Annotated in this window: 45 protein-coding genes, 1 tRNA gene and 2 pseudogenes (2 of these 48 only partly in view); 24 read left to right on the forward strand and 24 right to left on the reverse strand. The window is 56.7% G+C overall.

The annotated features are described in order from the left end of the window. From KUIN1_RS00575 to KUIN1_RS00585, 3 genes are all read left to right on the forward strand, one after another. Positions 1 to 40 (forward strand) — tRNA-Arg (locus KUIN1_RS00575); it begins 37 nt to the left of the window's first position. A gap of 547 nt (positions 41 to 587) precedes the next feature. Beyond that, positions 588 to 2,657, forward strand: coding sequence for an ATP-binding protein (locus KUIN1_RS00580; RefSeq protein WP_152091769.1), 2,070 nt, complete (start codon positions 588 to 590; stop codon positions 2,655 to 2,657). After that, positions 2,654 to 4,084, forward strand: coding sequence for a DNA cytosine methyltransferase (locus KUIN1_RS00585; protein WP_116800557.1), 1,431 nt, complete (start codon positions 2,654 to 2,656; stop codon positions 4,082 to 4,084). Before KUIN1_RS00580 ends, KUIN1_RS00585 begins: the two co-directional genes overlap by 4 nt. 58 nt (positions 4,085 to 4,142) lie before the next feature. On the opposite strand, the gene KUIN1_RS00590 is transcribed toward KUIN1_RS00585, so the two are convergent. The 5 genes and pseudogenes from KUIN1_RS00590 to KUIN1_RS00610 form a co-directional block, all read right to left on the reverse strand. After that, positions 4,143 to 6,239, reverse strand: coding sequence for an ATP-binding protein (locus KUIN1_RS00590; protein WP_116800556.1), 2,097 nt, complete (start codon positions 6,237 to 6,239; stop codon positions 4,143 to 4,145). A 363-nt stretch (positions 6,240 to 6,602) separates the two neighbouring features. Next, positions 6,603 to 7,764, reverse strand: a pseudogene (locus KUIN1_RS00595) (IS3 family transposase). Between the two features lie 413 nt (positions 7,765 to 8,177). Then, the gene (locus KUIN1_RS00600; RefSeq protein WP_232060008.1) at positions 8,178 to 10,751 is read right to left on the reverse strand and encodes an adenosine deaminase; all 2,574 of its coding nucleotides are present in this window, start codon (positions 10,749 to 10,751) and stop codon (positions 8,178 to 8,180) included. Positions 10,752 to 10,800: 49 nt separating this feature from the next. Next, positions 10,801 to 13,434: a hypothetical protein gene (locus KUIN1_RS00605; protein ID WP_152091770.1), complete on the reverse strand. Its 2,634-nt coding sequence runs from the start codon at positions 13,432 to 13,434 to the stop codon at positions 10,801 to 10,803. A gap of 235 nt (positions 13,435 to 13,669) precedes the next feature. Further along, complete coding sequence (locus KUIN1_RS00610; RefSeq protein WP_116800296.1) at positions 13,670 to 13,945, reverse strand: hypothetical protein; 276 nt, start codon at positions 13,943 to 13,945, stop codon at positions 13,670 to 13,672. A gap of 31 nt (positions 13,946 to 13,976) precedes the next feature. Between KUIN1_RS00610 and KUIN1_RS00615 the strand changes: the two genes are divergently transcribed. After that, positions 13,977 to 14,741 (forward strand): hypothetical protein, encoded by a 765-nt coding sequence (locus KUIN1_RS00615; protein WP_152091771.1) that lies wholly within the window; start codon positions 13,977 to 13,979, stop codon positions 14,739 to 14,741. 214 nt (positions 14,742 to 14,955) lie between these two features. Here KUIN1_RS00615 and KUIN1_RS00620 read toward each other — a convergent pair whose 3' ends face one another. From KUIN1_RS00620 to KUIN1_RS27855, 4 genes and pseudogenes are all read right to left on the reverse strand, one after another. Continuing rightward, positions 14,956 to 15,588 carry a LysE family translocator gene (locus KUIN1_RS00620; RefSeq protein ID WP_003401644.1) on the reverse strand — a complete coding sequence of 211 codons (633 nt, stop codon included), beginning with the start codon at positions 15,586 to 15,588 and terminating at the stop codon, positions 14,956 to 14,958. 64 nt (positions 15,589 to 15,652) lie between these two features. Continuing rightward, entirely contained in the window at positions 15,653 to 16,816 is a 1,164-nt protein-coding gene (locus KUIN1_RS00625; protein ID WP_060406310.1) for a beta-methylarginine biosynthesis bifunctional aminotransferase, read from the reverse strand. After that, entirely contained in the window at positions 16,813 to 17,865 is a 1,053-nt protein-coding gene (locus KUIN1_RS00630; RefSeq protein ID WP_152091772.1) for a 2-ketoarginine methyltransferase, read from the reverse strand. The genes KUIN1_RS00625 and KUIN1_RS00630 overlap by 4 nt, the downstream gene beginning before the upstream one ends. An 84-nt stretch (positions 17,866 to 17,949) precedes the next feature. Beyond that, a pseudogene (locus tag KUIN1_RS27855) lies at positions 17,950 to 18,300 on the reverse strand (IS5/IS1182 family transposase); the annotation flags it as partial. Positions 18,301 to 18,544: 244 nt separating this feature from the next. On the opposite strand from KUIN1_RS27855, the gene KUIN1_RS00635 reads away from it, so the two are divergent. After that, on the forward strand, positions 18,545 to 19,315 hold the full coding sequence (locus KUIN1_RS00635) for an SDR family NAD(P)-dependent oxidoreductase (protein WP_152091773.1): 771 nt from the start codon (positions 18,545 to 18,547) through the stop codon (positions 19,313 to 19,315). Positions 19,316 to 19,395: 80 nt separating this feature from the next. On the opposite strand, the gene KUIN1_RS00640 is transcribed toward KUIN1_RS00635, so the two are convergent. Further along, the gene (locus tag KUIN1_RS00640) at positions 19,396 to 19,977 is read right to left on the reverse strand and encodes a TetR/AcrR family transcriptional regulator (RefSeq protein WP_232060009.1); all 582 of its coding nucleotides are present in this window, start codon (positions 19,975 to 19,977) and stop codon (positions 19,396 to 19,398) included. A 137-nt stretch (positions 19,978 to 20,114) separates the two neighbouring features. Between KUIN1_RS00640 and KUIN1_RS00645 the strand changes: the two genes are divergently transcribed. The 9 genes from KUIN1_RS00645 (at position 20,115) to KUIN1_RS00685 (ending at position 27,383) form a co-directional block, all read left to right on the forward strand. Beyond that, positions 20,115 to 20,738 carry an NAD(P)H-dependent oxidoreductase gene (locus KUIN1_RS00645; protein WP_152091774.1) on the forward strand — a complete coding sequence of 208 codons (624 nt, stop codon included), beginning with the start codon at positions 20,115 to 20,117 and terminating at the stop codon, positions 20,736 to 20,738. A gap of 357 nt (positions 20,739 to 21,095) precedes the next feature. Next, positions 21,096 to 21,917, forward strand: coding sequence for an SDR family oxidoreductase (locus tag KUIN1_RS00650; RefSeq protein ID WP_011266208.1), 822 nt, complete (start codon positions 21,096 to 21,098; stop codon positions 21,915 to 21,917). A 239-nt stretch (positions 21,918 to 22,156) separates the two neighbouring features. Next, positions 22,157 to 23,707, forward strand: coding sequence for a M10 family metallopeptidase C-terminal domain-containing protein (locus tag KUIN1_RS00655; RefSeq protein ID WP_152091775.1), 1,551 nt, complete (start codon positions 22,157 to 22,159; stop codon positions 23,705 to 23,707). A gap of 270 nt (positions 23,708 to 23,977) precedes the next feature. Continuing rightward, complete coding sequence (locus tag KUIN1_RS00660) at positions 23,978 to 24,334, forward strand: DUF4190 domain-containing protein (RefSeq protein WP_003318145.1); 357 nt, start codon at positions 23,978 to 23,980, stop codon at positions 24,332 to 24,334. Between the two features lie 16 nt (positions 24,335 to 24,350). After that, complete coding sequence (locus tag KUIN1_RS00665) at positions 24,351 to 24,791, forward strand: DUF805 domain-containing protein (protein ID WP_152091776.1); 441 nt, start codon at positions 24,351 to 24,353, stop codon at positions 24,789 to 24,791. A gap of 83 nt (positions 24,792 to 24,874) precedes the next feature. Further along, a complete protein-coding gene (locus tag KUIN1_RS00670) occupies positions 24,875 to 25,312 on the forward strand; it encodes a GFA family protein (protein WP_104722992.1) in 438 nt (145 codons plus the stop codon). A 229-nt stretch (positions 25,313 to 25,541) separates the two neighbouring features. Further along, positions 25,542 to 25,907 (forward strand): histone-like nucleoid-structuring protein, MvaT/MvaU family, encoded by a 366-nt coding sequence (locus KUIN1_RS00675; protein WP_003401678.1) that lies wholly within the window; start codon positions 25,542 to 25,544, stop codon positions 25,905 to 25,907. Positions 25,908 to 26,036: 129 nt separating this feature from the next. After that, entirely contained in the window at positions 26,037 to 26,336 is a 300-nt protein-coding gene (locus KUIN1_RS00680; protein WP_003401679.1) for a hypothetical protein, read from the forward strand. A 372-nt stretch (positions 26,337 to 26,708) separates the two neighbouring features. Continuing rightward, positions 26,709 to 27,383 (forward strand): HAD family hydrolase, encoded by a 675-nt coding sequence (locus KUIN1_RS00685; protein WP_058398379.1) that lies wholly within the window; start codon positions 26,709 to 26,711, stop codon positions 27,381 to 27,383. A 100-nt stretch (positions 27,384 to 27,483) separates the two neighbouring features. Here the strand turns inward: KUIN1_RS00685 and KUIN1_RS00690 are convergent, their stop codons facing one another. Both KUIN1_RS00690 and KUIN1_RS00695 read right to left on the reverse strand, forming a co-directional pair. Further along, positions 27,484 to 27,732, reverse strand: coding sequence for a hypothetical protein (locus KUIN1_RS00690; protein WP_024640064.1), 249 nt, complete (start codon positions 27,730 to 27,732; stop codon positions 27,484 to 27,486). A gap of 83 nt (positions 27,733 to 27,815) precedes the next feature. After that, the gene (locus tag KUIN1_RS00695; protein ID WP_002555835.1) at positions 27,816 to 28,286 is read right to left on the reverse strand and encodes an Lrp/AsnC family transcriptional regulator; all 471 of its coding nucleotides are present in this window, start codon (positions 28,284 to 28,286) and stop codon (positions 27,816 to 27,818) included. Between the two features lie 543 nt (positions 28,287 to 28,829). Here KUIN1_RS00695 and KUIN1_RS00705 point away from each other — a divergent pair. The 9 genes from KUIN1_RS00705 (at position 28,830) to KUIN1_RS00745 (ending at position 41,797) form a co-directional block, all read left to right on the forward strand. Further along, positions 28,830 to 29,984: a cysteine desulfurase family protein gene (locus KUIN1_RS00705; RefSeq protein ID WP_162887168.1), complete on the forward strand. Its 1,155-nt coding sequence runs from the start codon at positions 28,830 to 28,832 to the stop codon at positions 29,982 to 29,984. Between the two features lie 1,197 nt (positions 29,985 to 31,181). Beyond that, on the forward strand, positions 31,182 to 32,006 hold the full coding sequence (locus KUIN1_RS00710) for an energy transducer TonB (protein ID WP_011266216.1): 825 nt from the start codon (positions 31,182 to 31,184) through the stop codon (positions 32,004 to 32,006). Positions 32,007 to 32,080: 74 nt separating this feature from the next. Beyond that, positions 32,081 to 32,767: a MotA/TolQ/ExbB proton channel family protein gene (locus tag KUIN1_RS00715; protein ID WP_003435083.1), complete on the forward strand. Its 687-nt coding sequence runs from the start codon at positions 32,081 to 32,083 to the stop codon at positions 32,765 to 32,767. Beyond that, complete coding sequence (locus tag KUIN1_RS00720) at positions 32,767 to 33,168, forward strand: ExbD/TolR family protein (protein WP_002555939.1); 402 nt, start codon at positions 32,767 to 32,769, stop codon at positions 33,166 to 33,168. Before KUIN1_RS00715 ends, KUIN1_RS00720 begins: the two co-directional genes overlap by 1 nt. 99 nt (positions 33,169 to 33,267) lie before the next feature. Next, entirely contained in the window at positions 33,268 to 36,093 is a 2,826-nt protein-coding gene (locus tag KUIN1_RS00725; RefSeq protein WP_003401691.1) for a TonB-dependent receptor, read from the forward strand. Between the two features lie 144 nt (positions 36,094 to 36,237). Beyond that, positions 36,238 to 38,121: an extracellular solute-binding protein gene (locus tag KUIN1_RS00730; RefSeq protein WP_116886950.1), complete on the forward strand. Its 1,884-nt coding sequence runs from the start codon at positions 36,238 to 36,240 to the stop codon at positions 38,119 to 38,121. Between the two features lies 1 nt (position 38,122). Further along, the gene (locus KUIN1_RS00735) at positions 38,123 to 39,190 is read left to right on the forward strand and encodes a microcin C ABC transporter permease YejB (protein ID WP_060406318.1); all 1,068 of its coding nucleotides are present in this window, start codon (positions 38,123 to 38,125) and stop codon (positions 39,188 to 39,190) included. After that, positions 39,190 to 40,212: an ABC transporter permease gene (locus KUIN1_RS00740; protein ID WP_003437297.1), complete on the forward strand. Its 1,023-nt coding sequence runs from the start codon at positions 39,190 to 39,192 to the stop codon at positions 40,210 to 40,212. The genes KUIN1_RS00735 and KUIN1_RS00740 overlap by 1 nt, the downstream gene beginning before the upstream one ends. A 1-nt stretch (position 40,213) precedes the next feature. Then, positions 40,214 to 41,797 carry an ABC transporter ATP-binding protein gene (locus KUIN1_RS00745; protein ID WP_152091777.1) on the forward strand — a complete coding sequence of 528 codons (1,584 nt, stop codon included), beginning with the start codon at positions 40,214 to 40,216 and terminating at the stop codon, positions 41,795 to 41,797. Between the two features lie 9 nt (positions 41,798 to 41,806). On the opposite strand, the gene KUIN1_RS00750 is transcribed toward KUIN1_RS00745, so the two are convergent. The 5 genes from KUIN1_RS00750 to gabT all read right to left on the reverse strand — a co-directional run bounded on the left by KUIN1_RS00750 (position 41,807) and on the right by gabT (position 47,679). Next, positions 41,807 to 43,303 carry a methyl-accepting chemotaxis protein gene (locus KUIN1_RS00750; RefSeq protein WP_172980028.1) on the reverse strand — a complete coding sequence of 499 codons (1,497 nt, stop codon included), beginning with the start codon at positions 43,301 to 43,303 and terminating at the stop codon, positions 41,807 to 41,809. Positions 43,304 to 43,547: 244 nt separating this feature from the next. Beyond that, a protein-coding gene (locus tag KUIN1_RS00760; RefSeq protein WP_152091779.1) for an IS3-like element ISPsy9 family transposase occupies positions 43,548 to 44,923 on the reverse strand; the annotation gives its coding sequence in 2 pieces (ribosomal slippage) (positions 43,548 to 44,452 and positions 44,452 to 44,923; 1,377 coding nt in all). A gap of 177 nt (positions 44,924 to 45,100) precedes the next feature. Next, a complete protein-coding gene (locus KUIN1_RS00765; protein ID WP_002555947.1) occupies positions 45,101 to 45,589 on the reverse strand; it encodes an Lrp/AsnC family transcriptional regulator in 489 nt (162 codons plus the stop codon). A 47-nt stretch (positions 45,590 to 45,636) separates the two neighbouring features. Further along, positions 45,637 to 46,293 carry an HAD family hydrolase gene (locus tag KUIN1_RS00770; RefSeq protein WP_032619826.1) on the reverse strand — a complete coding sequence of 219 codons (657 nt, stop codon included), beginning with the start codon at positions 46,291 to 46,293 and terminating at the stop codon, positions 45,637 to 45,639. An 81-nt stretch (positions 46,294 to 46,374) separates the two neighbouring features. Then, positions 46,375 to 47,679, reverse strand: a complete 1,305-nt coding sequence (gene gabT / locus KUIN1_RS00775) for a 4-aminobutyrate--2-oxoglutarate transaminase (protein WP_024640406.1) — start codon at positions 47,677 to 47,679, stop codon at positions 46,375 to 46,377. A gap of 284 nt (positions 47,680 to 47,963) precedes the next feature. On the opposite strand from gabT, the gene KUIN1_RS00780 reads away from it, so the two are divergent. Continuing rightward, complete coding sequence (locus KUIN1_RS00780) at positions 47,964 to 48,893, forward strand: 2-hydroxyacid dehydrogenase (protein ID WP_024650917.1); 930 nt, start codon at positions 47,964 to 47,966, stop codon at positions 48,891 to 48,893. A gap of 602 nt (positions 48,894 to 49,495) precedes the next feature. On the opposite strand, the gene KUIN1_RS00790 is transcribed toward KUIN1_RS00780, so the two are convergent. The 7 genes from KUIN1_RS00790 to KUIN1_RS00820 form a co-directional block, all read right to left on the reverse strand. Continuing rightward, entirely contained in the window at positions 49,496 to 50,953 is a 1,458-nt protein-coding gene (locus tag KUIN1_RS00790; protein WP_116799757.1) for an NAD-dependent succinate-semialdehyde dehydrogenase, read from the reverse strand. A gap of 114 nt (positions 50,954 to 51,067) precedes the next feature. Then, positions 51,068 to 52,225 carry an acetylornithine deacetylase gene (gene argE / locus KUIN1_RS00795; protein ID WP_011266226.1) on the reverse strand — a complete coding sequence of 386 codons (1,158 nt, stop codon included), beginning with the start codon at positions 52,223 to 52,225 and terminating at the stop codon, positions 51,068 to 51,070. Further along, positions 52,222 to 53,391, reverse strand: a complete 1,170-nt coding sequence (locus KUIN1_RS00800; RefSeq protein ID WP_057458113.1) for an NAD(P)/FAD-dependent oxidoreductase — start codon at positions 53,389 to 53,391, stop codon at positions 52,222 to 52,224. The genes argE and KUIN1_RS00800 overlap by 4 nt, the downstream gene beginning before the upstream one ends. Next, positions 53,388 to 54,797 (reverse strand): FAD/NAD(P)-dependent oxidoreductase, encoded by a 1,410-nt coding sequence (locus KUIN1_RS00805; RefSeq protein ID WP_116886690.1) that lies wholly within the window; start codon positions 54,795 to 54,797, stop codon positions 53,388 to 53,390. The genes KUIN1_RS00800 and KUIN1_RS00805 overlap by 4 nt, the downstream gene beginning before the upstream one ends. Further along, positions 54,776 to 55,087, reverse strand: coding sequence for a (2Fe-2S)-binding protein (locus KUIN1_RS00810; RefSeq protein ID WP_003318115.1), 312 nt, complete (start codon positions 55,085 to 55,087; stop codon positions 54,776 to 54,778). Before KUIN1_RS00810 ends, KUIN1_RS00805 begins: the two co-directional genes overlap by 22 nt. Then, positions 55,084 to 56,925: an ABC transporter ATP-binding protein gene (locus KUIN1_RS00815; RefSeq protein WP_103714292.1), complete on the reverse strand. Its 1,842-nt coding sequence runs from the start codon at positions 56,923 to 56,925 to the stop codon at positions 55,084 to 55,086. Before KUIN1_RS00815 ends, KUIN1_RS00810 begins: the two co-directional genes overlap by 4 nt. A gap of 1 nt (position 56,926) precedes the next feature. Continuing rightward, positions 56,927 to 57,671: the 3' portion of an ABC transporter permease gene (locus KUIN1_RS00820; RefSeq protein WP_011266231.1), read on the reverse strand. The gene runs 134 nt beyond the window's last position; the window shows 745 of its 879 coding nt (coding positions 135-879); the start codon falls outside the window, past its right edge; it ends in the stop codon at positions 56,927 to 56,929.

Genomic DNA, 57,671 nt, shown 5'->3' on the forward strand with positions numbered 1-57,671 from the left:
AAGGCAGGGGTCGTGGGTTCGAATCCCGCCTGGTGCACCATATTTTGCAGTCTGGATGTGTCGTTGACAGTCTACAAAGAACTCCGAAAGCCCGCCTTGTGCGGGTTTTTTGTTTTTAGTGTCCCGTCCTGAATAAGGTTTATACCTTCTGACCTCTCCTCAGGAGGACTCAATGGATTCGGGCAAAAGGCGCAGCCAGCGCGATCGCACGCTGGCCTTTATGTTATTGGTCGTAGACCAGATTGAAAAAGGAGCGTTGAGTTTTAAAGACGCTCAACGGCGTTAGGCCACTGCAATAAAGCAAAAAATATCGATATTGCCCGTGACAATGTCAAACCACCTCAAGCCAAATCGGCATAACTGAGCCTTAACTCCCCAATCTCTATGTAGTTAAGCTAGTTTTTATATCAGTGATGGGCAAGCCTCAGCCCGGTCGCCCCCAGGGAAAAATGCAAGAACCGAAGCTCAAGGCTCTCTGTCGGCATTTTTTGAGAATTTTCTTCCTACCATGCAATAATTATTGGATTAAGCTGATTCCTGTCTAAGGATGCGGCCCGGGAAATAGCCGCCACCAGAAGGAATTGCCGATGCCGACCTCTGACCAGTCAAAAGTCCTCTCCCCTGATCAATCCACCCTCTCTCAAGACCCACCTTATCGCCTAAGGATATCTAGGCTGACGGTCGACAAATTGGGTGTAAAGCTCTACGACAAGGCAAGTGCGGTAGTAGCTGAGCTCATTGCAAACGGATATGACGCAGACGCCGAAGCGGTCACCGTCCGCCTCCCGCTAAACATCCAGCTAGCATCGCAATCCGGCGGCGTGCTTGCTGATCTCGGACATGTGATAGATGTAGAGGATGACGGCCATGGGATGTCACCAGAGGAAGCGAGCAATTTTTTTCTAAGGGTTGGCGCCGACCGGAGAACTCGGCTTGGCCAGGATGGAGGCAAATCAAGGCAGAAGAAACGTCCTGTAATGGGGCGAAAGGGTATAGGAAAATTAGCACCCTTCGGAATTTGCAGAAAAATTGAAGTGTGGTCAGCGGGTGGGGAAAAGACCTCCAATGGATACGCCATATCCCATTTCCACATGGATTTCGACAAAATTGTCACAGATGAAGATGACGCCGTACCCTTGGAGATTGGCGACCAGGATCGAAAATGGAGTCCTAAGTCCGGCACGCGAATTCGGATGACGTCCTTTTTAGCTAAGCGTGTACCAGATCAAAAAACTTTCCTGCGACAGTTATCTGTGAGATTTACCTTTGCCAAGCCAGACTTCAAAATTGTAATCGTTGATAAAAACAAACCAGAAGATGAGCCGTTTACGGTAGACCCATTAGATATTCCTCTTCTGCCAGGTACTCGTGTAGATGTATCTAGTAGGCCAGTTATCGCCGATGACGGCACCATGCTTGCAGTGAAAGGTTGGCTGGGAATGGCCAAAGAAGCATATAAAAACGAAGAAATGATGGGTGTGAGAATCTACGCCCGGGGAAAAATTGCGGGGGTAACTCGTGATTTTAATCAACCGGCGGGTTTCACTGGTGAATTTGCAATGCGCTCATATCTGGTAGGGCAGGTGGAAGCAGAGTGGCTCGACCTTGACCAAGGGGAGGATCTGGTTCGAACCGACCGTCAAGATATACTATGGGATTCTGACTATGGACAGCTGCTTCGTAAGTGGGGTGCCGAGCTTATCAAAGAAATAGCCCGCACCTCTCGAGAGCCTCGTCGAATTCGGATTAGAGATGAATTTCTTAAAAAATCCGGAATTGAAAGCAAAGCTAAAGAGCGCTTTGGAGATAGAGAGGTTACGCGTGTGGCGATTGAGCTTGCAAAAAAGTTTGGCGGTTTTGCAGCTGAAGACGAACTTAACGATGAGATTTATGTTGACGATCTGTCTCAGATTATTCTATCTGTCGCGCCACATCAGGCACTAATGGAGGCTTTCCATGAATTCACCAATCAGGCGATCAAAGGTGAAGCCTCATTGGGTCAAATGCTAGACATATTTAATAAGGCTCAAATTGCAGAGCTTGCGTCATACGCGCAGATAGCAGCTCAACGTGTGCGAGTTATAAAGGACTTAGAGCGTATCATCGATGAATCTATGAATGAGTATCAATTTCAGGCTCTTATTGCCAAAGCTCCTTGGCTTATCGAGCCATCATGGACCGTAGTTACAAAAAATCAAAGTTTAAAAAATTTCAAACATGCATTTGAAGCATTTTGGAAAAAACAACATGGAACTGAGATAAGTTTAGCTATCGGGCACGAAGACAAGCGTCCAGACTTCACTCTAGTTACTATCGACGGACTCTTGCATATTGTCGAAATAAAAAAGTCGTCACATACACTGGATGACGGCGATTTTGAGCGGCTTATAAATTATCACGACGCATTCGAAAAATTTTTTGATGAAAACAAAATCACAGTAGCTGAGTTTTATAGAGAGTGGCGAATTGACTTGGTAGCAGATGGCGAAAACCTAAGAAAAAGCGCAAACAAGCACGCCTATCAAAGTTTTGAGAAAAGTGGAAGATTGAAGCGCGTAACATGGCGAGATTTTCTTAGTCGCGCGAAAAAAGTCCATGAGCAATTTTTGGATGTCTACGAGCTAGGCGAAGAAAAAAGACAAGGCAATACGATATGAAGAAGTTGCGAGCAGTAAGTTTATTCTCTAACTGCGGAGCCGGCGATGTTGGCTATCGGAAAGCAGGTTTTGAATTTGAAGTAATGGCCGAGCTCGATCCGCGAAGACTAGAGGTTTGCTTATTAAATCATGAAGGCGCGGAAGGAGTAGCTGGGGATCTGAGAGCTACTTGGCCAGCCGTGATAAAGAAGTATCGATCTAGGGCTGGAAAAATTCGTCCTGCTCTCCTATGCGCCTGTCCGCCGTGCCAAGGGATGAGTTCAGCACGCTCAGGAAAGGGAAGCCATGACGATCCCGAGGCTGGCTCAAAAGACGAGCGCAACCTCCTTGTTACCATTGTTGCGAAAGTCGCCCTAGAGCTACAGCCTGGAATTCTGGTTGTAGAAAACGTACCAGCTTTCTTTTCACGTAAAGTGCACCACCCGGAGGATAAAGAGCCTGTCTCTGCTGCGAATTATCTAATCAGCACGCTTGCTGAAAACTATGTCGCCTTTCCGATTATTACTGATTTATGCGACTTTGGTGTTCCGCAATCTCGTAATCGAGCGTTTCTCACGCTAGTTCGCAAAGACTTACCCGGCCTGAAAGATATGTTAAAAATCGGGCGCACTCCTTTTCCGAGAGCTACACATGCCTTAGATGTCGGTAATAGTAGGCCTGTAACAATTATGCAAGCACTTGATAGCTTTGGCTTGCCAGAATTAGATGCAGCTACACCGACTTCAGCAACCGCTGCGGAGTACGCGGGATTTCATTCCGTTCCTGTTTGGAATGATCGAATATATGCGATGGTATCAGCAATACCTAAATCATCAGGTAAAAGTGCATGGGAAAATGAAAAATGTCTTGATTGCGGCCCCGTCAACGTGAGCGCCGACTCGATTGAATGCCCAATTTGCAGATCCCCTCTATTGCGACCTATCGTCATGGACCAAGGAACCTATCGCTTCGTGAGGGGATTCAAAAGTAGCTATAGACGAATGCACGCCGAACGCCCAGCAGCAACTGTGACGACTGCAAGCGGCCATATTGGCAGCGACTACACAATTCATCCGACACAGAATCGCCTACTTAGCCCTATAGAATGCGCTCTTTTACAAACTTTTCCTTCTGATTTCAAATGGGGGAACACCCTTAGCAAATATGGACATTCGAATGTCCGTGAAATGATTGGTGAGGCGGTCCCTCCAGCTTTCACGAAAATGCACGGACAAGTACTGCGGAGCATTTTCTTGAGAAAATGGGAAATTGCACCGATGGCGCAAAGTGATGAACGCGTTAAAAAGGGCTGGGATAAATTGGCCGCAGCTGCTCGTAAAGACGGGCGGAAAGACCCTAGAACCTACTTCAATCTAAACCTCGCTCCAAAGCTGATTAAAGAAAAAATTAAAGCTTCTACTCCCGAAGCTCTTGAATGTAATCCTTAAGTTCTCTAAAAAATCTAGCTGCGCGGATTTTTTATTTGCGCAGCTATTAGACTTTAAGTTACTTAGGTGTACCCGGCACAGGCTTGAGCTTGGTAACCAAGTCGCGCAGCAGCGGTTCTCTATCACTCATTTGAGTCAAGAAATCTTGCACAGCTTGCCCCCCCAGCTCACAAACCTGTTGTATTCTGGAGTCATCGCCGTACGGGTCCGTTCCGACTAATAGAGCACTAAGCAAATCCATATGTCCACGCCGCGATCGAAGCAAGACATTATCCCACGTTTCAAAACCAATCACCTGAGATGAATATTTTGACAAATAAGGAGCATGCGAACCTGCTACCAAAAGCCCACTTACATTAGCTGTTTGAAATCGTGAGGATAAATACAAAACGTATGAATGCAACTGTTGGTATTCTTCATTTTCCGCAACATCCCCCGGCCCCTTCAGCTCCACAATCAATATTTCTTTATCCTCCGGAGTTCCAAAGAATACGAAGTCGGGAAGCGTTCTATCGGCCGGCATTGTAGGAAAAGGATTGCGCTTTTCAATAAGGTGCGCCTCTTCTTTAACAATGGTTGCTAACGCTTTACGATAAACGTACTTCTCGTATTTCGTATGTAAAATCCAAGGAAAGCTTTCGATTAACTGTTGAAGCTGTGTTTCTTGACCTTTTAGAATATGTCCATGGAGTTGTGTTAATGCAAAAACCCGCAAAGAGAACGCTACAGCCAGCGATAGACTTTCTGGAACTAGCTCATCGTTTAGCCTGTTAATCGATCCCACAAATCCATCTGGTTCAAACGCAGTTACTTCTTTCCACAGCTCTTTAATGAGCTTGCGAGCTGGTTCATGAACCCAAGCTTTGGCTGCGGCCTCAATCAATCGGACTTTGGCCTCCTGATCCTTACCTAGACGTGGAGAGACATCGCTAATCAACGAGGCGAGATGAGTTTTTTCTGATGCGCGCAATTTGATGCTAGGCGACTTCTCAATTACACGATTAATTAACTCTTGATCTTCCTTGTCGGAAATTTCTTTACGCTTTTTCTCGTAATCCTTAATCCAAGACAAAACTGATTTTGCTCCCCATTCATGAAGGGACTCTAAGTCAGGATCCTCCCAGTTAACGCTAGTACGATCTGTCGAAATGGTGTCTTGCTGCAGCTCATCTATCCAGTCAGCCTCGACAACGGCGTACATATATCGAGAAAAAATCTCACGACCTTTTACACCGAAAAAGAAAGGTCTGTCTTGGCCAATTTTTCCGTGAGCATAGACACCTACCCCCGCTTCTTCTTGTGACCATGTTGCTGACTTTACAAAACCTACCCAATATTTTATCTTTCTCTCGCCTTGGAGTGTGGTCAGGGACTGCTCTAACATACCTTCTGACGGTATGCGCAACTCCCACTCAGGAAAAGCGTCGCTTTCTCCAAGAACCTCTCCATTGATATGAACCTTAAAATCAGGCCTGGTGAGAGTAACGGTAAAACGCCTACCGATAGACTCTCGCAGCTGGCTGACTGGGATAGAGCGTTTTGAAGTTAGCTCTGTAGAAAAAATCAAAGTTCCAGAGTTAGTGGCTTCTATTGCCTTTACAAATCGGGTAAGCGTTTTTTCCATCTCCGGAAATTCGTTATTCTTTAATTCCGCTAATGGAACTTGATCTGCCACGATTCTCGGGGCGTATATTGCTGTAGCTGAGACGTCTTCATTTTCCGACTGCAGCATCATGTTGTAATCGAACCTGAGCCACATTGTAGACCCTTTGTAGACTGTAACAACATGGACAATACGTGCGACTCCGAACGGGGCTAGCTTCCCAATACCTTTGCGACCCATCGGATAACGAGACTCAACTTTCTTGATATCTTCTGGTCTTGGCTTCGGTCTTCCCACTACCAAATAATTGCTGATCAATAACGCTTTGCTCATTCCCACGCCATCATCAAACACACTGATCGCTTCGGGTATACCTAGGTCATCGGTTAACAAATCAACAAAAACATTTTTAGCCATTGCATCCCAAGAATTGGAAACAAGCTCGGCTAACACATTCGTAGGCTTATTCTGATATAGCTTTAGGCCTAAATGCTCAATCACATTATGCGCAAATCTAAGGGTGAGGGGCGCATGCTCTAAGGGGTCAGTCACTATATCCAGCCTTCCATTCCGTGCTCGCGCTTTGTCCAGGTCTGCATGACCATCCCTGCGCTATGTGGGTTAGTGGCCACTAGAATGCCACGCTCTACCTGTGATTGCAGCATAAGAAATCATCACTGTATCCTCTGTAACCATCCTAAGGCATCGTGTATGGCCTCGAGACATCGCGAATCTGTTACACCGCTCGTAGATGTAACTTCATATTCCAACGCTACGATAATGTGAGCTACCAATAAAATCTATATAAATCAATTACTTAAAAATGAAGATGCAGCCTTTCATAACCCTACTGCCCTTCATCAGTGGTTCTCCATCGGGATGTGTGTTCATATCCCGCGCAGGGGACTGTAGTGGTCAGCTGGTCCCGGACACGACGTTAAGGTTTTTCTCGTACTGAGCGGGCGCCAGTCCACCATTGAACTGGTGTGGCCGAATCCAGTTGTAACGATGCATCAGGTAATGACTGATATCCCGCTGAGCCTCTTGGGCTGTCATGTAGACCACGGTCGGTATCCACTCAGTTTTCAAGCTGCGCAATACACGCTCCATCGGCGAGTTGTCGTAGCAATTACCTCGGCGACTCATGCTCGGGCGTATACGATATCGCCAAAATCGTTGGCGATATTGTCGACTTCCATATTGAGCGTCCTAATCCGAGTGAAACAGAAGGCCCTGGGGCTTTCCGCGTTACTCATAGGTCATGTCCAGCGCCTTGATCACCGAGTCCGTATCGCTTGTTCAAAAACGCCCACCCTACAATCCGACGCGCATTAAAGATCCATAACCACCGCCAGGTAATGCCATTTTCCTTGCGCCCAGATGTAGGTGATGTCGCGACAACAGACCTGATTGGGCGCGGGTACATCAAACTCTCGATTCAAAATATTCGGAATGTCAGGCCGCTCCACTGTTGCTTTTTTATAAACATGCGAGCCTGGTTGCTTGCTGATTGATCCCAAGTCCCGCATCAGGCCACGCACCTTGAACCGACCGATTTGCTCGCCATCCTCCTGCATCATCGAAACGATACTGCGGCTGCCGGCAGCGCCTCGACTTTGCCAGAACAGTTCATTGACCCGGCTGCATAGACGAACCCGCTCAGAGTTTGGGGCTCGGCGTAGCAGGCAATGGTCGTATGAGCACGAGCGAGGTATCTCGAACACTTTGCAAAGCAACTCGATCGACTCATGGGCACAGAGCTGATCAATCAGCGCATGCGCTCGTGTTCTTCCGACATCAAGAGCGCGGTAGCCTTTTTTAAAATAGATTTCTCCCGCTCAAGACGGGCGATCCGGGCTTCCAGTTCCTGGATTTTCTGCTGCTCTGGCGTCAGGGCTTTGCTCTGAGGCGTTACGCCATTGCGCTCCTGCTGGAGCTGGCTCACCCAGCGGCGCAGCGCTGACTCGACCACCCCAAGCGAGCGTGAGACTTCGATATGGCTATATCCTTGATCGAGCACGAGGCCTGCGGCCTCGCGTTTGAATTCAGCAGCGAAGGTACGGCGTTGTTTGGTCATCAGACACCTCTAGCTGGCGATATTCTCGCCTAAATGGGTGTCCGGAATCATTAGATCACTACAGTGACGGACATGAAAATTTTAAATACGCGGATAGCGTTAGCTGCAAGTTAGGTCATGTGTCAACTACGTTTGGAGTACCTATGGAGCCGCCTCCAAACCGGCCCAAGCGGCTTGGTGCCAATGATTATCGAAGCGATGACCCTGATTCTGCAATTCACAACCTATAGTCGAGCAGCGAGCACATTGCGGTTCCATAGACCCGTGGTGAAACAGATATAATCATAAGTACCAGAATTAGATTATCCAACTTTTTAACCAGCGCCATCCTTGTAAGGATGGCGCTGTCAAAAAAATATTAGGAATTTTAGTTTACATTTATCGTTGGTAAGCTACCATTGTTTCATAGGCAATCAAAAACGAAATCTTTTCGCATTAGTACACACTCGCTGTACCAATGCTTCCGCTTGCAAGGGGTTGCCAAGATTCTTAGCGCGGCCTCGAAGTACTCTTAGGAGGTGTGCATATTCCTGGCGTAAACCTGTTGCAAATATACCGGGATCATCAGAGCCCATTACTATCGCGACAGAGCTTTCCGTCGAATGTTTACCCAACCCCAGCCAATTAACTGCATGATGCTCGTTGTAGCCCTCATGAATACTGATTCGTACGTTACTAGTGGGAAGAGTCTCAATGGCTATAGTGCAGTCGGCGAGACGTTTGAGGACTGCCTGCTGCAAGCCTCGTAATACCTTGGGGCTTAGAACATCATCCTTCCTGAACACTACGATTTCTTCTTGGCACCGCTGCAGCTGCTTCATTGTTGCGCCTACGCCATGCCTTAGCAAAAACTGGGCATGAGCTTCTGGATGCCGATCACGAGCTTCTGCATAACGCATCGCTTCAGCTCGACGGTTCGGGTCTACGTCACTGCTGCCTGTATCCCTTACCAGAGGATCTAAAGCGCGTAGTTTCCAAGCCGTGGCTAGAACATCTGGAGTGAGAGTCGGGTTTTGCCAGATCCTCATAGTCAGCGAACGGATCTCGGCTTCAATCTTAGTTATGCTGTCTATGGGAATCCCTGCATTGACCAAGGTATCCCAAGCGAATACAAGATCATCAAGGCGCTCTTCCAGTGGCAAAACCACGTAACCCTGCACTGAATCCCACCACTTTTTAGGGCTAATACCCGCGGCGGTACCATGACCAATCCGGCATCCTGCATCTAGGCCGAGATACATCACCGCCTCGCTAATAGCACGCAAGCCAGACGCTAAATGCGAAAAATCCTCTCCTACGTGATATGTGAATCGGCGAACGCCAGCGGTACGCATCCGCCGAAAAACGGGGGCGAACACTTCGGGCCCAGCATGTCTCTCATTGCTAGCAGCATCAATTCCACGAATTAGCCTTTCTAGGCCTTGTGTGCGTTGGAGTAATGTTATCAGCGCCCGTGCACTATGGTCGGTCTCACAGCGTAGTCGAACATCGCGGCAAAAAGGACGCACACGACTGTTTGAAAAAAAAGAGTCTCGCTCACTGTAAGTGGTCTGCTTAATGAAGTGAGGTACCAGCCCTAGCCGTAAGCGTCGGATTGACTTAGGAACGTTAGATCGACCCCTTTCAAGCTCCCGTACCCTCTCTAGCAGTTCAGACAAAGAGCTGTATTTCGAAGAGCATTGTTCGGACGATATTTGACTACCTTCATCTTCACTCAGGAATTTTAAATAGCCGCGTAAAATATTTCCTATTAGCGCTGCTGTCTTGTCTGGATGATTTTTAGGGGCGAAGCGGCCTTCTAGAAAATCCACGACTTGCTGATGGCCGCGCTCAATCTGTCGGAAGCGTTCAGCATAATCCTGTTCTGTAACTTCCCGCAATTCATTAAGAGTTATATATTGAAACTGATCAAAACCTTTATGCTGGGCCTGTTGCACCAACAGCCTGCAAAACTGAGATCGGATTAGCGCATAATGCCAGAATGCATAACCATGACGTTCTGACAAAATGCGATTATTGAAGCTAGTTAGTAATGTGACCAGTTGCCAAGCCTCGGTCACAACTGTTCCCAAGCGTAGAGCAGAGTGTGGCAAGCACATCTGCCGCGCCTTGCTGAGGTGGCATTGCGCTGATGTAACTCTTTCCCTTTTGCCTGGCATCGCCGCACCCTCAACAGCGCAGCGTAATAGCATAGCCTTGAGCACCGCAGCATTTTCAACACGCAGCATCAATTTGGTCGGTTGAAGTTGTGAATCTTCTTGCCGCAATAGACGATCAACGCCATTGCCTACAGCCACATGCAGACCAAATTCACGCTTGAGCGTTTTGTAAGTAAGTGCCCCTACTACCTTCTGCGGACTGATCAGAGCATCTCCCCATACCTTTTCCGCCTCAGTAGTGCCATTTAGATGCATGTGAATTTCATCTAATCCCTGAGTCCTGCATAGATGGTCGAGAAACGGGTCGTCATCAACTGGCAAGGTTGAATCGCTAAGCCAACGCTGAAAACGAAAGATCGCGCACTCTCGTTCCTGATAGTCGATCGGACAATGACCAGACCATTTCAGCTGGTTAGCGATCCAGGCTGAAGTTACCAGTAAAGGCGGCACAACAAGAATAAGGGCTTGCCAAGGCTCCAACAGACGCGTGCGAACACGGATGGAGCCATCGCTTCCTTCGCACAGAAATGTCTCTGCTAGCCGATGAAGCAAAGATGGTAATTGAACGTGAGCTCCATCCAACGAAAGCTCCCGGACAGTCCTTAACAGTCGCTTTTCTAGTATGTCATCCGTCACCAGAGGATTCAGGCGGCTCATCTGCATGAAGCGGCCCTGATTGAAACTTTTTAGCCAATCCTCGGCCTGTACCTTTGTTAGTCCGTCTTCGTAAAAACAAGCGACATCAGTATCGCGGCTATCACGGACAATATCCTCCGCTGAACGTAATAAATCGACGTTGAGAAATACAGACTTTGCATACGTAACCATTTCCAAAGCCTGGAAGAGTTCTGACTCAGTAGAGCGATAAACGCTAGAATTACTTAGCTGCATAACGCGGCACAACGTTCAGCAGTTCATAGAAGCTCACGATCTCAATATTGTAAGAATTACCGCGGGTAGGTCCGATTAAGACTTCTATAGTTTCATTTTTAAGTCCGGTGAGATAGGGGTGTGGAATGTAACCATTCACCCCCATTCGTTTTAGTGCTTTGCCTGCGACATCAAAAAGCTTATGCTTACAACCTAATCCTACGGGGTCTAAAAAAATCCATATAAGCGGACAGGATAGTAATACGGCAGCTAGCACTGGCATATCCTCATCAGAGAATCTTCTTAAAAGATCTACAAAAGCTTGATCAGAAGTTTTTGAGGTTTCCTTCCTCCCCTGAACCGATGAGGAAGTCGCTAAAATACCATGTAGTATGCAAATTATCTGTCTATGTAAAATCTCGCCACTCCGCCACTTAGTCGTTACTTTCTCGTCCAAGCTAAGTAAGTCGTCATGAAGCCGCAAAGCGATTCGGCCTAATAGGGCGGGGGACATTTTCAGTTCAAGACCTCGTGCATAAACATGCCAATCTCTCATGCTTGATTTGAAAATTTCGTAAGAGTTTTGATTTTTAGGATCGGGCTCATCACCATACTCGTCTAGATCGTCATCATCATCCGTATCGTTGTCAGATGTGATAGAGGCTTTTTCAATGTCTTCAAATGGTAGGATTACGTCAAACTGACCAAATGCGTCCAGCTCTTCAATATAATCAGCGGTTAAGAGATCTGCTATAACACCCAGCAAGGAAAGCGCCGAGATGGACCGCATTACTTCGCCGCGCTCATTAAAACGCTTACTAACCGGAAGTCTGAGCACCTCTCCAAATCTTCCACAGCGGACTTCTATCAAGTCATCAATGAAGAGCCAACCAGTTCCATTACGTACCTGCAAATCTTGAGCATTAGACCCAAATGATTTTAGCCACCTTTTAGAGTGTTCAGATAGGGCCTTCGAATCTATTACATTTTTTACATGTGGCTTACCTTCGCTCACGCAATACCAGGTATGCAGCATAGATTTGGAGTCAACCCGATTGGCTAGCCCTACAGAACCGAACGACGACCCTCTCAACTTGTTGGCCCTTTCATTGCTCCGATCAACAGCTCCCAATCGTGCCGCCAATTCTGATGCGGTTACGGTAGATTGACTCCAGAGAAAACGAAAAAGTGAATTCCTTACTCCTGTGTCCAGTAACACGGGCCGCCGCATCATTGCCAGCGGCAAGGCTAGACCTAAGAGTGCTTTCAGAGCATTACCCACATGCCCTCTAAGCTTCTGGGCCAGCGACAATGCTAAGCAATGTACGACAATCGCTCGACTTACATCAGAGGAAACACCAAATCTTACGAGGTCAGGTGCATCCTTTTGCTTGCTCATCCATTCAAGGACTATTCGTAAAGAGCTATCTAAATCTCCCTTAGAAATTAGGTCGGCCGGAATTCCTTGAGCGTGTAAGCGAGTCGAAAATGCAGTGAATATCGCGCTGTATCTTCTTTCATTTTTAGCGTCAAGCGCCCGCATATAGCCGATAACAAGCCGCAGTGGCTCCATTGCGACAATGTTGAAGAAGGGGTGAATAGAGACGTTAGGTATCTCGTGCATGAGCTCGCTAATACTTTCGTTCGCCCATCTTCTTACTTCTACCTTAGTAGCTGATTTTAGAGTGCCACTTACAAGAATGATCTCAATTTTTCCCTCGGAATATTGTTTGAGGCCACCCAAAGGCACCATTGAAATTCGATTCTGAGGTGGGGCAATCTTGAGAAGATATTGTTCTTCGAGCTCCAGTACAGCGTCACCTACTCTTTGATTACTTAAGCCCATTAGTATGGGATCGCGCTCTAGAAGCTGTTTGCCAAACGCCAGGTAGATATTTTTTCTCAGCAAGCGCCCATAAAGCTCAATATCACCTGAAAGTATAATAGCTAATCGTGGGTGAGTCAGATATTTTCTGACTGTTTCCAAAATGATATATCCATGAGAAAAGTTTGTATCTACATCATCGAAAGTCAGCACGAACGCTTTCTTTTTTAGCATGTCCAGCGCATGCTCAATATATATGCCTAACTTCTTCTCAAAATCTCGTCCCTTCGAGGCTTTGCGCAAACCTTGGCTCATAACCCATTTTGCATCCTCCCATTCGGATCCGTAGACTGAACTGGCTCCAATTCCATCCAGCAGTCCTAGCCCCTCGGCTAGTCCCTCTCGAGCATCATCCAATGCTCTAGTGTCACCTTGGACTTGGGCAAGAGCGGTCTCAATAGCAGAAAGAATAACAACAACAATATTTTCTTTAGTTTCGATCAGGGTTGGATCGATAAGCCGCAGGACGCTTAGCTGCAGCTCTTCGTCTCGCTTAAGCTTTTCCAATGACTTTAGTAGAAATGTAGTTTTCCCGCTCCCACGACTCCCTTCGATCAAAATTGCGTTATGAACTCTTGGGTAGGTTATGTCCGTATCTCTAATGTCTCGGTAGGAGAACGTGCCGAGGCTGTAGATTTGCTTTTCGATCCCATCTCTCAATTTCTGATATGCCTCGTGCTGCAGTTGCTCCGCAGAGTCCTCCAGCACACCTGCTTCGTTGGCAGAAAGGTCTATCACTACACACTTATCGTTCATGGATCTGTCCTTGACCAAACAATCGGGTATTCAAAAAATGGCGTTTACAAAAATTACCCATCGCTTCAGTATCGGACGATGGTTAGGTGCTGACGCCGAATCGAACCGTGCGTTTACGTCAACATCTAGGTGCGCTTGATGTAGATATGGCCTGACTTATCAGGTGGGAGGAACGTCGTATCAGGTGAAAATTTGACAGTGAGAAACACAACGCCAGCGATAGCCTATCGCTATATTATGGCTTGCGTTCATTGTCAATAGACTCTTGATCTTTCAGATCCCATGAGCAGCCAATTTCCATTTTCTGGATGAAATCACCTAGCACACGCAATTGTGACGCCAGCCCTCTTCTGCGCTCGACCAACATGCCGCGTTTCTTATCGGATACTTTCAAAGCGTAGCTATTGATGTTCGATTGGTCCTTATGGCATTGAAAATCCGTCCTTGGGTAAAGACTAGGCGTCATTCCGAGCTTGCATGCATCGTTACCCACCGCCAAAAGGTTTAGCATTCAGCCCACCTTCGGATGTGAAGTTTTCTGCATGACGGCCTTCTACCTCAAGTTACTCATCACCCCCGCGCTCATGCTGGCCATTTCATTGGCGGCAAAGCGCTGGGGTACCGGCGTGGCAGGGCTGCTTTCCGGCCTGCCGATGACCTCGGCGTTGGTCATGCTGTTTCTCAGCCTCGAGCAAGGCACCCAATTCGCCTCGATGGCGGTGCCTGGGGCATTGGCCGGGCTGGCGGCGATTCAGGCGACTTACCTGTTTTATTTCCTGATCACTCGACGCGTTTCAGCGCTGACGGGATGCGTCCTGGCTCTGGCGGTGTATGGCGCGACGGCCTTTCTGATGAACCTGTCGGGCTTACTGGCGCTGTCGATCATTTTTACGCTGCTGATGGTTGCATTGATCATCGTTGCCACCTCGAAACAGACACCGCCGGACGTAGCGTCATACGTGGCACTGCCGCGCTGGGTCATTCCGATGCGCATGCTGACGGCCACGCTTCTGCTGCTGGCGATTACCGCAAGCGCCACCTGGCTCGGGCCGGTGGTCAGTGGACTGCTGGCGCCCATCCCGGTGATCGCCTGGCCGCTTGCAGTGTTCGTCCATGTTCAAGGCGGGCGTTATGAACTGGCAGCGATAATCCGCGGCAATGCCATTGGCGCCGTCGGTGTGGTGAGTTTCTACCTGACCCTCCGGTACTCCATATTGCAATGGGGCGCGCTTCTGTCTATCGCGGCTGCCGTTTTACTGGCTGTCGTGGTGACGGCTGGGTTGGCGCGGTTGTTGGCGAAGCGGTAGGGCTATAGTTGCTCCACTGAATTCGTGCATGCATCAGTGTGGTGTTTCAGAAGCACCACACCAGGCTCCTTACGATAAGTGGCTGCCTGCGTTAAAAACAGACTCGCGTGCGAGCCTGATCGGAATGCTCCTTTACAGCGCGTAGAGTCGAACGTGACTCCGACCCTGTTACTGACGCCACGCTTACGGGGTGTTATAGGAAGCACATTACCGGTCAGCTAACGGGTCGCTCCTGAGTGAGCAAGGCCAGGCCCAGCACGATAAACGTGGTCCCGCTTATTCGATTAATGATTCGCTGGGACTTCGTGGACATGAGGCCTCCTGCAATTGCTCCGAGCCGATGTACTCCAAGCATCAAAGCGATGTCCCATGTGACCTGTAGAGCAACGAAGGTGGCCCCAAGAATCAGCAATTGGGCTTCCATGTGACCGAGCTCCGGATCAGCGAACTGAGGAACGAGCGAAACGTAAAACAGGATAGCCTTTGGATTCGCGGTTTCGACTATGAACCCTTGTAAAAGCGGTGTTGCTGACGTTTCTATTTTGCACGCGTGTTTGGGCTCGGGGCGGGTAAGGAATGTGCGAATCCCCAGCGCGACAAGGTATGTACACCCGATAAACTTCAGAGCAACGAATGCGGCCGGATAGGCTGCAAAGAGCTGGGCTACTCCGAACGCGAGCGCCATGGTGATGGTAAGCCCACCGAGCGCCATGCCAAGTGCGTTGCGCAAGATCACTTGTCGGGAGCTGCGCATTCCGACGGCGATTGCATAAGCAAAACTTGGCCCTGGAACGACAAGAACGATGAGGCTCGTGAGGATAAACGAAAGATACAGATGTACATTCATTGAGTAAGTTTTCGATGCGTCGACGGTTCGGCCCGCAGGATGCGGGCCGTATTTGCTTTTTTACTCAGGCATCGGCGTAGCGTTCGATGCCTTGGCGAAGCAGGTCGAGGGCGTTGTGGGTGACCGATTCCGGGTAGCCGGTGGGGATACGGATGTGCGCACCTTGGGCACCTGAATAATTGCTCGCCGTGGCCAGCACCAAGCCGTACTCGCCCAGCATTTGATCGGCGAAACCCTCGATGTCGTGTACTGGCAGGTTGACGAACACCTGGGTGCCCGCTGGCGGCAGCGATGCATACTTCGACAGGTGGCGGCCGAGGAACTCTCGGACAATGGCCCGGCTGTTGACCACTTGTTGGTGTAGCGGCGCGTTTCCCATCGAGATCAAGGACGCGGCCTTGGTTTGCGCAGGCGAGCAGACGGCGACACATTCAATCTCCAGCATCCCCGCCATTGCCTCGACATTGTCCGGCGAGGAGGTTACCCAGCCGATCCGCAAACCAGGCGAGCCGTAGTTCTTAGACACTGAATTAACGGTGTAGAGTGACGAAAGATCGCTTGTGCAGGCGAATGGTGAGCGTATCTTCTGGTCGTCGAAGATGAAGGAGTCGTACACCATATCCAGCACCAGCGAGATGCCGCGCTCGGCCAGACTCGGCACCAGCTCCTCCATAAAGGCGTCTGAGTAAATCCCACCCAATGGATTATGTGGAAAGTTGAGGTACACCAGGTTGGTGTCTGCGCGGCATACAGCCAGGACCTCTTCGACGGTAGGGAAGGCAGCCCTCATCCGGTAGTAGATCAGGTCGTAGCCGGTGGCTTCCAGCAGGGCGGGGACGGCGCCGAATACCGGAGCCAGGCACACCGCTGAGCCAGCCTCGGCGCTACGGCGCTTGATCTGCCGAAACACGAGTGACAAGCCGTGCATTCCGCCATTGGTGACGAGGAAATTCTCGCCTGACAAATCGAGCCCGTACAGCGCGTTATCGCGGTCGCAGAGGGTATTGATCAAGGGTGGGGCGCCATTGCAGTCAGCGTATTGAAAGATGTCGTTGCTGGCGGCAAACGGAGTCGGTGACGCTGCACCTGGCCACACCGGAACATTCTCCACGAAGTAGCAAGCCGAATCTCGCAGCTCCGAACGAGCGTATTTCAGGCGCTGCTGAAGCATACTCAGGCAACTATCGGGTCGGACGATTTGGTGGCGTTTGTTGTATGCCAAGGTCATGCCCTCCGCAGCAGATAGCCGATTTCCAGACCGGTCGAGTCAACCTGGTCAGACGTCGTCTCGCGGGTGATCAGGGACAAGCCAGCCTCGGCGAAAATATCCAGCCAATCAGCGTCCTGCACCAACAATTGATTGGTGAAGCAATGCAACAGATAGTAAGGGTTGTAATAAGCGAGCGCTAAGCCGTGGCGCATTGCGCCGGCATTGTCGAATTGGTTGTCGACTTCGATAATGATCAGGTTGATTGCGGGGAAACGGTGGACAATCTTTTTCAGGAAGTTGATCACTGCCGGTCGACCGGCCTGGCCAAGGATCTCATGCAGCACAAAACCCAGCACGATGAAATCGGGCTCGAAATTAAAATCCGAATCCAGGAATTCGACTGCCCCGCTGTGGCTGATGTGAACCCGATGCGACAGACCTTCTTTTTCGATCAGGTCTACAGCCTCCTCGAAGCCTCCGCGGTCCGGTTCGGCGCCCCAAGCCTGTATCTGCGGAAGGGCCTTGCAGAATTCGGCGAGGTATCGCCCGTTTCCGCAACCCAGGTCCAGCAGTTTTGTGCATGTACCGGGAGCTTTGGCCATCAAAGACCTGGTCAAGGGGATCGCGTCGAAGTGGCTGATACCACAGCTACCTACGCCGACCTTGGTTGCGTCGCGGGTGGCCCAGCCAGCGCCCTCCTGAAGGCGTTCGCCCATTTGTAGAAAAGTGGTGGCATAGCCGCCGACCAGCATCACATACCAGCCTTCGAAAGGTGCCAGCGCGTGCCCTTCTTTTGATAATGAGAAACCGTCTATTGTTTCCAGAAGAATCCCTTCGTTCTTCAGGTACCTGAATAAACCAAGTAGTTTCTCTTTATCCATCCCGAGCTCATGACAGGCCACATCCAGCGAGGCAACCGGGTGTTTAATCAGCAAGGAAAATAATTTTGCATCGAACAGATGATAAATTGATATAGCCAGAACGAACTGCCGGATCGGTTCGATGCCCTTAATTAGGGTTGTCTCAAAGCCAGTGTTTTCGCGTTGGATAGCGTCAAGCAGAGTCATTGTTTGCAATGTCCATTGGGTGATTGATTAATCCGTTAATGTTTGTATCTTTGCACAAAATAAAAAAGAGTGTGAATAATTTTCTCAAAAAAATTCTGCTCTCCATCCTTGACGTTGCTGGCTTTTGTACGATAAGTATTGCTGCATGCAGCGTAGACTGCAGGCCAGCGTGGCCATGGCGGCAAAGCTTCCAGCCAGGTTTTCGTAGTGAATGCCGATGCCTTCAGGTATCTGTTCAATGATGTTTCGTTGTCGATACTTTGGCCGATCAAATAGTCGAAGCACGCCAGGTTTGGGGTTGTGCGCAATGGCGCGTAACGGTATCACAGGCGTCATTCGGTGACGGTCGAAGTAGTGACGTAAAGGCTCAGTATCATAACCCTTGTCAATCCGTAATCAGCGATCATGTTCATGTCGTCGTCCCTGTTTTCCGGGCCAAGTGGCAGCGCCTATATACCCAGGACTGCTTATTTCTCTCTCATTTGATTTTTTTATACTGTGAAAGATTGAGCATATATCTCGGGATACAGTTATGAATTTTCTAGAGTGGCTTATGGCCGACGCAGCAGCATAAAACCCTTTTCGTTGAACGCCCTATTGGTAAGCAACGGTCCACCTGAACATAATGTCTTGCCGCGAAGTCAAAAAATCACTTCAGCCATGCTTCTCAAGGTGCCTTATGAGTTTGATACCGGAACTGAACAGCGACGCTAACGTGCTGATATGCGGAGCCAGCCGAGGTATCGGCCTGGCACTGTGCGCGGCGTTGCTTGCTCGCGATGATGTGGCTCAGGTATGGGCGGTGGCGCGAAAAGCCAGCACCTCCACAGAACTGGAAAAGCTTGCAGAGCAATATGGCCAACGCATCAAACGCGTCGACTGCGACGCGCGCAATGAACAATCCCTCGAAGCACTCGTGAGCGAGACGCTTGATGGATGCGATCATCTGCACCTGGTCATCAGTACGCTAGGCATCCTTCATCAGGACGGCGCAAAAGCAGAAAAGGGCCTGGCACAACTGACACTTGCGAGCCTGCAAGCGAGTTTCGCGACCAACACCTTTGCACCGATCCTGCTGCTCAAACACCTACTCCCGCTATTGCGCAAACAACCCTCTACTTTCGCTGCGCTCTCCGCGAGGGTTGGCTCTATTGGCGATAACCGCTTGGGTGGCTGGTACAGCTACAGAGCCAGCAAAGCAGCGCTCAACCAGTTGCTGCACACGGCCAGTATCGAATTGAAACGCCTCAACCCGGCCTCTACTGTCCTGGCAATACACCCTGGCACGACCGATACGGAGCTGTCTCAGCCATTTCAGGCGAACGTACCCGAAGGCCAACTGTTCGAACCGGCTTTCTCGGCGGAGCGCATCATTGAGGTGGTAGGCGCGCATGGCCCGACCGACAGCGGGACCTTTTGGGCCTGGGACGACAAGCCTATTGTCTGGTGACTTGTTTCACTGGTGAGGATGAAATTGCTGTAAGCCTGGGTCGGTCTGTCTGGCGGGCTGTTCCGGCCAGAAGTAGCCTGTCACTTTTCAAGTCCTCCTCGCCCTGCTTTCTGAACAACTGCCACAATCACAGCCATCAGCTCCTTTTTGGCGTCATCCGAAGAAATTTCTTCACGCGCTGCGGCGGCCGAAAGTGATTCAGCGCACCCTACAATTGCGTGCAGACTCGACAAACCCAGTTCCCCTGCTTTCAGGAATGGCGAGAACCACGTTCGGCACTTGATAAGGAACTTAGCCTCATATTCGCGTTTGATTTTCTCAAGCTCTGGTGTGCTGGATAGCACAGCAATAACACCCGCTATTTCATGGCCTTGAAGCAATACGCAGTCAACATAGGATGATGCTACGACGTTCGCTACGCCGTCGAGCGTGGCTTCACTGGCGGCTATCGCAATGTCCATGCGGGCTGTCTGGCGCTGATCAAAATCTTCGTACAAGGCCGCAAACAGTGCGGCTCTGGTAGCAAAATGGTCGTACACAACTGGCTTCGTAACCCCGGCTTGCTCGGCAAGTCGACCCAAGGTGAGCGCATCGGACCCCCTTTCCCTTACCAATCTCCACGCGACATCGAGCAACTGACGGAGGCGATCCTCTCTGATCATCCGCTGCCTTCTGGTGGGGTCTGCCTGATTTCGGTTAGACGTTGACATCTCTATATACCATTAGTAGATTGCGAGCATTACTTACCAAAAGTATATAGTCGGCAACCGCCCGCCTCAAGGCAACGGAAGGAATCGTAATGCACGTCCTCATCGTCATCGCTCATCCAGAGTCACAGTCGCTCACCCATTCCATCGCTGCGAGGGTGGCCAAAGGTATCGTACTAGGTGATTCTGCCTCAGTCGTAGAGGTCGCCAACCTCGCGCAAGAAGCATTCAATCCTTGCTTCACTGAGGCTGACCTGCAGGTACATCGCCACAAAGCCTCTCCCCCACTTGATGTTCAGCGAGAGCAAGCGCGTATAGAACGTGCCGCTACCCTCATCCTGGTTTACCCAATTTACTGGTGGTCCATGCCTGCACTTCTCAAGGGTTGGATTGACCGAGTGTTCTCCAATGGTTGGGCCTTTGATTTCGATCCAGAGGGCTCTCTTACAAAGAAGCTCGGAAAGTTGTCAGTACATTTGATAGGCATAGGCGGTGCTGATCCGTTGACCTACGAACGCCACGGCTACGGCACTGCTATGAAAACGCAGATGGACCAAGGCATCTTTGGTTATTGTGGGGCTGAAGTGCATATTTCGAAGCTATTGCTGAATAGCGAAAACTCAGGTGCCGTTCATGCTCTGGAAATGGCCGAACAGTTGGGACGCATTATCAGCAGCGAAGCCTCACCTTCAACGGCAGATACTGAAAGTCTCTAATATCGAGAACATGCCGGTCCCAACCTCAAATAGCGCTACTTTGATGTCCGCTTCGGACCGAGAGCAATCCTTCGCCAGTGTTAGCTTTCGCCCCATTACAACCGCTCGCCGATGATTACCATTTGACCCCACACCCAGGTGGTCAGGCACATGGCTTCGAGTCTCGACGAGGCCTGACGGGGTCGGTACGCACTGGCGATACGCCAAGATCAAGACGTACGCCGAGTGTAAAAATTAAAGTCTGGGCTACCCGCAACCCGGCTACCCAATCAGATGCGTTTGAAGGCGATGGCACTGCATAGGACATAGACTCTCTCTAAAAGCTGTTGCACACGCCTTACGACGGAGGCTTCATTTATGGACAATAAACTGACATCCAGGATCGCGATCATTACAGGTGCGGCTCAAGGGATCGGCGCCGCGATTGCGCGACGGTTTTTACAGGAAGGCTGCTTTGTTTACGTCACTGATATAAACGACGTACTCGGAAGAGAGACAGCAAGAGCATTGGGAGATCGTGCCTGTTATCTGCATCTTGATGTGCGCTGCGAAGAAGATTGGCAGCGAGTGACAGCGCATGTCGTAAAAGCGCACGGCCGCCTCGATGTACTGGTCAACAACGCGGGCATTACCGGGTTTGAGCAGGGCGCTGTCCAGCACGACCCAGAGCATGCGCGTCTGGAGGACTGGCAAGCCGTACATCACACCAATCTCGATGGTGTGTTTCTCGGGTGCAAGTACGCTATACGAGCCATGCGCCATACGGAAACGGGTTCCATTATCAACATCTCCTCTCGCTCCGGGCTGGTCGGTATTCCTGGCGCTGCTGCGTACGCGTCGTCCAAGGCCGCCGTTCGCAATCACACCAAGACGGTGGCGCTTTACTGCGCCGAGCAAGGATTGAAAGTTCGATGCAACTCGATCCATCCGGCCGCCATCCTCACCCCTATATGGGAGCCCATGTTGGGTGCTGATGCAGGTCGTGAAGAGCGAATGGCTGCACTTGTTCGAGACACTCCACTCAGAAGATTTGGTATGCCTGAAGAAGTGGCGGCTGTGGCCCTGTTATTGGCCACCGATGAGGCTACGTACATTACCGGCAGCGAGTTCAACATTGATGGAGGTCTGTTGGCGGGTTCGGCAGCGACGCCAGTGGTATTGGATGACAGCGAAACCTGAAAACTGCCCGCACGAATAGCTGCAATGGGTCGAAAGCTGTCTTTGGTGACGGGCAGCTCTAGACCCAAGATAGCCCTCCGCTTGGAGCCGCTAAGGCTAAACAGCCGCCGCATAACGATGTGCATCAACCCCGCCGCTTATAACCCCTTCGTCGGATAAGGCCCACTGCTATCAACGAGACGGCATTACTGGCGTCACACCACACTCTCGGTGGACCAACAGCAGGTAAGGAGCACGGCATGACCCAGACAGTCGACATCAAGGACGTCACCAATCCCACGGCGCTTGCGAACTTGCAAGTCGCGAGGGCCACTAGCCAGGTCAGTAACAACCCGATCGAACTCATCATCGTGCAGGGCACTCCTGGCAACGACTCCCTACGCGGTGGGCTGGCCAATGAACTGCTGATGGGTGGGGACGGTAACGACTATATAGTCAGCGGGGGTGGCAACGATGTGATGGTCCCCGGTGCCGGAGCCGACTCCTTGAGCGGCGGCGCCGGCAACGATGTATTCCGCTTCGAGCGCATCAGCGACAGCTATATCAATGGCGCAGGTGAGTCCACCGATTCCATCAGCTATTTTGACCCTGCCCACGATATTCTCGACGTGTCGGCCCTGGGCTATAGCCATTTAGGCAACGGCTATGGCGATACCCTGCACATTCGTAGCGAGCCTTTGCGCGGTATTTACTTTCTGGAAAGCTACGAGCGGGACCAGAACGGCCATCGTTTTGCCGTGCAGTTTCTGGCCAACAGCGGCGTTATTACCGATGCCAACCTGCAACCGCTGATCAACGGTACCTCGAAGAGCAACCTGCTGGTGGGCACCGACGGCAGCGAAACGCTCAAGGCCGGCGCTGGCCGCGACACCGTCGAAGCGGGTGCGGGCAATGACCGGCTATTCGGCGGCGCCGGCGGCGACACTCTGAGCGGCGGCGCGGGTGCCGACACCTTCGTGTATACCCGGCTCAGCGACAGCTACCGCAACGATGCCAGTGGCAGCTACAGCAGCCGCGACCTGATCACCGACTTCAGTGGCAACGGCCATGACATGATCGACGTGTCCGCGTTGGGCTTCACCGGGCTGGGTAACGGCTACAACGGTACGCTGAAGGTGGTTCTCAACCTCGCCGGCGATGCAACCGCGCTTAAATCATTAGAGGCCGATGCCAACGGTAACCGCTTCGAAATTCTGCTCAGTGGCAACCATGTCAATGAGCTCAACACCAGCACAGTGCTGTTCGCCCCGCCCAGTGATGCGACGGTTGTGACCAGCCCGCAGCCGATCACCCCGGTGAATCTGGCAGGCGGTGATAAGTCCGACACGCTTTATGGTTACTGGGGCAACGATACCCTGGCCGGTGGCGCCGGAAACGACATCCTCGAGGGCAACGCCGGTGACGACGTGCTGACCGGTGGGTTGGGCGCGGACAAGCTCACCGGCGGCACAGGCAACGACCGTTTCGTGTTCACTAGCAGCGCCGACAGCCATGCCGGCAGCAGCGACCTGATCACTGATTTCATCTGGGGCCAGGACAAGCTCGACGTCGCTGCGCTCGGCGTGACCGGTTTTGGCAACGGCCGCGACGGCACCTTGAGCATGACCTACGATGAAAACACTGACCGTACCTACCTGCGCAGTCGCGAGCCAGGCGCCGATGGGCATGCTTTCCAGGTCACGCTAGTAGGGTTCGACTACACGCGAGAGCTCACCAACGCCGACCTGGTGGTTGCCGATACGGCAGACGTGGCGCTGGTTGGTCAAACCGCCGTCGACCTCGCGAGCTGACATCACTTGAACAGCTCGCCCCACCTTTACTTGCCTGCTTTCGTGTCAGACACGAAAGCCCACTGAAACTTGGAACAGGCGCTCCCATTTCAGCTGATGCAACAAGCCAACGTAAATGACTGACTGCAAAACACCTCAAAACGTTGCGCAGTCGCCAAAATTATAAATAAAACTAACTAATTCTTGGCAATACAAACCTTTTAACCCAGAATTTACGGGCGTTCAATCGCTTGCTAGTGGTCTGAAAGCTACTCGATATAAGGAAATAAAATGGCGATGGTCTTCTGTCGTGGCTGCGCAAAGGAAATACATGAAACGGCACTCAACTGCCCGCAATGTGGCGCCAGTCAGGTCTCTGCAACTCCCGCGAAACAGCTACAACAGACTGGCTCTCCGTGGATGGCTATCGTCTCTCTGGTGCTGGGCATCCTCTGCTCGCTGGCATTGTTCGACGATGGTGAATGGGATCTGGATACCGTCGTCGGGCTCGGCATGTGCTCGATAGCCGGACTGGTTCTGGGCGTCATCAGCATCAACAAAAAGTTGCCTGGCAACGGAATAGCGATAGCAGGCACTGTCTTGTCAGCAGTATCGCTGCTGATATTTTTTGGATTAATAGCTAACTGATTTAGGGAAGAATGAGATGGTATTTTGTCGTGGTTGTGCAAAGGAAATCAGTGATGACGCTGGTACGTGTCCGCACTGCGGGGCTCCGCAGCTGGTTATTTCGCCAGCCAGTGCGAGCACCGATAACCCGCCTGCGTGGAGCTGGTATACAGAAGTTCTGAAAAAATATGCGGTGTTCACGGGCAGAGCACGCAGAAAAGAATACTGGATGTTTTTTCTGTTCAACATCTTGATCTCGATTGTCCTCGGCTTTATCGGCGGGCTGATAGGTGATGGCGGCATTATCGCTAACCTTTACTCCCTGGCCGTGCTGGTCCCAGGTGTCGCGGTGGGTGTTCGCAGGTTGCACGACACGGATCGCAGTGGCTGGTGGCTGCTGGTACCGATTGCCAACCTTGTGTTCCTGATTCAGGAAGGTCATCCAGGACCGAACCGTTTTGGGCCAAGTCCTAAGTAAAGACGGTGTGAAAATGTGGTCGTCTGGCCACATCTTCACAGGCTTTTCGCTGCCGCGCAGCCCATAGCCGGAGTCACTTTTATATGGACACCTCTGACGGAACGTTACAAGGCACATGCCATTGCGGCGCTGTACGATTTCAAGTTCGGCTTACTGACGGATTCAAGACCGTCCGGCGCTGCAACTGCTCCTATTGCCGCATGCGCGGTGCGATCGCGGTTTCAGCAGCCCTGGAGGATATAGAGATCACTTCCGGCGAGGCGATGCTCAAGCTCTATCAGTTCAACACCCTGCAAGCGAAGCATTATTTCTGCTCACAATGCGGGATATATACACATCATCAACGACGCTCCAACCCGGCTCAGTACGGAGTTAACGTGGCCTGCCTTGAAGGAATCAGTCCATTTGATTTTGAACTGGTTCCAGTCAACGAGGGGCGAATTCATCCTGCGGATAAAGCTGCTGGAAGCGGGTCGGACATCGCTGGATACCTACGCTACATCCCTGATACTACTTCCTGAGATGAGGTAAATCGCCCGAGCGATCTCAGTGACCGCGCTGATCGAACGCTACTGACGCGCGCCCGGAAAATCGCATTTTCTGAAAATAACCGGAAGCCCCGGGGAATCTGGCTTATCGTGTTACTACAGCGTATTGGAAGCCACTGCGCCGCTACGGAAAATAGGCTGAACTTGTAACGGGCACGATCTCTCTCAATAACTACGCACACCTGTTTATAAGGAAAATACCATGTCCAAACTCGCAGAATACCGTCAGCTGGAAAAGCATCTCGCCGAGCAACTCCAGGCACTGGAGACGATGAAAGGCGACCAGGGGCTCAAGAAGGAAATCGAGTTCGAAACCAAGCTGCGCAAGCTGCTTGAGCACTATGGCTTCAGCCTGAAGCACATCATCAATCTGCTGGACCCACAGACTTCGTCCCGTGGGCAGACCGTCGAGAAACCAGCGGGCAAACGCAAACCGCGCGAACTCAAGGTTTATAAGAATCCGAAAACCGGTGAAGTAATCGAGACCAAGGGTGGGAATCACAAGATTCTGAAGGAGTGGAAGGCGGAGCATGGTTCCGATGTTGTCGAGGGTTGGCTGAAGAAGTAAAGCCTTGCCTGTCGATTGATTCAGGGCGTCGACTCTTCACCGTTGGCGCTGTTGAACAGCCGACGCCGGGAACGATCCGCGGCGGCTGTTCGTCTGACCTGTATCGACTCACTGAAAAGGTACAGCGCAATGGACAAGACGATCACCGTGGACCAACTGGCTTCCACCGACCTTAGATCAGTCAACGAAATATGGCTCGGCGGTACTCATACCGAGCTATGTCTGTGGCGTGGCAAACAAGTCCCTACCCACGACATGCTCAGCGAGGGAACCCACGATCAGAACGCCCGGCGCCTGTGCCTGCAACTGGTCGACCCCGACGATAAGGCTGCATTAGCCAGCGTCGAGGCGCTCGTTCGTGACAGGCTGGAAAGGATGGGAAGCAAGGGCGAGTTTTATCCGGCTGAGAATGTGGACACTCACCAGTAATCATTCTGATTACACGCGATTCTGTAGGCCTTGGGGCTGTCTTGCCGGACTGTAGCTTTGTGACGCAGAGCGTCACGAACTGCGTGCCAACGCGGAGCATTGGCACGATGGTCATTTCAGCATCCCATTCAGGCCATGGCTGCGGAGCGCGCTATAAAACGCGCCCCTACCTTCGCTTTGCTCTAGTCCATACTCGAACGCGTGTGACCTCAAAAAACAACCCTTTCCCGCCATCTGGCAACGCCGTATTTGAAGCCCGGTACAGCCTCGCTTCATTGATGAGGCCGCATTCCCGATACCGCCGAACAGGTGTCGACCACAACGCTCCGGACCTCGCCAGATGGTCAATCCGCATTCAAAAAGAGTAACCCTATGAGACCCCAGACCTCCTTCATTTTCGACCTGGACGGCACGCTGACCGACAGTGTTTATCAAAACGTCGCCGCCTGGAAAGAAGCGCTGGATGCAGAAGACATCCCGCTTGCGATGTGGCGTATTCACCGCAAGATCGGCATGAGCGGCGGGCTGATGTTGAAATCACTGTCGCGTGAAACCGGCGTGAACATCAGCGAAGCACAAGCCGAACGGCTCAGCGAGAAACATGCTCAGGCTTACGAGCGGCTGCAAGGGCAGATCATCGCATTGCCCGGCGCTGTCGAGTTGCTGGAGACGCTCGACAAGGAAAACCTCAAGTGGTGCATCGCCACCAGTGGCGGGATCGATACGGCGACGATCAACCTGAAGGCGCTGAAACTGGACATCGCCACGATCAACATCGTTACGCGCGATGACGTGAGCTACGGCAAGCCCGATCCGGATCTGTTCCTGGCAGCCGCAAAGAAGATAAACGCACCGATCGACGAGTGCCTGGTGATCGGTGATGCGATCTGGGACATGCTGGCGGCGCGTCGCTGCAAGGCAACCGGCGTTGGCCTGCTGTCGGGCGGCTATGACATCGGCGAGCTTGAGCGTGCTGGCGCGTTGAGGGTGTATGAGGACCCGCTGGATCTGCTGAATCATCTGGACGAGATCGCTTCTCGGCCTTGAATCTACGGATTCATCGTTTCCAATCCAAGTGAGCAGCTCAACGTACCTGCAGGAACACGTTTGAGCTGTTGCATCACCTCAGTGCGACGGTTGTACTTCCTCAGCCCGGCAGAGTGCCGCCGCCCTCATCCGAGACGCTGTCGGCGTCGTCCACTTCCGGCTCACCTTCATCGTAAGTCTCGTCGTGTTCCGTACGCTTCTTCAACTCGTCGCCTTTTTTCGGGCCGACGCCGGGTCTGTTCGCGTTCATGGCGAGGACCGGGTCTGCTTCGCGGTCGTACTGGCCGAGTTGCGGGCTGGCGGGGTCTTCTTTGGGCACGCTGTCTGTGAGTATGTGATCGGTTGTCATGTCAGCCACCTTTTTCGTCTGCCAAATAATGTGGACGTGGCATTGGGCCGAGGGTTCGATTCAATCGATGAGCGTGGCTGCGCTCAGCCGCCAAACGATGCGTATTGCAAGGGCAGACCGGTGGTGAATTTGATCTGTTCCATGGCGAAGCTGGAGCTCACGTCGCTGATGCCGGGGATGCTGATCAGTTGCTTGTACACCGCGTCGTACCCTGCAATGTCGGCTACGACGATGCGCAGCATGTAGTCGGTGTCACCTGCCATGCGGTAGCACTCGACCACTTCAGGCAGCTCGCCGACAGCAGCGTGAAACTGTTCGAGCCAGGCGGCGTTGTGCTGGTTGGTGCGGATGGCGGCGAAGACGCTGACTGACACGTTCAGCCGTTGCGGATTGAGCAACGCGACCCGGCGGTCGATGATGCCGGCTTCTTCCAGCTTCTGGATACGCCGCCAGCACGCGGTACTGCCCAGGCCGATACGCTCGGCGATGTCCGCCACCGAACGAGTGCAGTCGGTTTGCAGGATGTCAAGGATTGCCCGGTCGAATTTGTCCATTAGCGGTTTCCTGCGTTAGTCGCTCTACATTGATCGTGCGAAACGATGGAGGTCTGACTGCGGTAACTATCGTGCCAATGCTCCGCGTTGGCATGCCTTTCGTGACGCTCTGCGTCACCCAGCGGTGCAGCACCTCGCACCCCGGATTGGACGCGGAGCGTCCAGAACTGCATTCCCACGCGGAGCGTGAGGAACGATAGGTGTCCGGCTCTGATTCCGCGCCTTACTCAGCATGACTATCGTGCCAATGCTCCGCGTTGGCATGCCTTTCGTGACGCTCTGCGTCACACGACTGTGCAGCACCTTGTACCTTGCACGCGTAGCGTGCGGAACAACGGATGTCTGGCTGCGATTCTGCGCCTGATGCAGCATCCTAGAATTTTTAATCGTAAAAATCCAAGTTTAAGCGAATAATTTTTCGCATTGGCTGCCCATGTCCGTGTAAATATCAAAAAATTTTCGCGTGCGGATCAGTAATCTTTCAAGCAGTCGGTCTGGTGATGCCAGCCCTTGATTTTGACTCGATTACAAAGCGAATTGCCCATGACCACCTCTGCGCTCTATCTGGATTACGCCGCTACCACACCTGTCGACGGACAGGTCATCGAAGCCATGGTTGCCTGCATGGGGCGCGAAGGTCATTTCGGTAATCCGGCATCCAGCGGGCACGGTTATGGGCAGGTGGCGCGGCAGGCCGTTGAACAGGCACGCGCGCAGGTGGCCGATGCGGTGGGTGCGCCTGTCGACACCATTGTCTGGACCTCCGGCGCTACCGAGTCCAACAACCTGGCGATCAAAGGCATCGCTCATGATGCCAGCGCGCCACGCCGGCACATCATCACCAGCGTCCTGGAACACAAGGCCGTGCTCGACACCGTCAGCACGCTGGAGCGTCAGGGCTTTCCCGTCACCTGGCTGAAACCGGACGCTCAGGGTCTGATCCAGCCTCACGCGGTACAGGCTGCCTTGCGCGAAGACACGCTGCTGGTGTCGCTGATGCTGGTGAACAATGAACTGGGTACGCTGACCGATATCGCCAGCATTGGCGCCCTGGTGCGCGAGCACGGTGCGCTGTTTCATGTGGACGCTGCGCAGGGCGTCGGCAAGGTGAAGGTCGATCTGGCGAGTCTGGCCGTCGACCTGATGTCGTTCTCGGCGCACAAGGCCTACGGCCCCAAGGGCATTGGCGCGCTGTACGTGGGCCCGCGTGCTCACTCGTTGTTGAAAGCGCAGATTCACGGCGGCGGACATGAAGGCGGCTTTCGTTCGGGCACATTGGCCACCCATCAGATCGTCGGCATGGGCACGGCCTTTGCGTTGGCGATCAGCCAGGCCGAAACTGAAAACCGTCGTATCGAAGAGCTGAGTCGTCACCTGCGCGAAGGCCTGTTGAGTCTGCCGGATGTGCAACTCAACGGCTGTCCGCAACAACGCATCCCGCACACCCTGAACCTGTGCATCACCCGCAGTGGCTTCACCAGCTCGCAGTTGTCCCACAGCCTGGCGTTGTCCTCGACGTCCGCGTGCAACTCGGCCAGCAATGCACCCTCGCATGTGCTGCTTGCTCTGGGCATGGACTCTGCCAAGGCCCTGGCCAGCGTGCGCGTCAGCCTCGGCCGCTACACCACGCAGGCAGATGTCGAGCGCGCCATCGAGGTGTTCAGCAAGGCGCTCAGCGCACCTGCTGCGTTCTGGTAATTGACGATACCTACAGGCCGCCCGAATCCAGGGCGGCTCTCTCCCGGCGCACCCGCGCCAATCTGCCGAGTTGATACCCGCCGGGGTCAGCGGCTGCGCCTTGCAGCCGCAAAAACTCGTGTCCAGATGAAAATGTACTCCTCCAGATACAAAAAGACACAAATTGGCACAGTTCTTTCAAGTGGAACGGTCGTGCCATAAACCAATGGTGCACGCTGCATTCATGGGGTGCCTACACGCACCAAAGTGCAGTTCACGGACGTCAGAGCGTCCACAAACAGTGCAGGGGAGCAGACCACAAGTCTTGCTGCCCGCCAGGAAAGGAATCTAGCTGTGCCCTATCAGCCTTGCGTCAGACCACCGTTACGCTGGCAATCCACACCTTGGGCAGCACCTGCCTCAAGCGATGCCTGCACGGTCGCTTCACCCTTGTCCCGATCTGCGCGTTGTTATTCGATGGCCCTGCACGTCTGGACTTAAGACATTTTGCGTGTGCCTTGAAAGTTCTGATGATGAATCAGGACCTGGCGCGCCCGTGCGCGTAAGAAGTACATAGCGGGCTGTTTTTAATTAAAAGACGGTCGACCTATAAAGAGTGGCCGACATTTTTTAAGTGGTTTCATTTTGCCATTATCTGCGAATGGCTTTTATTTCAATAACGATAACTGTCCACACAACCGACGTACCTACACGGAGCATTGTATTGATGAAGCGCTGATCAACTAACGCACCAACGTGATCCTCGTGACACAGTATTGGTGCATCAAGGAAAGTGACTTGCAGGTCATGATTTTCGAACGCGTCTGCTCAAGCAGAGGGTCATTGTTTGCCTGTTTTTTTGTTCGAAGTTTTATGCACGTGTGCAGGTTTGACGTCAATGAAACGGGGAATCGATAAAAAGTTATACGAATGCGACACCCGCTCTGCATCAATGGTTCCAGCCGGGGCGTTTTGGCACAGCGGTTGCAATGTAAGCAGTCAGGAACATCGCTGTACGTCCCCGTACATGACGATAAGAAGCAAGGATCTGCAATGCCAGTGCCCTGATTAAAGAAGTCTTTTGACCGTTTGAGTTCGCCGTGTGCGCACCCACCGCGTTGCCCTGCCCATCCACAATGTGCAGGTCTTCATCAATCGAACAGTGACCCATTGTTCGAGCGGAATCTTATTGCCCTTTAACTACCCGAGGGAGCGTTAATGAATGATGCGGTCATAATGAAAGCGGTCCCCTCTCCCTCGCCCGATGACACTTCGACGGCGTGGCAGGGTATTCCTTTCAGCGCCAATACGTCACGCCCGGGCGGCCTTAACAAGCCGCAAGTAATGGTGTTGATTGCTGCGTCGGTACTTATTCATGGTGTGATCTGGTGGTACATGCAAACGGCCCAGCCAGACGTGCCGGAAGTTGCGCCACAAGTTCCGGAAATGACCATTGAACTGACCAGTCCGACACCACCCGCACCGGAACCGCCGCCGCCCGAGCCACCACCTCCGCCGCCGCCTCCACCGCCTCCCCCCGAACCGGAACAACCGGTCGAGGACCCGGACGCGGTCGAACCGCCGCCCAAACCGGTGGAAAAACCCAAGGTCGAGAAGCCCAAGCCGGTCAAGAAAGTCGAACCGGTGAAAAAGCCTACGCCGCCTGCGCCAACGCCTGCCGCCGCACCCAGCCCGCCCGCGCCGCCAACACCTGCGCCCGCGCCGCCGGCACCTGCTGCGCCACCGGCTCCGGTCAAGGAAAGCGCTGCGGTATCCGGGCTCGCCAGCCTGGGCAATCCACCGCCGGAATACCCGGGGCTGGCCTTGCGACGCAGTTGGGAAGGTCGCGTGATTCTGCGCATCAAGGTGCTGCCCAACGGCCGCGCCGGGGCTGTCGAGGTGACCAAATCCAGCGGCAAACCGGTACTGGACGAAGCGGCCGTGGAGGCTGTGCGCAACTGGAAGTTCATACCGGCCAAACGCGGTGACACGCCGATAGAAGGCTTCGCGACGCAGACCATCGACTTCAAGTTGCCGGAATGATCCGGCGCATGACAACCGACTATTCAATTATCAAAGCTGGTGAGGTTTAAACCATGAACGCATCGCTCTCTTCCATGATCGTCCCCGCCGTGCTCTGGGCACTGATTCTGTTTTCCGTATTGAGTTGGGCACTGTTGCTGATCAAGTCGGCGCAGTACGTCCGCCAGAAGTCCCAGAACAAGCAATTCACCAAAGCCTTCTGGAGCGCACCGGACCTGCTCACTGCGGCCGAGCACTCCGCGCAATACCCCGGCGCGCTGGCGCGTATTGCCAACAGCGGCTTCGAAGCCATGGCGGTTGACGAGTCGCCGCGCACCACGCAACAACTGGCGCACACCATCAACCGCTCGGACCGTCTGGAGCGCAACCTGCGCCAGCAGATACAGAAAGAGCGTCGCGCGCTGGAAAGTGGCCAGGCGATTCTCGCCAGTATCGGCAGCACCGCGCCCTTCATCGGCCTGTTCGGTACGGTCTGGGGGATCATGGAAGCGCTGCAAAGCATCGGCGTGACCGGCTCTGCCAGCCTCGAAGCGGTCGCCGGCCCCATCGGTCACGCGCTGGTCGCCACCGGTGTGGGTATCGCCGTCGCCGTGCCAGCAGTGCTGATCTACAACTTCTTCCTGCGCCGCCTCAAGCTCGCCGTGGCCGACATGGATGACTTCGCCCACGACTTCGACGCCCTCGCCCAGCGCAGCGCCTTTGCCGTTACACGCCAGCCCATCGCCAGCAAGAATGGTCATGCCGTTCGGGAGGCCAGCTAATGTCTTTCTCCACTCAGGACAGCGATGAAGTGCTCAGCGAAATGAACGTCACGCCGCTGGTCGACGTGATGCTCGTGCTGCTGGTGGTGTTCATCGTCACCACGCCGCTGATGACTAACGCGATCAAGGTCAACCTGCCCAAGACCGACGCAGTCGCCCCCGCCGAGAAGAAAAACCCGGTGGTGGTCAGCGTTGATCAGGACGGCAAGTTCTACCTCGCCAAATCGGAAATCGCCCCCGAACTGCTGGAAAAAAGCCTGCAGGACGAGAAAGCCAAGGACCCGGAAATTCGCGTCCAGTTGCAGGCCGACACCGCCGTGAATTATGGCCAGGTGGCCAAGGCCATGGCCTCCATCGAACGCTCCGGCATTACGAAGATATCCGTCATGACAGCGAAATGACGCTCGACTGACCGGGTGGCTTCGCCTCGCGAAGCCGTCTGACCCGACCCCCGTGAATGCGGTTGTCCGTGGGCTGAAAAGCCCCTGGAGGGGAGCGGCTTGCTGGAAAAAGAAGAAGTGGAACTCCCGCTCGGCACAACCGCGTCGGGAACAGAGGGCTCACAAGGCCATTTCAATAATGTCTGGATCAAGTCGGAACTAACCATGCTGATGAATCTTCCCGGTTGCACCCTCAAACCACTGGCCCTCGCGGTCCGGCGTCATCCACGTGCCCTGCTCTGCGCATTGGCCATGGGCATGAGCGGTGCCCAGGCGGCAGACGCCGTCGATGCGGACACCAGCGGCTCGGCCGTGTCCACCAGTGCAGCGGTTGTGCCTGCCACGACCCAGCTGCAACGCGTCGAAGTGACCGGTTCGGCGATCCGCCGGGTCGATGCCGAAACCGCCGTGCCGATTACCATCCTGCGCGCCGATGACCTGAAGAAACAGGGCGTGACCACCACCCAGGAAATGGTCCAGCGCATCACCGGCAGCCAGTCGATCCAGAACAGTGCGGGCTCGATCGGCGCCAGCACCGGCGGCGCTTCGTTCGCCGACATGCGCGGCATCGGTGCGAACAAGACGCTGGTGCTGCTCAATGGTCGTCGTCTGGCCAACAACGCGATTTCCGGTGTAGGCACACCCAACGGCAGTGCCATCGACCTGAACATGATTCCGTTCGCCGCCATCGACCGCGTGGAAGTGCTGCGTGATGGTGCCTCGGCGCTGTACGGCACCGACGCCATTGGCGGCGTGATCAACTTCATCACCAAAAAATCCCTGACTGACGGCACCCTGACCCTCGGCGGCGAGACGCCGACTGCCAGTGGCGGCGGTGCGACCAAGGACATGAGTGCTAGCTGGGGTTTTGGTGATCTGGAAGAAGACCGCTTCAACGTCATGGGCGTGGTCAACTACAACAAGCAGCAGAATCTGGACGCCAACGACCGCTCGTTCACCCGGGATTACCAGCCGGGACGCGGGCTCAATCAGACTTCCGGTACGGCCTACCCGGCCAACTATTATCAGGGCGACAATTCCGCTAACCCGCTCGGCAGAAACTGCAGCGGTCCTAACCTGATTGCCAGCAACGGCATCTGCCGGTTCAGCACCCGCGAATACATCGACCTGATCCCGCAGACCGAGAAAACCTCATTCTTCGGCAAGGCCACCGGCAAGTTGGCCGACGATCACAACGTCAGCCTCGAATACTTCTGGGCCCGCAACAACAACCACACCGGCATCGGTCCGGCACCGCTGACCGGTCTGTCGCTGGACTCCTCATCGCCCTTCTACCCCGGCAACGGCATTACCCCGGCACCGACCGATTTCACCCTCGACCCGACGCAACCGGTCAGCACCGCATGGCGCGAAACGGCAGCGGGCGCACGAGGCTCAAGTGACCAGAACACCAGCCAGCGCTTTCTGCTGAATTTCGACGGGCTTGTGGGCGGCTGGGACTATAACGTCGGCGCTTCGTACAACCAGAACAAGGTGCTGTCCTCAGTGACCAGCGGTTTTGTCAGCGACTCGGCGATGCTGAACGGCCTTGCCAATGGCGTCCTCAACCCGTTCGGCCCGCAGACAGCGCAAGGGCAGGCGCTGATCGATGCCAGCGAATACCACGGTCAGTACTCCAGCGCTGTGGGCCGTGTGGCCGGACTGGATGCGCGCATCAGCCGGGAAATCGGCGACTGGTTCGGCGCGGGCCCGTCCGGTCTGGCGCTCGGCGGCGAATACCGCAAAGAGAAGATGCATCAGGACTTCGACCCCTTCGTCAACGACATCAGCAGCCTGGGTCTGGACGCAGCCGGCAGCGTAGAAGGCGACCGCAGTGTCAAAGCCGAATACGCCGAACTGAACGTTCCTGTACTGGACAGCCTGGAGCTGACCGCTGCTGTTCGTCACGATAAATACAGCGACTTCGGCAGCACCACCAACCCGAAATATTCGTTCCGTTACCAGCCGTTCAAGCAACTGGTGGTGCGTGGTGCCTACAGTGAAGGCTTCCGTGCGCCGTCGCTGTATGAACTCTATGCGCCGCGCAGCCTGAGCTACACCCAGGGCTACTACAACGACCCGGTACTCTGTGCCGGTGGCACCGTGCAACCCGGCGGTAACGCGGGTCGCGATTGCGCGCAGCAGTTCCTCAACAACAGTGGCGGCAACACCGAGCTGGCCCCGGAAAAAGCCCGCAACATGACCCTGGGCTTCGTCTATCAGCCGGTCAACAACCTGTCGATGGGCCTGGATTTCTGGTGGATTCATATCTCCAACCAGATTCAGTCGTTCCCCGAGTCGACCGTGTTCGATGACCCGAATACCTACGCCGACCGCTACGTGCGCGCTGCCGATGGTTCAATCGCCAACATCGTCACCGGTAACGCCAACCTGGGCATCGTCAAGACCAGCGGTGTCGACGTAACCCTCGACTATCGCTTCCCGAACACGCCTTACGGCCAGTTCGGTCTGGGCATGACCGGCACCTACGTTACCCGGTATGACTTCCAGAACATCATCGACGGCCCATACACCGACAAGGTCGGCGACTTCCAGGGCGACGGGGTGATTTCGCGCTGGAAACACGTGCTGACCGGTACCTGGGCACTGGGCGATACCCGCGCCTCCATCACCAACCGCTTCACCAGCGGCTACAACGACTACGACCGCACCACCAATGCGCGGGTCGCGTCGTATGCACTGTGGGACATGTCGGTGGGTCATACCTTTGACAAGGTGCTGGATATCGATGCCGGAGTGCGCAATATGTTCGACCGCAACCCGCCGTTCTCCAACCAGGCCTACAACTTCCAGTCCGGCTACGACCCTCGTTACGCCGACCCGCTGGGCCGCACCCTGTTCGCCCGCGCGACTTACCACTTCTGAGTGTGACGACGTGGCCCATACACGCTCCGTGGGCCACGTCAGATTGCGAGCTCGCCCCCTCCGGCCCAGGTTTCATCCGCCTTCCCCGGCCGGGGGCTTTTTCGCAGCGTTCCGTCATTCAGTGCGTACGAGGAAAGCCCCACCATGTCGCGTCTTAACCGTTTTCTGCGGCGCCTGCTTCTGGGTGTTGCGCTGTGCAGTGGCTGGCAGACAGTGCTGGCGACGCCGACCCACGCCTTGACCGTCTATGGCGAGGCAGCGAAATACCCGGCCGGCTTCCAGCACTTCGATTACGTCAACCCGAACGCCCCCAAGGGTGGTTCGCTGACCCGGTCGGCGGAAGAAATCGGCCAGTTCAATTACCTCAATCCCTACGTCGATCAGGGCATCAATGTGCGCGAGGTCGACAGCTGGGTGTACTCGCCACTGGCCTATCGCTCACTGGATGAGCCGTACACGGTGTATGGCCTGATCGCGGAAAAGATGGAGATGGACCCCGACGGTCTGTGGATTCGTTTTTTCCTCAACCCCAAGGCGCGTTTCGAGGACGGCAAGCCCGTCACCGCCGAAGACGTGCGCTACACCTTCGAGCTGATGACCACCAAGGGCAGCTTCAGCTATCGACCGATGTTCGCCGACGTCAAAGAGGTGACCATCGAAGGCCCGCTGCAGATTCGCTTCGACTTCAAAAACAACCTCAACCGCATGCTGGCGCTGGACATTGCCAGCCTGCACATCCTCCCCGAACACTGGTGGAAGACCCGCGACTTCGCCAACGGCGGCGGTTTCGAGCCGCCGCTGGGCAACGGGCCGTACCGGGTCGCCAGGGTCGACGCCGGACGCAGCGTCACCTTCGAACGGGTCAAGGACTGGTGGGGCAAGGACCTGCCGGTCAGCCGTGGCCTGTACAACTTCGACACGCTCACCGTGAATTACTACGGCGACACCGAAATCGCTCGCCAGCTGCTGCAGGCCGGGACGTTCGACTACAACCGCGAGTTCTCCTCTTCAGGCTTCGTGGTCGGCTACAGCGGCCCGGCGATTGACGACGGGCGTCTGCAAAAGCGCATCCTCGCACCGCAGCGCCCGGTCGCCGCGCAGGGCTTTGTGTTCAATCTGGACAAGCCCATGTTCAAGGACCGCCGCGTGCGCGAGGCGCTGTCGTTGCTGTGGGATTTCGACTGGATCAATCGCCGGGTCATGCGCAATTTCTACGTGCGCGAACAAAGCTACTTCCCGAAAAGCGACATGGCCGCCACCGAGCTGCCGACCCCGGCCGAGCTGAAGATCCTCGAGCCCTTGCGCGGCCAAGTGCCGGACGAGGTGTTCAGCAAGGTCTACCAGCCACCGAAAACCGACGGCAGCGGCTACATCCGTGACAAGCAGTTGCAGGCCCTCAAGCTGCTGGCCGAAGCCGGCTGGCACCCGAAAGACAACAAGCTGGTCAACGCGGTGGGCGAGCCGATGGTGTTCAGTTTTCTCGATGGTCAGGGCGGCTTCGACCGGCTGATTCTGCCCTTCAAGCGCACGCTGGCGCAGATCGGCATCACGCTGGATTTCCTGCGCATCGATTCGGCGCAGTACATCAACCGGCTCAACGCGCGGGACTACGACATGATCGTGGTCAGCCTGCCGAAAAACGGTAATCCGATCATCTCCCCGGGCCGTGAGCTGTACAACCTGTACGGCTCGCAAAGCGCCACCGAAGTGGGCAGCTCCAACGCCATGGTGCTGCGCAATCCTGCGGTGGACACGCTGATCGACGGGCTGGTCAGCGCCAATACGCGCAACGACATGGTGCTCTACGCGCGGGCGCTGGATCGGGTCCTGCAATGGGGTTACTACATGATCCCCAACTACTACTCCAAGGGCACGCCGCTGGTGTTCGCCAACCGTTTCGGCATGCCCGACGTGGCACCGATCTATGACGTGGGCCTGGAAACCTGGTGGCAGATCAGCCCGACGCCGCTGACCAACGCTCAGGCCACTGCGCTGACCGGCAAGCCTGCCGCCGCCAAGGAGTACTGAGATGCTGGCTTATGTGATTCGACGCCTGCTGCTGATCATTCCCACGCTGCTGGCCATTCTGATCGTCAACTTCCTGATCGTGCAGGCCGCCCCCGGCGGCCCGGTCGAGCAGGCCATCGCGCGCATTCAGGGCTTCAGCCCCAACGGTGTGGGCGGCGGCGGGGGCGAAGTGGCTGCCTCCGGCACCGCCAGCCGCAGCACCCGCGGGCTGGACCCGGCGCTGATCGAGCAGATCAAGCAACACTACGGTTTCGACAAGCCGGTGCACGAACGGCTGTGGCTGATGCTCAAGAACTACGCGCAACTGGACTTCGGCACCAGCTTCTTCCGTGGCGCGCCGGTCACCGAACTGATCGCGCAAAAGCTCCCGGTGTCACTGTCACTCGGGCTCTGGGCGACGCTGATCACGTACCTGATTTCCATCCCGCTGGGCATTCGCAAGGCGGTGCGGCATGGCAGTGCGTTTGATGTCTGGAGCAGCACGCTGGTGATCATCGGTTACGCCACGCCCGCGTTTTTGTTCGCCATTCTGCTGATCGTGGTGTTCGCCGGAGGCAGTTACCTGAGCTGGTTTCCGGCGCAGGGGCTGTTCTCGGACAACTTCGACAGCCTGAGCACCTGGGGCAAGGTGAAGGACTACCTGTGGCACTTGGTGCTGCCGGTCAGTTCGCTGGTGATCGGCGGGTTCGCCACGCTGACCATCCTCACCAAGAACAGCTTTCTCAACGAGATCAGCCGCCAGTACGTGGTCACGGCGCGCGCCAAGGGCCTGACCGAGCATCGCGTGCTGTACGGCCATGTGTTTCGCAACGCCATGTTGCTGGTGATCGCCGGTATTCCGCAGGCCTTGATCGAAGTGTTTTTCGCCGGCTCGTTGCTGATCGAAACCATCTTCGGCCTCGATGGTTTGGGGCGTATGAGTTACGAAGCGGCGGTGTCGCGGGATTACCCGATTGTGTTCGGCACGCTGTTTCTGTTCACGCTGTTCGGCCTGCTGATCAAACTGATCGGTGACCTGTGTTACACGCTGGTCGACCCACGCATCGACTTTTCCGCGAGGAGCGCCTGATGTTCGAGTTCTCTCCCCAGACCCGGCGCCGCTTCGACCTGTTCAAGGCCAACCGTCGCGGTTGGTGGTCGCTGTGGATCTTCATCGGCCTGCTGCTGGTGTGCCTGTGCGGCGAACTGATCGCCAACGACAAGCCGCTGCTGATCCGCTACGACGGGCAGTTGTATTACCCGGTGTTGCACACCTACATGGAAACCGATTTCGGCGGCGAGCTGCCCTTCGAGCCGGACTATGCCAGCGACTACGTGCGCAAGCTGATCGCGGCAAAAAACGGCTGGATGCTGTTCGCGCCGATCCCGTTCAGCTACGACACCATCAACTACGACCTGGACGCGCCATCGCCCAGTCCGCCGGACCACATCAATTGGCTGGGCACCGACGAGCAGGCCCGTGATGTGCTGGCGCGTGTGCTGTTCGGCGCGCGGATTTCCATTCTGTTCGCGCTGCTGCTGACCGCGATCAGCACGGTGATCGGCGTGTGTGCCGGGGCGATTCAGGGTTACTACGGCGGCATGACCGACCTGATCGGCCAGCGCATTCAGGAGATCTGGTCGGGGCTGCCGGTGCTGTACCTGCTGATCATTCTGTCCGGCTTTGTGTCGCCGAGTTTCTGGTGGCTGCTGGGGATCATGGCGCTGTTCTCCTGGCTGTCGCTGGTGGACGTGGTACGTGCCGAGTTCCTGCGCGGGCGCAACCTGGAATACGTCAAGGCCGCCCGCGCACTGGGCCTGACCGATGCCGCGCTGATGTGGCGGCACATCCTGCCCAACGCGATGACCAGCACCCTGACTTACCTGCCGTTCATCATCACCGGCGCCATCGCCACCCTCACTGCGCTGGATTTTCTCGGCTTCGGCATGCCGGCGGGCAGTGCGTCGCTGGGCGAGCTGATCGGCGAGGCCAAGCGCAATCTGCAAGCGCCCTGGCTGGGGCTGACGGCGTTCGTGGTGCTGGCCCTGATTCTTTCTCTGCTGGTGTTCATCGGCGAAGCCTGCCGCGACGCGTTCGATCCTCGGAGCTGACATGCAAGACAACCTGATTGAAATTCGCGACCTGCGGGTCGCTTTCAACGGCCGCGAAGTGGTGCATGGCGTCAGCCTCGACATCCGCCGTGGCGAGTGCCTGGCGCTGGTGGGCGAATCCGGCTCGGGCAAGTCGGTCACGGCGCATTCGATTCTGCGTCTGTTGCCGGCGAAAACCGTCAGCACCCAGGGCTCGATTCGTTACGACGGGCTGGATTTGGTGACTGCCAGCGACAAGCAGTTGCGCAGCCTGCGCGGCAACCGGGTGGCGATGATTTTTCAGGAGCCCATGAGTTCGCTGAACCCGCTGCACACGGTCGAAAAACAGATCGTCGAAATCCTCGTGACCCACAAGGGCCTGAAGGGCAAGGCCGCGCTGAGCCGCACCCTGGAGCTGCTGGAACTGGTCGGTATTCGTGATCCGCTGTCACGTCTCAAGGCGTATCCGCATCAACTGTCGGGCGGGCAACGGCAGCGCATCATGATTGCCATGGCGTTGGCCAACGAGCCGGATCTGCTGATCGCCGACGAGCCGACCACCGCGCTGGATGTGACCGTGCAGGTGAAGATTCTGGAGTTGCTCAAGTCCCTGCAGCAGCGGCTGAACATGTCGCTGCTGCTGATCAGCCACGACCTCAATCTGGTGCGGCGCATCGCCCAGCGGGTCTGCGTGATGCGTGAGGGCGAGATCGTCGAGCAGGCCGATTGCCAGACCCTGTTCGACAGCCCGCAACACCCGTACAGCCGTCTGCTGATCAATGCCGAGCCGGATGGTGAACCGGTGCCGTCCACGCACAGCAACACGCTGCTGTCGGTGCAGGACCTGAAGGTCTGGTTCCCGCTGGGCAAGGCCTGGTTCAAGCGTGAACCGCAGTATGTGAAGGCGGTGGACGGGGTGAGTTTCGAGCTGCTCAAGGGCAAGACCCTGGGCATTGTCGGCGAGTCGGGTTCGGGCAAATCGACCCTGGGCCAGGCGATTTTGCGCCTGGTCGATTCAGAAGGCAGCATCCGCTTCGGCGCCAAGGAACTGAGCCTGCACAGTCAGCACCTGATGCGCCCGTTGCGCCGTCAGTTGCAGGTGGTGTTTCAGGACCCGTTCGGCAGCCTCAGCCCGCGCATGACCGTGGAGCAGATCATTGCCGAGGGCCTGGTGACGCACAACATCGGTACGCCGAAAGAGCGTGAACAGACGGTGATCCGCGTGTTGCAGGAAGTCGGCCTGGACCCGGCCACCCGGCATCGTTACCCGCACGAGTTTTCCGGCGGTCAGCGCCAGCGTGTTTCCATCGCACGGGCACTGGTCCTTGAACCGGACCTGATCCTGCTCGACGAGCCGACCTCGGCGCTCGACCGGACCGTGCAAAAGCAGATCGTCGCCCTGCTGCGCGACCTGCAAATCCGGCATGGCCTGACGTACCTGTTCATCAGCCATGACCTGGCGGTGGTTCACGCCCTGGCCCATGACCTGATCGTGATCAAGGACGGCAAGGTGGTCGAGCAGGGTCCGTCCCGCGAGATCTTCGCCGCACCGCAGCAGGCCTACACTCAGGAACTGCTGCGTTCGTCGGGGCTGGTGTTCGCCTGAACGCGAAAACTACGCGTGAAAGCTCTTGCCCAGCGCTTCCAGGCGAATGGCCAGTGGCGACAGGCTCTGGCTGCTGGTCGCCAGCACACCGATATTGGCGGCGGTGTGTTCGGCGATGGTCTGCACCGAGCGCAACTGATCGGCCATTTCCCGGCTGACGGCGGACTGCTGTTCGGTCGTCGTGGCAATCAGGCCGTTGAGCTGGGTGATATGGCCGATGCCTTCGCCGACGGCGCGCAGGGATTGCGAAGCGCGCTGGCTGTCCTCGACACAACGCCCGACACCCTGCAGGCTGTCGCTCATGGCCGTAGCGGCCTGACGACTGCCTTTTTGCAGGTCTTCGATGATGGTCTGGATTTCCTTGGTCGAGGCTGCTGTGCGCTGCGCCAGGTTGCGAACCTCATCGGCCACCACCGCAAAGCCTCGGCCCTGCTCACCGGCGCGGGCGGCTTCGATTGCAGCGTTGAGGGCCAGCAGGTTGGTCTGCTCGGCAATGCTGCCGATCACGTCCAGCACCTTGCCGATCTGTTCTGACTGGTTGGCCAGGGCCTGCACGGTTTCGTCGGTGGTCGTGATGCGCGCGGCAAGCTGGGTGATTTCGCTCTGCGCACGGTCGACACTGTCGCGCCCATGAGCGACCTGATCACTGGCGTCACCGGCCCGCTGCACGGCTTGCGCGACGTGGCTGTAGATATCGTTCATGGCATCGCCCATGCGCTGCATCGCGCCGGTCATGCGGGCGATTTCACTGAGCTGATGCTGTGCACCGGTTTCCAGCGTACCGCTGGCCTTGGCGAGGTCATGACCCAGCTCGCCAAGCCCGCGAGTGTCACGCACTACGCCATCGACCAGGCCGGTGATCTGCGCCAGGAACTGCTCGAACCGTTGCGCCAGCGAGACATGTTTGCCCGACTGCTGGCTGGACTGGTTATCGGTAGAGAACTGGTTGGTGGTGGCCAGCATGCGATCAAGCATGTCCTGATTCTCGACCGCCTCGGCCTGATTCTGCACCGCCAGGTACACCAGAATCGCGCTTTCAACCACCACGTACACCGCATGCACAAGCACCATGCTCCAGCCGAAGCCGTGGTGCATGACGTACACCGGGAAGCCGGAATGCTGCAGGGCATGGAAACCGATGTGGTGGAGGGCGATGGTGACGGCAGCGACCAAAATCGGCAGCCAGTCGCGGTAGAAGGTCAGCACCGCGAGCAGGACAAAGATGCCGAAATGTATCTCGACCTGCCCGTGGGTCTGATTGATGTGCAGCGCGGTCATGACCATCAGGCCTACACCGAAACAGCAACGCATCAATCGGGTGCCGCCGATGGCCCGATACAGCCCGGTCAGCACCACCGCGGTGCCACCACCGACGACGACGGCCTGGGTGAAGGTGTCGAACCAGAACGCCAACCCGAGCGCGTAGATGAACAACAGCCAGATCAGACCCAGCATGATCCGGTCGGCCTTGCGGTAATGGTCAAGGAAACGAGGGGCTACGGGCATCGAACACATCCTTTTGAAATCCATGGCGACAGGGGCCCCTGCCGGCTTTCAAATCTGCACGAGCAAAAGCCCGGCCAAAGTGCCGTCCGGATAGTAGCGCTATGCCAGAATTTCAGACATACCTATTCTTTGCCGGCACTCAGGGCTACGTGTGCGGTGCGGCGCAGATATGTGACGCGGAGCGTCACGCAAGGCGTTCCCACGCTGGAGTGGTGTGACCCCCGAAGGTTGGACAATTATCCACCTACGCTGCCTTGGCGGCCTGCATTCTGTATTCCACAGGACTCAGGCCGTTAAGCTTCAGTTTTATGCGTGAGTGATTGTAATACTCAATGTACTCTTCGATACCCGCTTGAAGCTCATCCAGATCGTTAAATTTGTTCAGGTAGAAAAATTCGGATTTCAGCGTGCTAAAAAAGCTCTCAATAGCCGCGTTGTCGTAGCAGTTACCCTTGCGCGACATGCTGGCTGCGATCGAATTCTCATTGAGCAGTCGCTGGTAAATAGGCATCCGATATTGCCAGCCCTGGTCGGAATGCAAAATCGGCTTTTCATGCGGTCCAAGCCGCTTAAATGCTCCTTCAAGCATTTCGTCGACCATGGAGTACAGCGGGCGCCTGGCAATCGCATAGGAAATGATTTCGCCGCTGTACAGATCCATGATCGGCGACAGATAGAGTTTCTGGCCTCCTACTTTGAATTCGGTCACGTCGGTGGCCCATTTCTGGTTAAGGTATTGCGCTTTGAAATCACGCTTTAGCAGGTTAGGCGCGGCCTTGCCTGTTTCGCCTTTGTAGGAACGGTATTTCTTCACGCGTATCAGGCTCTTCAGGCCTAGCTGCCCCATTAGTTTCTGCACCGTCTTGTGGTTCACAAGATGGCCCGCCCTGCGCAAAGCTGCCGTGATGCGACGATAGCCATACCGGCCCTTGTGCTCGTAGAAAGTTGCCTGAATCAGGTCTTTCAGCCCGGCGTATTTGTCATCTGCCAGCAGTACCTTTTGTTGATAGTAAAAAGTGCTGCGTGCCAGACCGGCAAACTTCAGCAGGCCGTCCAGAGGATGTAAAGGCCTCAGTTCCATCACGATTTGCGCTTTTTCTGCTGCGCTATTCGTTGCTTCTTCTGAACCAAGGCATCGAGCTTTTTTAGATAATCGACCTCCATCCGCAGTTGCTTCACCTCGGCAAGCAACTCGTCACGCGAGCGCGATTCATCGTTGATCGGAGCGGAGTTCACAGGGGGAAGGGGCGTCGTCATCTTTCTTGGGCGTCCAACTTTCTTAGGGGGCTTTGAGGATGCGTTAAGAGCACCTTCGTCAAAAAGGCGCTGCCATAGATTGATGATGCCGAACTGACGGATATCGAACAAGGCCGCTGTCTGGCGCAGTGATAATCGCTCATCATGCATGCGCTTCAAAACAGCTAGCTTGAATTCGTCACTGTAACGCTGTCGCCTTTTCTCTTTAAGAGCGGCTGGGCCGTGGATCTGATAAGCCGCGACCCACTGACGAAGGCAGGAAAAGTCCACATCGTGGCGATGCGCAACATCCCTCAAACCTGCCTTGCCGGCACAATACTCTTTCACGGCTGCGAGTTTTGCCTGCTCTGTATATTTACCCATGACGCCTCCAAAGGTTGCATCCAACCTTCGGGGGTCACACCAGAGCGTGAGGAACGATAGTCGTCAGGGAGATCGCGGAACGGGTAGCGCGCGAGGTGTCCGGGCAAACACCATCGTGCCCATGCTCCGCGTGGGCATGCCGTTCTGGACGCTCTGCGTCCTCTCCGGGCTAGAGCTTCAGTGGCGCAACAGTTTGCGCAGCGGGACGCCGTCTTTCATGACCGGGGATTTGATGACGATGTAGCTGAAGTACTTGGAGATGCCGATGTTCTTGTCCAGCAGCTCTTCGATCACTTCCTGATAATGCTGAATGCTGCGGGTCATGAAGCGCACCAGATAGTCGTAGCCGCCGCTGATCAGGTGGCATTCCAGCACTTCGTCGACGTGACGGATGTTGGCTTCGAATTTGGCGAAGTCTTCGCGCTTGTGGTCGCTGAGGGAGATTTCCGTGAACACGGTGACCGATTCGGTGATCTTGGCCAGATTAAGGTGCGCCTTGTAGCTGGAAATGTAACCTGCCGACTCCAGGCGTTTGACGCGTTGCAGGCAAGGGCTCGCGGAAAGTCCGACGGCATCGGCCAGGCTGACGTTGGTCATGCGCCCGTCTTTCTGGAGTTCTACCAAAATATTGATATCAATCCGATCCAGTTTGACCAAGCCTTCCATTACCTACCTCATGTATTGCCATTCACGGTGCCTACCTTCTAGCAAAATCAGCGCCGTAAAGACAACTGATGCTGAGCGACCAGATCAGCCATGCTGTTGATACAGATATCCGCCGTGCAGGGCTGGCTGTGCTGTTCCCGACCACGCCGGATCAGGCACAACCCACCGCTCGCCAGCGCCGAGGCCGGGGGGCGGGAGACAAACAGGGTTTCGCGCGGCTCCAGATCCATATCGGCAAGCCAGCCCGTGTCGTCCAGCGGGTGGGTGGTCAGTGACAGCAGGCTGTCGGGCTCCAGCCCCAGTCGCTCGCACAGCAGACCGCGATCCTGCAGGTCGCGGTCGGCGTACACCAGCAATCGATAGAACTTGCGCAGGTAGAGCATCGCGCCTGGCGCATCTTCGAACAGCGTCCAGTTCGGCACGGAGCGGGCGAAGGTCATGCCCTCTTCCCAACTGGCCTTGATGCCCAGGCGTTCGGCCAGCTGGCGGTGCGCGAAGCACAGCAGGCCGCTGAAGCCCAGTTCGTCAAAGCGTGGGTACAAGGTGCGGACCACGTCATTGAATTCGGTCAGCACCTGGTCTTTCGCCGGCGTGTTCAGGCTGTTGTCCAGCAACGGCTGCAACGCCGACCAGACCCCCGAATCACGGTCCACCAGCACTTCATCACAATCGATCAGCAGTGCGCGGTAATCAATAAGCCCCATGGCAGGCAACGTCTCCATTCAACAATGATTCCCGGCGCGGGTGATCGCAGCGTCTCGCGACAGCTGCGATCACGCTTGCGCTCAGCTGGACTTCAATACTCGTGCCAACGCCGCGTCGAGAATGCCCAGCGCTTCATCGATCTGCTGCTCGGTAGTCACCAACGGAGCCAGGAAGCGCAGGACGTTGCGGTACACGCCGCACTTGATCACCAGCAGGCCGCCAAGACGCGCCTGATCGATCACCTTCTGGTTGAGATCAGCGTCCGGACTGCGTGCCGCGTCATTCTTGACCATCTCCATGGCGAGCATGAAACCGGTGCCGCGCACGTCGCCAATGCAGGCGTAACGCTCCTTGAGCTTGAGCAGACCGGCGCGCAGGTGTTCGCCCAGCTGTTCGCCACGTGCCAGCAGGTTTTCCTGCTCATAGGTGTCGATCACTGCCAGTGCCGCGGCGCAGGACAGCGCATTACCGCCGTAGGTGCCGCCCAGGCCGCCCGGAAGCGGTGCGTCCATGATCTCGGCACGCCCGACCACGCCCGACAGCGGCATGCCGCCCGCGAGGCTCTTGGCCACGGTCACCAGATCAGGCTGGATGCCCGAATGCTCGAAACCGAACCATTTGCCGGTACGCCCGAAACCGGACTGGATTTCATCGGCAATCAGCACGATGCCGTGTTGTTCGGTCAGCGCACGCAGGGCCTTCATGAACTCGACTGGCGCAGTCAGGAAGCCGCCGTCGCCCTGCATCGGCTCGATCAGGATCGCCGCCACGCGCTCCGGGGCAACCTGGGTCGCCAGCAGTTCATGCAGCGCCGCCAGCGCGACTTCGCTGGTCACGCCGCGATACTCGTTCGGGTACGGGGTGTGGAACACCTCAGGCGCCATGGGGCCGAAATTCTGTTTGTACGGCTGGCTCATGCCGGTCAGCGTGGTGCCAAGCAGCGTACGGCCATGAAAGCCGCCACGGAACGAGATGATTGCCGGGCGATTGGTGTGGGCGCGGGCGATTTTCACCGCGTTTTCGACCGCTTCGGCGCCGGAGGTGAAAAGCACCGCCTTGTGATCGATGCCGCTCTGCCCCGCAATGAGATGGCTCAGGCGTTTGGCCAGATCCAGATAGGGCTGGTAGGACGCCACCTGAAAGCAGGCGTGGGTGACTTTGGTCAGTTGCGCCTGAATCGCCGCGACCACGTTCGGGTGGTTATGGCCGATGTTCAACACGCCGATACCGCCGACGAAATCCAGATAGCGTTTGCCATCGACGTCCCACAGTTCAGAACCCTGCGCGCGGTCGATGACCAGCGGGTGAGCCGTGACAATCCCGCGCGGCACGAATTGATCGCGCTGGCGGAGCAGATGAGGGGTTTCGTCGACTTTGCTGTTCATGGTTATACCTGTCGTGGGCCAGGCAGCCGGCGGGGTGGCTGCGATGCTGTTCAGGTTAAGCGTTCAGCGAAATGATCTACGCCGAACTTGCCCCCTCAGATGTCCATATCGACTGTTTTTCGCCTTGCAAACGGCAGATTCCTTCATGCCCGCACATCACCATGCAATCTGCCGGACAGCCGCGCTTTTCGGACATTGGAGCGGCCAGGAAGCAGGCGTTTCGACAGATCATGCTTTGCATTTGCGGCATGATGGGGCTCCCCTTTCATGCTCAGGAAACGCCCATGCCCGCCCTGCTCTACAAAGCCGATCCCGCACGTGCCGAACGCTGGCGCGTCCTGTTTGCCGAGCACGCGCCGGACATCGAGTGGCGGGTATGGCCGGACATCGGCGACCCGGCCGACATCCACTATCTGGGCGCCTGGCTGGCGCCCGATGATCTGCAGGAACTGCTGCCCAACCTCAAAGTGCTGTTCGCCCTGTCGGCGGGTGTGGACCAGTTGGACCTGAGCCGTATTCCGAAAACGCTGCCGGTGGTGCGTCTGCTGGACCCCGGCATCAGTCACGCGATGTGTGAGTACGCAACCTTTGCCGTGCTGAGCCTGCACCGGGAAATGCTGCGTTATCGGCAGCAGCAAGTTGAAGGCGTCTGGAAAGCTCACCCGCTGATACCGGCGAACCAACGCCGAGTCGGCGTGATGGGGCTGGGGTTGCAGGCGCAGCATATTCTGTCGAGCCTCAAACCGTTCGGTTTCGAGCTGTCGGGCTGGGCGCGCAGCGAGCATCGAATCGACGCTGTGCAGTGCTATGCCGGAGAAGAGCAACTGGACGCATTTCTGGGGCAGTGCGACATTTTGCTGTGTGTGCTGCCGCTGACCGGGCAGACCGAAGGCATCCTCAATCGTCGGCTTTTCGAACAATTGCCCAAGGGCGCCGCGCTGATCAATATGGGCCGTGGCGGGCATCTGCTGGAAGCGGAGCTGATTGGAGCGCTGGACAGCGGTCAACTCAGTGCTGCAGTGCTGGATGTGCTGCAGCAGGAACCGGCAGCAGCCGACCATCCGTTCTGGACACACCCGAAGATCCTGCTGACCCCGCATGTGGCGGCCATGACCCAGCCGGAAAGCGCCTTTCCTGGCCTGCTCGATAACATCCGCCGTTTTGAGCGTGGTGAAGCGATGCAAGGACAGGTGGATCGCGGCCAGGGTTATTAACTGACGATCGCCCCCACGCTCGCACCCCGCGTCATACACAAGTCTGCTTTTGATTCTGGCCGGAGGCCGTAGGAGCGAACCGGGCGACGCTTCGCTTGTTCGCGAAAGCTGCCTCAACTGCCACGCCTGGCAATCGACCTCAACGGCATGGTTGCGCGCTTCGCGCTTTGATCCTCGAAAACGGGCGTTTTATGTCCGGAAGCCAGGTTGTGTGAACGCCAGTCTTCGCGAACAAGTTCGCTCCTACGCCCTTCGGGCAGAAGCCAAGGCGAATACGGTCTGCTTTTGATTCTGGCCTGAGGCCGTAGGAGCGAACCGGGCGACGCTTCGCTTGTTCGCGAAAGCTGCCTCAACTGCCACGCCTGCCAATCGACCTCAACGGCATGGTTGCGCGCTTCGTGCTTTGATCCTCGAAAACGGGCGTTTTATGTCCGGAAGCCAGGTTGTGTGAACGTCAGTCTTCGCGAACAAGTTCGCTCCTACGCCCTTCGGGCAGAAGCCAAGGCGAATACGGTCTGCTTTTGATTCTGGCCGCAGGCCGTAGGAGCGAACCGGGCGACGCTTCGCTTGTTCGCGAAGGGGACTCGCTGTTTTCTCCGCCTCTACAACCCACCCACATGAAACGCCTTCACTTCTAGGTATTCATCCAGTCCGTAGCTGGAGCCTTCGCGGCCCAGGCCGGACTGCTTGACGCCGCCGAAGGGGGCGACTTCCATGGAGATGATGCCGGTGTTGAGGCCGACCATGCCGAACTCCAGCGCTTCGCCGAAACGCCATGAGCGGCGCAGGTCCTGGGTGAAGTAATACGCGCCAAGGCCATAGGGCGTGGCGTTGGCCAGTGCCAGCGCTTCGGCTTCATCTGTGAAGCGCATCAGTGGCGCGACCGGGCCGAAGGTTTCTTCGTTGGCCAGCAGCATGCCTGCGTGGGTATCGCCCAATACCGTGGGCTGGACGAACTGGCTGGTGCCGTCGGGAGAACCGCCGTGCAGCAGTTTCGCCCCCTGGCTCAGCGCATCGTCGATATGCCGGGCGACTTTGCTGACCGCTGCCGGGTTGATCAACGGGCCGATGGTCACGCCCTCTTCCAGACCGTTGCCGACCTTGAGCTTGCTCACTTCTTCCACCAGCCGTGCAGCAAAACGGTCGTAAATGCCATTTTGCACCAGAATCCGGTTGGCGCACACGCAGGTCTGCCCGGCGTTGCGGAATTTGCTGAGCATGATGCCCGTCACCGCCTGTTCCAGGTCCGCGTCGTCAAACACGATGAAGGGCGCGTTGCCGCCCAGTTCCAGGCTCAGACGTTTGATGTGTTCGGCGCTCTGGCGCATCAGCAGACGGCCGACCGGTGTCGAACCGGTGAAGGAAATCTTGCGCACCACCGGGTTGCCGGTCAGCTCTTCACCGATGTCGGTGGGCATGCCGGTGATGACGTTGAACACCCCGGCAGGAATGCCCACGCGCTCGGCCAGCACCGCCAGCGCCAGGGCTGACAAGGGCGTGAGGTCCGATGGTTTGACGATGATCGGGCACCCGGCAGCCAGGGCCGGCGCACACTTGCGGGTGATCATGGCGTTGGGGAAATTCCACGGTGTGATCGCGGCGCAGACGCCCACCGGTTGCTTGAGGGTCATCAAGCGACGGTCTGCGCTGGGCGCGGGAATGGTTTCACCGTACGAGCGGCGTGCCTCCTCGGCGAACCATTTGACGAAGCTGGCACCGTAGCGGATCTCGCCGCGCGCCTCGTTCAGCGGCTTGCCCTGCTCAAAGGTCATGATCAGCGCCAGGTCTTCGACGTTGTCGAGCATCGCCTGATGCCAGCGCTCCAGCAGCGCCGCGCGTTCGGCCGCGGGACGTGCACGCCACGCGGGCCAGGCGCGATCAGCCGCCTCGATGGCACGCCGTGTTTCGACGCCCTGCAGGGCCGGCACCTGCGCCAGCGCCTCGCCGGTGGCCGGGTTGCTGATGGTCAGGGTGGCACCATCGTCAGCGCTGATCCATTGCCCATCGACGTAGGCGCGGTCTACCAGCAGGCTGGGGTCTTTCAACTGATTCTTGAGCATGATCGAGTCCTGTTCCGGGATGATTGCCAGTCTAGGCAGACGCCACAGTCCAGGATGCTGAAAGCGCGATAACGGCAGCGTCCGATGCTGAAATTTGCCTGCGGACGGCAGCCTCTACTGCTTCAGCGAGCCCAGCAGGCTCTGCAAAAAGCGCTCGCCTGCGTCCATCTGGCTCTCGTCGATAAACTCGTCCGGCTTGTGTGCCTGCTCGATGGAGCCTGGCCCGCAGACCACCACCGGCACGTTGAGGCGCCCGGCGAACAGACCACCCTCGGTGCCATACGAGACCTTGATGTGCTGTGTGCCCGGTTCGGCAAACGCATGCAGCAGGCGCACCGCCTCAACGCTTGGATGGGTCTCCAGCGCCGGGTATTCGTTCATGACCTCGATCTCGATGTCTGCCACACCCGACAGCTGTCGCGCTTCACGTACCAGCACCTCGGCACGCTCGCGTAACTGCTCCAGCAACGCATCGGGATTGTCGCCCGGCAGGTTGCGGTATTCGAATTCCAGGGTGCACAGGTTGGGCACGATGTTCAGCGCCTTGCCGCCATCGATACGGCCGATGTGTACGGTGCTGTAAGGGATGTCGTAACCCTCGTCACGCGCGCCTTGCTGTTCGATCTGCTTCTGGCTCTTGCGCAGTTCGGCGATGAAGTCGCTGGCCAGGTGAATCGCGTTGACCGCTCTTGGGGCCAGCGAGGAATGCGCCTCCTGACCTCGACAGAAGGTGCGATAGGACGCCTTGCCCTTGTGACCGACGGCGAACTGCATCAGGGTCGGCTCGCCAACCACGCACAGGAACGGACGTACCGGTGCCAGATGCAGGACGTCGAGCAGCCGCCGCACGCCGACGCAGCCGATCTCTTCGTCATGGGACAGCGCCAGTTGCAGCGGGCGCGTCAGGGGCATGTCCGCAGCATCGAGCATCGCGTCGATAGCCAGGGCGATAAAGCCCTTCATGTCGCAGGTGCCACGGCCGTAGATGCGCCCGTCACGCAGGGTCGCCTGAAACGGTGGCATCGTCCACGCCTGACCGGCCGCAGGAACCACGTCGGTGTGGCCGGACAGCAGCACGCCCGGCACTTCCCGCGGGCCGGTGCTGGCGAACAGGTTGGCTTTCTTGCCGGTCTCGTCCTTGACGATCAGCGACTCGATGCCTTTGCTGGCCAGCAGTTCGCGGACGTATTCGATCAGCGCCATGTTCGGCTCCGACGACACGGTGTCGAAGGCGATCAGACGCTTGAGGATTTCCAGTGCGCGGGGGCTCATGAGGCTTTACTCGTCTGTTCAGTGAGGTTGTCCGCAAGGCTGACGTCAAAACGGCGGATGTCGAACGGGCTGATCGAGGTGCTGGTCGTGCCGGTGCTGATCAGTTCGGCCATCACGTCGCCCACGCCCGGACCGAGCTGGAAGCCATGGCCGCAGAAGCCGAACGCATAGAACAGGCCGTCGACCTTGCCGCTGCGGCCCATCACTGGCAGCGAGTCCGGCGTGTAGCCTTCGATGCCGCTCCACACGCGGATGATGTTCAGGTTGCCGACGCCGGGCAACAGGCGACGCATCTGCTGCACCTGGTTGATGATGCTGCGCGGTTCGACGTAGGCGCGGCGGTTGATCATGTCCGGCTTGCTGCGAAAACCACCGCCGATGACGATGTTGCCGCGGGCGATCTGCCGGAAGTAGATCACTTCGTGAGGGATTTTGGTGAACACGCCGATGACTGTCGGCAGTGCATACGGCACCGGCTCGGTGACGGCCATCTGCGGACCATGGGTGTCCAGCGGCACGGATTCGCCAAACTGCGTGGAGAGTTTCTGTCCCCAGGCGCCAGCGGTAATCAGCAACTGATCAGCGCTGAAAATGCGCCCGTCAGTGGTGGTGACTTCGAATTCGTTACCGACCTTTTCCACATGAGCCACTTCGGTACGCTCTTCGATCCGCGCCCCGGCCCGAATCGCTGCGCGGGCGAAAGCCGGTGCTGCCAGGCGCGGGTTGGCGTGGCCATCGTGTGGCGCGTAAGAGCCGCCCTTCACGTCCGGCCCGAGAAACGGAAAGCGCTCGTGCAGCGCTTGCCCGCTGTAGATTTTCAGGTCCAGCTCGCGGGCTTCCGGGGCTGCTGCGTAGGCTTCCAGCTCGGCGATTTCGTCCTCGCGATAGCAGACGCGCATGTGGCCGCTGGGCAGGAATTCCAGGTCTTCACCGATCAGCTCCGGCAGCCGCTGCCAAAGGGCTCTGGAGCGGTTGGCGAGTTCCAGCTGACCGAGATGCCGACCCTGACGGCGCACGTTGCCGAAGTTCACGCCGCTGGCGTACTGGCCGATCACGTCGCGCTCCAGCAGCGTCACTGACTTGCCGCGCTGGCGCAGAAAGAACGCTGATGCCGAGCCCATGAAGCCGCCGCCGACAATTAGTACGTCCACTTTTGGCTGCTTCATGATGCCACCTCGTCGATCAGCATCGACAACGGTTTGACCGGTGCCTGACCGCGCTGACGACCAACCTGTTCGACCGGCACACCGGCTTCGGCAGCGATCACCTCGGCCCCGGCCTGCGAGCAGTAACGGCCCTGGCAGCGGCCCATGCCGACGCGACTGAAGGCCTTGGCGCGGTTGACTTCGCAGGCGCCCTTTTCTCGTACGACGCCGCGCAGTTCACCGGCGCTGATCATCTCGCAGCGGCAGACAATGGCGTCATCGGGCAAGACCGCCGCCTGGGCCGCAGGCCACGGAAACGCCTCGGCCAGCCCGACCCGAAAGCGATCCATCGCCACCAGGCTCTTGCGCACCTCTGCCTGGCGCGAGTTATCCACAGGTCGGCCGAGGTCTTCCAGCAGCGCCATCGCCACCAGTCGCCCGGCCTGTTCCGCGGCATCGGCGCCACGAATCTTCGCGCCGTCACCTGCGGCGTAAAAACCCTTGACCGAAGTACGCCCCTCTTCATCGACTGCCAGCACCCATTGCCCGGACGCTTCGTCGAAGCGTAACTGGCAGCCGGCCAGATCAGCCAGTTGGGTTTCCGGACGCAGGTGATAACCCAGCGCCAGGGCATCGCAATCGACGCTCAGCGCGTTGCCATTGGCCAGCTTCACACGCACGCCGGTCACGCCGTCCTGTTCGCTGCCGATGATTTCCTCGGGCTGCACGCCCAGGTGCACCGGCACCCCGGCGCTGTACAGTTGGCCCAGCAGTTTCATGCCGTTGAACAGCAGACCGGGGCGCGCCAGCAATTTGGGCATCGCGCTGACGCGTTTGCCGAACGGTGAGGTATCGAGCACTGCAGCGACATCGGCACCGGCTTTAACATACTGGCTGGCGACCAGGTACAGCAGCGGACCGCTGCCCATGAACACCACGCGACTGCCAATCGAGACCGATTGCGACTTGAGCGCAATCTGCGAGCCGCCCAGGCTGTAGGTGCCTGCCAGCTGCCAGCCCTTGATCGGCATCAGGCGGTCGGTGGCCCCGGCACACAGGATCAGTGCGTCGTATTCGACCACGGTGTGCACGCCCTGACTGGCACAGCACAGCTCGCCTCGGGTCAGGTTCCAGGCCAGGGTGTCGGGGCGGTAGTCGATCTGCGGGCGCAAGCGATCGAAGCTTTCATGCAGGTCACGCGCCTTGGCCGCTTCGGTGCCATACAGCGCCGAATAATCGCGTTTGAAGCCTTCTGGCTGACGGCGATAGATCTGCCCGCCGTCACGTCGGTTTTCGTCGATCAGGATCGGTTTGATGCCCGCAGCCAGCAAGGTTTCGGCGCAGCGGGTGCCTGCCGGGCCGGCGCCGATGATGACCACTCTGGGGCTGCCAGGGTTGCGAACGTCTAACCGTGAAGAAGTGGCCATTTCGCCTCCGGTTGGGTGGTGACGATGTCGAGTCCGTCGCGGACTTCGTTGGAGCAGGCGCGCAGCCGCTCGCCGCTGCGGGTCCAGACCCAGCAATCCTGACAGGCGCCCATCAGGCAAAAACCTGCACGGCGTCCCGGGTCGAACTCGGACTGGCGTAATGTCGCCTTGCGGGTCAGCAACGCCACCATCAGGGTATCGCCCTGCAATGCCTCGATGGGCGCGCCATCGACCATCAGGCTTACGACCGGGCGATCGCGCTCGCCCAGCCTCACAAAGCGGCCATTCATGCGTAAGCTCCCACGGTCTCAGGATTCAGGTTTTCTTGCACGGCCTGCAGCTCGTCGCTGTCGCGGTGGCAAAGGATCTCGCTGCCCCCTGCGATCACGCGACGGCCCGGCGCAGTCTTGTTGCACAGGCCTTCGATGCGGGCCGGGCAGCGATTGAGGAAGGTGCACAGCTCCGGATTGTTGGCCGGTGCGCTGATGGGCGGCAGGTTGCCGCTGGTCACACCGCAGGTTTCCAGCCAGCCCTGACGCAGTTCCGGCACCGAATGCACCAGCAGATCGGTGTAAGGGTGGAACGGCACACGGCTGAAGGCTTCGCGGCTGCCCTCTTCGACCTTGTGACCGCTGTACATCACCACGATGTCGTCGCACAGCGCGCGCACGGTGGAGATGTCGTGGCTGATGAACAGGTATGAAACCCCGAGCTTGCGGCGCAGTTCGCCGAGCAGTTCAAGGATGCACGCACCCACCACGGTATCCAGCGCCGAGGTCACTTCATCACAGAGGATCAGGTCGGGCTTGGCCGCCAGCGCACGGGCCAGGTTGACGCGCTGTTTCTGCCCGCCCGACAGTTCGTTGGGGCGCCGCTCGGCCAGCTCGCGGGGCAGGCGCACCAGGTCCATCAGTTCGTCGATGCGCTCGCGCAGAGCCTTGCCCTTCAGACCGAAATACATCTTCAGCGGGCGCGCCAGAATCGCGCTGATGCTGTGCATCGGATTGAGCGCGGTGTCGGCGTTCTGAAACACCATCTGGATGCGCCGGAATTGCTCTTCGGTACGTCCCGCCAGGGTGCCGGACAAGTCGGCTCCGTCGAAGGTCAGGCTGCCATGCGCCGGGTCCAGAAGACCGGCGACCACACGGGCCAGCGTCGATTTGCCCGACCCCGACTCGCCGATCACGCCGATGGCCTGACCACGGCGGATGGTCAGGTCGATGTCTTCCAGCACGCGAATCATCGGCATGCCCTGCAGGTTCTTTTTGCCGTAGCCCGCCGTCAGTCCCTTGATGGTCAACAGCGTGCTGTCCTTGACCACCTCGCTGGCCGGGCTCAGCACTTTATCCGGACGCGCCGCCGCCAGCAGGCTGCGGCTGTAGGCGTCCACTGGCCCCTTGAGCAGCGCGGCGGTGCTGCTTTGTTCGATGATCCGCCCGCCGTTGAGCACCACGATCTGATCGGCCATCTGCGCCACCACCGCAAGGTCGTGGGAGACATAGACCGCGGTGGCACCCCGGTCGCGCACCACCCGCTTGAACGCGCGCAGCACGTCGATCTGCGTGGTGACGTCCAGTGCGGTGGTCGGCTCATCGAGGATCACCAGCAACGGATCACTGATCAGCGCCATGGCCGCCATGACGCGCTGCAACTGGCCGCCCGAGACCTGATGCGGGTAACGCCGGCCGATGCTTTCCGGATTGGGCAGCGCCAGGTCGCGGAACAGCTCGACGGCCTTGGCTTCCAGTTCCGCACGGCTGCCGAGACCATGAATCAGCGCGCCCTCGATCACCTGATCGATCAGCTTTTTCGCCGGGTTGAAGGCCGCTGCGGCGCTTTGCGCAATGTAGGACACGCGGTTGCCACGCAGGCCCTGCAATTGGCTTTCGGGCAGGCTGAGCATGTCGTGCTCGCCCACTTGAACCACCCCTCCGGCCAGCTTGCAACCGCGTCGGGCGTAACCGAGCAGGGCCAGCGCGATGGTGGTCTTGCCGGAGCCCGACTCGCCGATCAGTGCCAGCACTTCACCTTTTTCCAGCGCAAAGCTGACGCCTTTGACGATCTCCAGCTCGCCGTGGTCGCCATCGGCAACCACGCGCAGGTCTTGCACACGAATCAACTGGCTCATCTCAATGCCCTCCCGAACGACGACCGCGCCGCGAGGCCAGGCGGTCGATGAGCAGGTTCACGCCGATGGTCAGGGTGCCGATGGCCAGGGCCGGGATCACGATGGCCGGCGCGCCCTGGCTGAGCCCGCCGATGTTCTCGCGGACCAGCGAGCCAAGATCGGCGTCAGGCGGTTGTACACCGAGCCCCAGAAAGCTCATGCCGCTGAGCAGCAGGACGATGAAGCCGAAGCGCAGGCCCAGGTCGGTCATGACCGGGTTGAGCATGTTCGGCAGGATTTCCCGGCAGGCAATGTAGATACGGCCCTCGCCGCGTGTGCGCGCCACTTGCACGTACTCCAGCGCCTCGATGTTCACCGCCAGGCTGCGCGCGATGCGAAACGCGCCTGGGGTGTAGCTGAGCACCGCCGTGCAGATCAGCAGCACCTCGGACGAGCCGAACGCCGAGACCATGATCAGCGCCAGCATTTTGCTGGGGATCGAGATGAACGCGTCCATCAGGCGGCTGATGATTTCGTCCAGCCATTTTGGCGCGACCACCGACAGCAGCGCGCACAGGGTGCCGATGCCGCTGGCCAGCACGGCAGAAATCAATGCCAGGCCGACGGTGAAGCGCGCGCCGACCAGCACGCGGCTGAGCATGTCGCGGCCCAGGTAGTCCGTACCGAACGGATAGGCTGCGCTCATGTTTTCGAACATGTTGTCGGAGACCACTTCGCCCACCGGATGCGGTGCCAGCCAGGGGCCG

The sequence above is a fragment of the Pseudomonas sp. KUIN-1 genome (assembly GCF_009176725.1).
In the GTDB taxonomy this organism is placed as follows: Bacteria; Pseudomonadota; Gammaproteobacteria; order Pseudomonadales; family Pseudomonadaceae; genus Aquipseudomonas; species Aquipseudomonas fragariae.

What these genes read in the sequence shown, in the direction of transcription:
- KUIN1_RS00585 (WP_116800557.1), top strand. Translation starts at nt 2,654, where the DNA reads ATGAAGAAGTTGCGAGCAGTAAGTTTATTCTCTAACTGCGGAGCCGGC.
- KUIN1_RS00710 (WP_011266216.1), top strand. Translation starts at nt 31,182, where the DNA reads ATGAATGATGCGGTCATAATGAAAGCGGTCCCCTCTCCCTCGCCCGAT.
- KUIN1_RS00730 (WP_116886950.1), top strand. Translation starts at nt 36,238, where the DNA reads ATGTCGCGTCTTAACCGTTTTCTGCGGCGCCTGCTTCTGGGTGTTGCG.
- KUIN1_RS00800 (WP_057458113.1), bottom strand. Translation starts at nt 53,391, where the DNA reads ATGAAGCAGCCAAAAGTGGACGTACTAATTGTCGGCGGCGGCTTCATG.
- argE (WP_011266226.1), bottom strand. Translation starts at nt 52,225, where the DNA reads ATGAGCCCCCGCGCACTGGAAATCCTCAAGCGTCTGATCGCCTTCGAC.
- KUIN1_RS00770 (WP_032619826.1), bottom strand. Translation starts at nt 46,293, where the DNA reads ATGGGGCTTATTGATTACCGCGCACTGCTGATCGATTGTGATGAAGTG.
- KUIN1_RS00810 (WP_003318115.1), bottom strand. Translation starts at nt 55,087, where the DNA reads ATGAATGGCCGCTTTGTGAGGCTGGGCGAGCGCGATCGCCCGGTCGTA.
- KUIN1_RS00690 (WP_024640064.1), bottom strand. Translation starts at nt 27,732, where the DNA reads ATGACAACCGATCACATACTCACAGACAGCGTGCCCAAAGAAGACCCC.
- KUIN1_RS00645 (WP_152091774.1), top strand. Translation starts at nt 20,115, where the DNA reads ATGCACGTCCTCATCGTCATCGCTCATCCAGAGTCACAGTCGCTCACC.
- KUIN1_RS00605 (WP_152091770.1), bottom strand. Translation starts at nt 13,434, where the DNA reads ATGAACGATAAGTGTGTAGTGATAGACCTTTCTGCCAACGAAGCAGGT.
- KUIN1_RS00650 (WP_011266208.1), top strand. Translation starts at nt 21,096, where the DNA reads ATGGACAATAAACTGACATCCAGGATCGCGATCATTACAGGTGCGGCT.
- KUIN1_RS00815 (WP_103714292.1), bottom strand. Translation starts at nt 56,925, where the DNA reads ATGAGCCAGTTGATTCGTGTGCAAGACCTGCGCGTGGTTGCCGATGGC.
- KUIN1_RS00740 (WP_003437297.1), top strand. Translation starts at nt 39,190, where the DNA reads ATGTTCGAGTTCTCTCCCCAGACCCGGCGCCGCTTCGACCTGTTCAAG.
- KUIN1_RS00660 (WP_003318145.1), top strand. Translation starts at nt 23,978, where the DNA reads ATGGCGATGGTCTTCTGTCGTGGCTGCGCAAAGGAAATACATGAAACG.
- KUIN1_RS00580 (WP_152091769.1), top strand. Translation starts at nt 588, where the DNA reads ATGCCGACCTCTGACCAGTCAAAAGTCCTCTCCCCTGATCAATCCACC.
- KUIN1_RS00695 (WP_002555835.1), bottom strand. Translation starts at nt 28,286, where the DNA reads ATGGACAAATTCGACCGGGCAATCCTTGACATCCTGCAAACCGACTGC.
- KUIN1_RS00640 (WP_232060009.1), bottom strand. Translation starts at nt 19,977, where the DNA reads ATGATCAGAGAGGATCGCCTCCGTCAGTTGCTCGATGTCGCGTGGAGA.
- KUIN1_RS00750 (WP_172980028.1), bottom strand. Translation starts at nt 43,303, where the DNA reads ATGCCCGTAGCCCCTCGTTTCCTTGACCATTACCGCAAGGCCGACCGG.
- KUIN1_RS00655 (WP_152091775.1), top strand. Translation starts at nt 22,157, where the DNA reads ATGACCCAGACAGTCGACATCAAGGACGTCACCAATCCCACGGCGCTT.
- KUIN1_RS00790 (WP_116799757.1), bottom strand. Translation starts at nt 50,953, where the DNA reads ATGCTCAAGAATCAGTTGAAAGACCCCAGCCTGCTGGTAGACCGCGCC.
- KUIN1_RS00720 (WP_002555939.1), top strand. Translation starts at nt 32,767, where the DNA reads ATGTCTTTCTCCACTCAGGACAGCGATGAAGTGCTCAGCGAAATGAAC.
- KUIN1_RS00665 (WP_152091776.1), top strand. Translation starts at nt 24,351, where the DNA reads ATGGTATTTTGTCGTGGTTGTGCAAAGGAAATCAGTGATGACGCTGGT.
- KUIN1_RS00625 (WP_060406310.1), bottom strand. Translation starts at nt 16,816, where the DNA reads ATGACCTTGGCATACAACAAACGCCACCAAATCGTCCGACCCGATAGT.
- KUIN1_RS00630 (WP_152091772.1), bottom strand. Translation starts at nt 17,865, where the DNA reads ATGACTCTGCTTGACGCTATCCAACGCGAAAACACTGGCTTTGAGACA.
- KUIN1_RS00705 (WP_162887168.1), top strand. Translation starts at nt 28,830, where the DNA reads ATGACCACCTCTGCGCTCTATCTGGATTACGCCGCTACCACACCTGTC.
- KUIN1_RS00635 (WP_152091773.1), top strand. Translation starts at nt 18,545, where the DNA reads ATGAGTTTGATACCGGAACTGAACAGCGACGCTAACGTGCTGATATGC.
- KUIN1_RS00735 (WP_060406318.1), top strand. Translation starts at nt 38,123, where the DNA reads ATGCTGGCTTATGTGATTCGACGCCTGCTGCTGATCATTCCCACGCTG.
- KUIN1_RS00675 (WP_003401678.1), top strand. Translation starts at nt 25,542, where the DNA reads ATGTCCAAACTCGCAGAATACCGTCAGCTGGAAAAGCATCTCGCCGAG.
- KUIN1_RS00745 (WP_152091777.1), top strand. Translation starts at nt 40,214, where the DNA reads ATGCAAGACAACCTGATTGAAATTCGCGACCTGCGGGTCGCTTTCAAC.
- KUIN1_RS00685 (WP_058398379.1), top strand. Translation starts at nt 26,709, where the DNA reads ATGAGACCCCAGACCTCCTTCATTTTCGACCTGGACGGCACGCTGACC.
- KUIN1_RS00615 (WP_152091771.1), top strand. Translation starts at nt 13,977, where the DNA reads ATGACGGCCTTCTACCTCAAGTTACTCATCACCCCCGCGCTCATGCTG.
- KUIN1_RS00805 (WP_116886690.1), bottom strand. Translation starts at nt 54,797, where the DNA reads ATGGCCACTTCTTCACGGTTAGACGTTCGCAACCCTGGCAGCCCCAGA.
- KUIN1_RS00680 (WP_003401679.1), top strand. Translation starts at nt 26,037, where the DNA reads ATGGACAAGACGATCACCGTGGACCAACTGGCTTCCACCGACCTTAGA.
- KUIN1_RS00600 (WP_232060008.1), bottom strand. Translation starts at nt 10,751, where the DNA reads ATGGTTACGTATGCAAAGTCTGTATTTCTCAACGTCGATTTATTACGT.
- KUIN1_RS00765 (WP_002555947.1), bottom strand. Translation starts at nt 45,589, where the DNA reads ATGGAAGGCTTGGTCAAACTGGATCGGATTGATATCAATATTTTGGTA.
- KUIN1_RS00620 (WP_003401644.1), bottom strand. Translation starts at nt 15,588, where the DNA reads ATGAATGTACATCTGTATCTTTCGTTTATCCTCACGAGCCTCATCGTT.
- KUIN1_RS00610 (WP_116800296.1), bottom strand. Translation starts at nt 13,945, where the DNA reads ATGCTAAACCTTTTGGCGGTGGGTAACGATGCATGCAAGCTCGGAATG.
- gabT (WP_024640406.1), bottom strand. Translation starts at nt 47,679, where the DNA reads ATGAACAGCAAAGTCGACGAAACCCCTCATCTGCTCCGCCAGCGCGAT.
- KUIN1_RS00670 (WP_104722992.1), top strand. Translation starts at nt 24,875, where the DNA reads ATGGACACCTCTGACGGAACGTTACAAGGCACATGCCATTGCGGCGCT.
- KUIN1_RS00780 (WP_024650917.1), top strand. Translation starts at nt 47,964, where the DNA reads ATGCCCGCCCTGCTCTACAAAGCCGATCCCGCACGTGCCGAACGCTGG.
- KUIN1_RS00715 (WP_003435083.1), top strand. Translation starts at nt 32,081, where the DNA reads ATGATCGTCCCCGCCGTGCTCTGGGCACTGATTCTGTTTTCCGTATTG.